This window comes from Sphingobacterium sp. BIGb0165 (assembly GCF_024810095.1).
Taxonomy (GTDB): Bacteria; Bacteroidota; Bacteroidia; order Sphingobacteriales; family Sphingobacteriaceae; genus Sphingobacterium; species Sphingobacterium detergens.
On sequence record NZ_JANUEB010000010.1, the window covers coordinates 173,015 to 230,685 of the forward strand.

At 40.1% G+C, this 57,671-nt stretch carries 50 protein-coding genes, 1 tRNA gene and 1 riboswitch (2 of these 52 running past the window's edge); of the genes, 24 read left to right on the top strand and 27 right to left on the bottom strand.

Features of this window, described 5'->3' with window-relative positions:
* From M2408_RS22265 to trmD, 12 genes are all read right to left on the bottom strand, one after another.
* A protein-coding gene (locus M2408_RS22265; protein ID WP_259186743.1) for an outer membrane beta-barrel family protein crosses the window boundary here: on the bottom strand, positions 1-1,547 show its 5' portion. 895 nt of this gene lie to the left of the window's left edge; only the first 1,547 of its 2,442 coding nucleotides appear in the window; the start codon lies at positions 1,545-1,547; its stop codon lies off the left edge, out of view.
* A 10-nt stretch (positions 1,548-1,557) separates the two neighbouring features.
* Entirely contained in the window at positions 1,558-2,691 is a 1,134-nt protein-coding gene (locus M2408_RS22270; RefSeq protein WP_259186744.1) for a PepSY domain-containing protein, read from the bottom strand.
* Between the two features lie 67 nt (positions 2,692-2,758).
* Positions 2,759-4,015 carry a DUF4374 domain-containing protein gene (locus M2408_RS22275; protein ID WP_259186745.1) on the bottom strand — a complete coding sequence of 419 codons (1,257 nt, stop codon included), beginning with the start codon at positions 4,013-4,015 and terminating at the stop codon, positions 2,759-2,761.
* Positions 4,016-4,040: 25 nt separating this feature from the next.
* Positions 4,041-6,431, bottom strand: coding sequence for a TonB-dependent receptor (locus tag M2408_RS22280; RefSeq protein WP_259186747.1), 2,391 nt, complete (start codon positions 6,429-6,431; stop codon positions 4,041-4,043).
* Positions 6,432-6,545: 114 nt separating this feature from the next.
* Positions 6,546-7,634 (bottom strand): DUF4374 domain-containing protein, encoded by a 1,089-nt coding sequence (locus tag M2408_RS22285; protein WP_259186748.1) that lies wholly within the window; start codon positions 7,632-7,634, stop codon positions 6,546-6,548.
* Between the two features lie 145 nt (positions 7,635-7,779).
* Complete coding sequence (locus tag M2408_RS22290) at positions 7,780-8,418, bottom strand: hypothetical protein (protein WP_259186750.1); 639 nt, start codon at positions 8,416-8,418, stop codon at positions 7,780-7,782.
* Between the two features lie 49 nt (positions 8,419-8,467).
* Complete coding sequence (locus M2408_RS22295) at positions 8,468-9,013, bottom strand: RNA polymerase sigma-70 factor (RefSeq protein WP_259186751.1); 546 nt, start codon at positions 9,011-9,013, stop codon at positions 8,468-8,470.
* 34 nt (positions 9,014-9,047) lie between these two features.
* On the bottom strand, positions 9,048-9,830 hold the full coding sequence (trpC, locus tag M2408_RS22300; RefSeq protein ID WP_259186752.1) for an indole-3-glycerol phosphate synthase TrpC: 783 nt from the start codon (positions 9,828-9,830) through the stop codon (positions 9,048-9,050).
* 15 nt (positions 9,831-9,845) lie between these two features.
* Positions 9,846-10,418 carry an aminodeoxychorismate/anthranilate synthase component II gene (locus tag M2408_RS22305; protein ID WP_259186755.1) on the bottom strand — a complete coding sequence of 191 codons (573 nt, stop codon included), beginning with the start codon at positions 10,416-10,418 and terminating at the stop codon, positions 9,846-9,848.
* Positions 10,405-10,698, bottom strand: coding sequence for a chorismate mutase (locus M2408_RS22310; protein WP_259186756.1), 294 nt, complete (start codon positions 10,696-10,698; stop codon positions 10,405-10,407). The genes M2408_RS22305 and M2408_RS22310 overlap by 14 nt, the downstream gene beginning before the upstream one ends.
* Positions 10,695-12,098 (bottom strand): anthranilate synthase component I family protein, encoded by a 1,404-nt coding sequence (locus M2408_RS22315; protein ID WP_259186758.1) that lies wholly within the window; start codon positions 12,096-12,098, stop codon positions 10,695-10,697. Before M2408_RS22315 ends, M2408_RS22310 begins: the two co-directional genes overlap by 4 nt.
* A gap of 256 nt (positions 12,099-12,354) precedes the next feature.
* A complete protein-coding gene (trmD, locus tag M2408_RS22320) occupies positions 12,355-13,032 on the bottom strand; it encodes a tRNA (guanosine(37)-N1)-methyltransferase TrmD (protein ID WP_120261795.1) in 678 nt (225 codons plus the stop codon).
* Between the two features lie 84 nt (positions 13,033-13,116).
* Between trmD and M2408_RS22325 the strand changes: the two genes are divergently transcribed.
* Complete coding sequence (locus M2408_RS22325; RefSeq protein ID WP_310447554.1) at positions 13,117-14,748, top strand: ABC-F family ATP-binding cassette domain-containing protein; 1,632 nt, start codon at positions 13,117-13,119, stop codon at positions 14,746-14,748.
* 123 nt (positions 14,749-14,871) lie between these two features.
* Positions 14,872-14,942 (top strand) — tRNA-OTHER (locus tag M2408_RS22330).
* 84 nt (positions 14,943-15,026) lie between these two features.
* On the opposite strand, the gene M2408_RS22335 is transcribed toward M2408_RS22330, so the two are convergent.
* Positions 15,027-15,260: a hypothetical protein gene (locus tag M2408_RS22335; RefSeq protein ID WP_259186762.1), complete on the bottom strand. Its 234-nt coding sequence runs from the start codon at positions 15,258-15,260 to the stop codon at positions 15,027-15,029.
* An 81-nt stretch (positions 15,261-15,341) separates the two neighbouring features.
* On the opposite strand from M2408_RS22335, the gene M2408_RS22340 reads away from it, so the two are divergent.
* From M2408_RS22340 to M2408_RS22380, 9 genes are all read left to right on the top strand, one after another.
* A complete protein-coding gene (locus M2408_RS22340) occupies positions 15,342-16,853 on the top strand; it encodes a gluconokinase (RefSeq protein WP_259186763.1) in 1,512 nt (503 codons plus the stop codon).
* Between the two features lie 16 nt (positions 16,854-16,869).
* Positions 16,870-18,192, top strand: coding sequence for a gluconate:H+ symporter (locus M2408_RS22345; protein ID WP_259186764.1), 1,323 nt, complete (start codon positions 16,870-16,872; stop codon positions 18,190-18,192).
* A gap of 229 nt (positions 18,193-18,421) precedes the next feature.
* Positions 18,422-19,897 carry a YgcG family protein gene (locus M2408_RS22350; RefSeq protein WP_259186765.1) on the top strand — a complete coding sequence of 492 codons (1,476 nt, stop codon included), beginning with the start codon at positions 18,422-18,424 and terminating at the stop codon, positions 19,895-19,897.
* 164 nt (positions 19,898-20,061) lie between these two features.
* On the top strand, positions 20,062-20,667 hold the full coding sequence (locus M2408_RS22355; RefSeq protein WP_259186766.1) for a CDP-alcohol phosphatidyltransferase family protein: 606 nt from the start codon (positions 20,062-20,064) through the stop codon (positions 20,665-20,667).
* Positions 20,660-21,505 carry a phosphatidate cytidylyltransferase gene (locus M2408_RS22360; RefSeq protein WP_259186767.1) on the top strand — a complete coding sequence of 282 codons (846 nt, stop codon included), beginning with the start codon at positions 20,660-20,662 and terminating at the stop codon, positions 21,503-21,505. The genes M2408_RS22355 and M2408_RS22360 overlap by 8 nt, the downstream gene beginning before the upstream one ends.
* Before the next feature lie 49 nt (positions 21,506-21,554).
* On the top strand, positions 21,555-22,577 hold the full coding sequence (locus M2408_RS22365; RefSeq protein ID WP_259186769.1) for a patatin-like phospholipase family protein: 1,023 nt from the start codon (positions 21,555-21,557) through the stop codon (positions 22,575-22,577).
* 81 nt (positions 22,578-22,658) lie between these two features.
* The gene (locus M2408_RS22370; RefSeq protein WP_259186771.1) at positions 22,659-23,414 is read left to right on the top strand and encodes an SDR family oxidoreductase; all 756 of its coding nucleotides are present in this window, start codon (positions 22,659-22,661) and stop codon (positions 23,412-23,414) included.
* The gene (locus tag M2408_RS22375) at positions 23,396-24,715 is read left to right on the top strand and encodes a phosphatase PAP2 family protein (RefSeq protein ID WP_259186774.1); all 1,320 of its coding nucleotides are present in this window, start codon (positions 23,396-23,398) and stop codon (positions 24,713-24,715) included. Before M2408_RS22370 ends, M2408_RS22375 begins: the two co-directional genes overlap by 19 nt.
* A 97-nt stretch (positions 24,716-24,812) precedes the next feature.
* Positions 24,813-26,513: a bifunctional alpha/beta hydrolase/class I SAM-dependent methyltransferase gene (locus M2408_RS22380; RefSeq protein ID WP_259186775.1), complete on the top strand. Its 1,701-nt coding sequence runs from the start codon at positions 24,813-24,815 to the stop codon at positions 26,511-26,513.
* 111 nt (positions 26,514-26,624) lie between these two features.
* On the opposite strand, the gene M2408_RS22385 is transcribed toward M2408_RS22380, so the two are convergent.
* The 7 genes from M2408_RS22385 to M2408_RS22415 form a co-directional block, all read right to left on the bottom strand.
* Positions 26,625-31,469, bottom strand: coding sequence for a DNA repair ATPase (locus tag M2408_RS22385; protein ID WP_259186777.1), 4,845 nt, complete (start codon positions 31,467-31,469; stop codon positions 26,625-26,627).
* 20 nt (positions 31,470-31,489) lie between these two features.
* Positions 31,490-32,923 carry a serine hydrolase gene (locus M2408_RS22390; RefSeq protein ID WP_259186779.1) on the bottom strand — a complete coding sequence of 478 codons (1,434 nt, stop codon included), beginning with the start codon at positions 32,921-32,923 and terminating at the stop codon, positions 31,490-31,492.
* 81 nt (positions 32,924-33,004) lie between these two features.
* A complete protein-coding gene (locus M2408_RS22395) occupies positions 33,005-35,119 on the bottom strand; it encodes a flotillin family protein (RefSeq protein WP_259186781.1) in 2,115 nt (704 codons plus the stop codon).
* A gap of 88 nt (positions 35,120-35,207) precedes the next feature.
* Complete coding sequence (locus tag M2408_RS22400) at positions 35,208-35,930, bottom strand: YqiJ family protein (RefSeq protein ID WP_259186783.1); 723 nt, start codon at positions 35,928-35,930, stop codon at positions 35,208-35,210.
* 11 nt (positions 35,931-35,941) lie between these two features.
* On the bottom strand, positions 35,942-36,136 hold the full coding sequence (locus M2408_RS22405; RefSeq protein ID WP_120261779.1) for a DUF4177 domain-containing protein: 195 nt from the start codon (positions 36,134-36,136) through the stop codon (positions 35,942-35,944).
* On the bottom strand, positions 36,123-36,830 hold the full coding sequence (locus M2408_RS22410; RefSeq protein WP_259186787.1) for a PspA/IM30 family protein: 708 nt from the start codon (positions 36,828-36,830) through the stop codon (positions 36,123-36,125). Before M2408_RS22410 ends, M2408_RS22405 begins: the two co-directional genes overlap by 14 nt.
* A 4-nt stretch (positions 36,831-36,834) precedes the next feature.
* Positions 36,835-37,224 (bottom strand): YbjN domain-containing protein, encoded by a 390-nt coding sequence (locus M2408_RS22415; protein WP_120261777.1) that lies wholly within the window; start codon positions 37,222-37,224, stop codon positions 36,835-36,837.
* A gap of 91 nt (positions 37,225-37,315) precedes the next feature.
* Here M2408_RS22415 and M2408_RS22420 point away from each other — a divergent pair, with 91 nt between their 5' ends.
* The 3 genes from M2408_RS22420 to M2408_RS22430 all read left to right on the top strand — a co-directional run bounded on the left by M2408_RS22420 (position 37,316) and on the right by M2408_RS22430 (position 39,212).
* On the top strand, positions 37,316-37,975 hold the full coding sequence (locus tag M2408_RS22420) for a helix-turn-helix domain-containing protein (protein WP_259186792.1): 660 nt from the start codon (positions 37,316-37,318) through the stop codon (positions 37,973-37,975).
* 183 nt (positions 37,976-38,158) lie between these two features.
* Positions 38,159-38,611 carry a hypothetical protein gene (locus M2408_RS22425; RefSeq protein ID WP_259186795.1) on the top strand — a complete coding sequence of 151 codons (453 nt, stop codon included), beginning with the start codon at positions 38,159-38,161 and terminating at the stop codon, positions 38,609-38,611.
* 193 nt (positions 38,612-38,804) lie between these two features.
* On the top strand, positions 38,805-39,212 hold the full coding sequence (locus M2408_RS22430; RefSeq protein WP_120261774.1) for a hypothetical protein: 408 nt from the start codon (positions 38,805-38,807) through the stop codon (positions 39,210-39,212).
* 64 nt (positions 39,213-39,276) lie between these two features.
* On the opposite strand, the gene M2408_RS22435 is transcribed toward M2408_RS22430, so the two are convergent.
* A complete protein-coding gene (locus tag M2408_RS22435) occupies positions 39,277-39,672 on the bottom strand; it encodes a single-stranded DNA-binding protein (protein ID WP_259186799.1) in 396 nt (131 codons plus the stop codon).
* A 185-nt stretch (positions 39,673-39,857) separates the two neighbouring features.
* On the opposite strand from M2408_RS22435, the gene M2408_RS22440 reads away from it, so the two are divergent.
* On the top strand, positions 39,858-40,217 hold the full coding sequence (locus tag M2408_RS22440) for a hypothetical protein (RefSeq protein WP_259186800.1): 360 nt from the start codon (positions 39,858-39,860) through the stop codon (positions 40,215-40,217).
* A gap of 214 nt (positions 40,218-40,431) precedes the next feature.
* Here M2408_RS22440 and M2408_RS22445 read toward each other — a convergent pair whose 3' ends face one another.
* The gene (locus tag M2408_RS22445) at positions 40,432-40,899 is read right to left on the bottom strand and encodes a helix-turn-helix domain-containing protein (protein ID WP_259186801.1); all 468 of its coding nucleotides are present in this window, start codon (positions 40,897-40,899) and stop codon (positions 40,432-40,434) included.
* Positions 40,900-41,321: 422 nt separating this feature from the next.
* Here M2408_RS22445 and M2408_RS22450 point away from each other — a divergent pair, with 422 nt between their 5' ends.
* Positions 41,322-41,828 carry a lipopolysaccharide assembly protein LapB gene (locus M2408_RS22450; protein WP_259186802.1) on the top strand — a complete coding sequence of 169 codons (507 nt, stop codon included), beginning with the start codon at positions 41,322-41,324 and terminating at the stop codon, positions 41,826-41,828.
* 90 nt (positions 41,829-41,918) lie between these two features.
* On the opposite strand, the gene metE is transcribed toward M2408_RS22450, so the two are convergent.
* From metE to M2408_RS22465, 3 genes are all read right to left on the bottom strand, one after another.
* On the bottom strand, positions 41,919-44,231 hold the full coding sequence (gene metE, locus M2408_RS22455; RefSeq protein ID WP_310447524.1) for a 5-methyltetrahydropteroyltriglutamate--homocysteine S-methyltransferase: 2,313 nt from the start codon (positions 44,229-44,231) through the stop codon (positions 41,919-41,921).
* A gap of 76 nt (positions 44,232-44,307) precedes the next feature.
* Positions 44,308-44,411: riboswitch (SAM riboswitch) on the bottom strand.
* Positions 44,412-44,563: 152 nt separating this feature from the next.
* The gene (locus M2408_RS22460) at positions 44,564-45,253 is read right to left on the bottom strand and encodes a response regulator transcription factor (RefSeq protein ID WP_120261768.1); all 690 of its coding nucleotides are present in this window, start codon (positions 45,251-45,253) and stop codon (positions 44,564-44,566) included.
* 54 nt (positions 45,254-45,307) lie between these two features.
* A complete protein-coding gene (locus M2408_RS22465) occupies positions 45,308-47,137 on the bottom strand; it encodes an ATP-binding protein (RefSeq protein WP_259186806.1) in 1,830 nt (609 codons plus the stop codon).
* Positions 47,138-47,355: 218 nt separating this feature from the next.
* On the opposite strand from M2408_RS22465, the gene M2408_RS22470 reads away from it, so the two are divergent.
* Entirely contained in the window at positions 47,356-47,679 is a 324-nt protein-coding gene (locus M2408_RS22470) for a hypothetical protein (RefSeq protein ID WP_259186807.1), read from the top strand.
* 54 nt (positions 47,680-47,733) lie between these two features.
* Here M2408_RS22470 and pyk read toward each other — a convergent pair whose 3' ends face one another.
* Together pyk and M2408_RS22480 are read right to left on the bottom strand one after the other, a co-directional pair.
* Positions 47,734-49,161: a pyruvate kinase gene (gene pyk, locus M2408_RS22475; protein WP_120261765.1), complete on the bottom strand. Its 1,428-nt coding sequence runs from the start codon at positions 49,159-49,161 to the stop codon at positions 47,734-47,736.
* Between the two features lie 134 nt (positions 49,162-49,295).
* On the bottom strand, positions 49,296-49,790 hold the full coding sequence (locus tag M2408_RS22480; RefSeq protein ID WP_259186810.1) for an IPExxxVDY family protein: 495 nt from the start codon (positions 49,788-49,790) through the stop codon (positions 49,296-49,298).
* A 287-nt stretch (positions 49,791-50,077) separates the two neighbouring features.
* On the opposite strand from M2408_RS22480, the gene M2408_RS22485 reads away from it, so the two are divergent.
* From M2408_RS22485 to M2408_RS22515, 7 genes are all read left to right on the top strand, one after another.
* Positions 50,078-50,314, top strand: a complete 237-nt coding sequence (locus M2408_RS22485; RefSeq protein ID WP_028070665.1) for an acyl carrier protein — start codon at positions 50,078-50,080, stop codon at positions 50,312-50,314.
* Between the two features lie 27 nt (positions 50,315-50,341).
* Complete coding sequence (gene fabF / locus M2408_RS22490; RefSeq protein WP_259186812.1) at positions 50,342-51,595, top strand: beta-ketoacyl-ACP synthase II; 1,254 nt, start codon at positions 50,342-50,344, stop codon at positions 51,593-51,595.
* 84 nt (positions 51,596-51,679) lie between these two features.
* Complete coding sequence (gene rnc / locus M2408_RS22495; RefSeq protein WP_120261762.1) at positions 51,680-52,420, top strand: ribonuclease III; 741 nt, start codon at positions 51,680-51,682, stop codon at positions 52,418-52,420.
* Positions 52,421-52,475: 55 nt separating this feature from the next.
* A complete protein-coding gene (gene hisS, locus M2408_RS22500; protein ID WP_259186814.1) occupies positions 52,476-53,858 on the top strand; it encodes a histidine--tRNA ligase in 1,383 nt (460 codons plus the stop codon).
* A 243-nt stretch (positions 53,859-54,101) separates the two neighbouring features.
* Positions 54,102-55,097 carry a pyruvate dehydrogenase (acetyl-transferring) E1 component subunit alpha gene (gene pdhA / locus M2408_RS22505; protein ID WP_259186816.1) on the top strand — a complete coding sequence of 332 codons (996 nt, stop codon included), beginning with the start codon at positions 54,102-54,104 and terminating at the stop codon, positions 55,095-55,097.
* 29 nt (positions 55,098-55,126) lie between these two features.
* Positions 55,127-56,758, top strand: a complete 1,632-nt coding sequence (locus tag M2408_RS22510; protein WP_259186817.1) for a pyruvate dehydrogenase complex dihydrolipoamide acetyltransferase — start codon at positions 55,127-55,129, stop codon at positions 56,756-56,758.
* Positions 56,759-57,047: 289 nt separating this feature from the next.
* Positions 57,048-57,671, top strand: the 5' portion of a protein-coding gene (locus M2408_RS22515) for a serine hydrolase (RefSeq protein ID WP_259186818.1). Its footprint extends 543 nt past the window's final position; only the first 624 of its 1,167 coding nucleotides appear in the window; it begins with the start codon at positions 57,048-57,050; its stop codon lies off the right edge, out of view.

A 57,671-nucleotide genomic window follows, 5' to 3' on the forward strand; every position in this document is an offset into this window, starting at 1 on the left:
ATTTGCGTTGAAAACTTATGCCAGCTTTTTGATAGATTTAGATAACCCGCATGAATAGTCTCTTTGTAGATAAAGTGATTACTTGTACCCAGATCCGGAACATATTGATCATTTTGTAATGTATCATAATGTAGATCGTTTTCAGTGCGTACGTAACTGCTCTTCCAGCCGGCTTCCAGTTTATATTCCTTTGGAAGTGGAAGTGTATAATCTAGCTTGGCGACATATACCTTATTGTCTGAAGGGATATCACCTATTCTTGAGGATTTTGCAGGCGGTGTTGAAGCTCCGACATTGTTGTATGTCGTATTCAGCTGCTGATCCATTTTTGAATAGTGGTCAACAAGGTCAAGATCTATTTTTAATTCATGACCTTTATCATTGAGCTTTAAATTATAATTGACATTGTACAGCATATCTCGCCAACGCTCTTTGCCCTCCGTGATGGTCGTGGATGACCATACTAGATTATCGGTATTAAAGTTTCGGAAATTATTCGTGGTGGGCTCGTACTTTGGATATTTTCCGAATCCTCCATTAATTAAGAAACCTATCGTCTGTTTGGGATTTATGCTGTAATCCATGCCAACTCTAAAATTATTAGATCGGAGTTTGGGCTGAATGGTGTTCTCCTGCTGTGAATACGATTCAGGGACTGATCCCTGATCAGTGTAAAAATAGCGTGTAAGTGAGTTATAATATTTCAGATTTTGGAAATACTGATTATAAATCCCAAATACATTGATTTTTTCTGTACGATAATTAAGGTTTAGACTCCCGCCAAGATGTGCTCCTCTACCGGCACCGGCATTAGCCGATACGGAACCATTAAACCCTTGTTTGAGTCCTTTCTTTAATACAATGTTAATGATACCTGCGGATCCGGCCGCATCCTGTTTTGCATTTGGATTGGACATGACCTCGATTTTATTGATGTCCATTGAGGAGGTGCTCCGTAGGAGATTGGCCAATTGATCGGCGGACAGGTATGTAATTTTTCCATTGATCATTACCGTCGCTCCAGATTTACCTTTAATACTTAGCGAACCACTTTCGTCGACAGCGACACCTGGAATTTTGCTGAGTAATTCCAGTCCGTTGTTGCCGTCTGCGAGCATTGAGTTTTCAATATTGAAGACCAGTTTGTCCTGTTGCTGTTCGATAAATTGTTTTTTTCTTTCGACGACGACCTCAGCGAGATATGCATTGTTTTGCAATAATAGAATCTTGCCAAGATCATACTCACCAAAATGTTCGTCCAACCTGAAATGGGGACTGAAAGTATCCTGATGGGTAAGGCTTTTGACTTTAATAAAATAGCTACCCGGCTTTGTATTGGTAAACCTGAAATTTCCGGTACTATCTGAGTGTGCCGTATTAACCAGTGTTCCATCATTGACGTGATAAAGCGAAATACTTACATAAGGAATGGCCTGTTTATCTTCGCCCACAGTCTGTCCCTTGATATGATTTGCTTTTTGAGCTTGGCTTGTAAATAGGGTACAGATCCAAAGGAGACTTAAGAGATAACGGAGGATATAAGGCATGATTATATAATTAAGTTGTTGCTAATTGTGGACGTCTTGTTTTTTTGGTTGACTTTTTTTTCTTTCCCCACCAGATGTAGAATCCTGTTATCGGCAAAGTCGCGCAGATAAGCGATGCGATGAAGTAGATTATTTTGGTAGTCATTCCACCGATAAAGCCGGTATGCAGAGCGTAATTGGAACGCATGAGCCATTCCGTGGTATTGGCTTCATCAATTGGTCCCTGTTTGCGCCCGGTTAGTTCCAGTGTATTGCGGTCAAAATTAAGGTCTCTCCAGCTTCCGTTGGCCATGTCCGTGCAGGCATAGACCGCTTTATCTTCCTTTTCGGGATAGTGGACAATAACAGCTTCTTTGTTAAATTTTGCGTATTCATGACGCACTTTATACCAGATTTGATCAGCGACCACCAAGGCATCATTTAGCGGCTGATCTGGAGGCTCAGGTTTGTTATTCTTTTCCGTTTTTGGTTTGTTGGGATAGCCTCCTGTCATCCAAACAACAGAACTTCGTATCCAAGGAAAACTCATGATGAGCCCTGTAAAACACATGACGAATGCGATTGTTAGCGCATAGAAACCCAATACGTTGTGGAGGTCATAATTGACACGTTTAAATTTAGCTTTCCATTTGATGGTAAAACTCTGTTCTCTCGATCTACGGTTCCATTTCTTTGGCCACCATAATACCATACCTGTGATCAGTAGTATGAAAAAGATAAAGGTGCTCCAGCCAACGACCTGCCTGCCTATTTTTGCGGGCATCCAAAGATGACGATGCCCCTCATCCATGAAATGGAAAAAATCCTCATGGTTGACAACCGCCAGCACTTCGGCTGTATAAGGGTTTACATAGACAAGACTGTCAGAGTGATCTAGACTTACTTTAACTGATTTGTCCAGACCATAATACCAGGAACTCGCAATTTCATAATCAGGAAGCGTCGCTTTAACAGATTTATAGATCGCTGATGGGGGAAGCTGTTCTTCTGATTTTTGAGCTGTGACCTGAATATAATTTGTGGTTAATTCTTTGATATCATGTTCAAAGACAAGTACGCAGCCTGTAATTCCTAAGATGATAACAGGAATACCCGCAGCGATTCCTAACCAAAGGTGTAGCCAGGCATTAATTTTACTGAGCATAATGGGAAACGGTTTTTTATAATCCGATCTGCACATGTTGGTCGGCAGATCGGATCATTGCGGATGATTAATAACTGATTTTGCTCATTGATGATACTTGGGATATCCCAGTAAATTTCAACCCTCTTTTTGCTGTAGCGTTGTTGATATCAATGATGTAGGTGTAATATTGTTTGTCGTCTTTATCCTGACAGGTATAGTAAGCCTTAGCGCCACCTTTGTCAACATATACGACATCTTTATAACCTTGTTGTTCATGTGAAGGAATCTCTATGATTTCTGTCATTTTTTTGGTCTGTATATCTACGATATATAATTTGACAAGACCACCGCCTACACCTTCGGACTGTTCACCCTTGTTGTAGATCGTCATTAAAAATTTATTGTCTTTGAGATAACTACCTCTTGCTATTTTACCCTTTCCAAGAGATTCGATATCGAAATAGTAATCTTTATCAAATTCATCCGTTCCTTTTTTGATTCTCAGGAATCCAGATTTGTTTTTTGTAGCCAATGATGCTTCATTTGCCGAGAACCATACATATGCATCGCCCTTATCGTCTACTGCTAAACCTTGTTGAGCAAACCAGTTTCCGATATGGGAACCTCTTCCATCACGGATTGTTTTTTCAAATTTAAGTTCAGGATAAGAGAAGATACCGATATAGGTAGTATCTGTCGTCGTAAAATCTCCGCCCCAGTTATTTGAACCATCTCCAGATTGAAACGGAATATAGACTTTATTACCTACTTGAAATACACCTGTCCAGATCGCCATGCGTTTCCCGCCCAATACTTTGGAAAGATCGACCGTGTTTTTGTTGGCGATGGAGAAATTTTGAGCATCATAGTTTCTTAGCGTCGCAACAGGGTTTACCATGCTTCTGTTGGTTGTCCCTAAAATCACATTTTTATCACCGAAATTACCATAGATACCTGCGGTTTCAGCGTTTACCTGATCATCTTTAAGTCTTTGCAGATCGCCTTTGGCATCAATAGCATAAGGAGTGATAGGCCCTTGTCCACCGTATGTCAGACCAAAAACATGGTTGTTTTGATTGATAAAAGAGAATTCTGTTGCTGGCATGCCGTTACCTACAATACTTAAATTACCTTGGCTAACATCATCCGTAGTAACAATATAAGTACCTGATGAACCTGACTCCGAGCTCCCTTGACCAGTTACGATAAAGACAAATTTTTCCTTCTTTTTCGAGTTTCCTGAATCTTCTCCTCCTTCAACAGGCTTGTCCTTTGAACAAGCGGTAATTGTTAATACGCCACAGGCTACTGTAAGCAATCTTAAGTAATTTGACTTTTTCATTTTGAGTTATTTAATAAATTGTGTGTTATTTTTTGCGTATAAAGTATCTGAATTTGACATTGAAAGACCGACTAGGTTTCTGCATTTCAAAATTGTCGTATCGTATTGCGTCGGTTAGGTTATTACATTCCAGCGCAACATTGTATTTTCCCGATGCCATCGCATAGACAATGTTGACATCATGGGATAGTTGTTTGGGAATAATGAAACGCTGTGCTGGTGTGCCCAAACTTGGAAAATCCAAAAAGAAGGCATGGATATATTGGAGGTTGTAACCGATCGTCAATGTATTATGTTTACCTCCGAAGTGGTGCAAATAATAGGCAGCATCTGCATTACCATATAAATATGGGATATTAGGCATGCGATCCCTGTAAACGCTGCTTTCTACGAGTTGACCGGGCTCATATTTCGTATTATTAATTATATTTTGGTAGGTTAGATTACCGCCGATTGAAAACTGATTTTTATAGAAATATTTTAGATTAAGATCTACTCCATTATTGAGTACACTCCTTAAATTGAGGTATTTACTCTCTCTTTTGTTGTTTGAGCTTAATGGGCTGATGTAGAGTCTTATAAAATCAGTTGCATTTCTATAGGTATAGTTAGCATCGATGATGATATGATTATTTACATTCCATTTTTTTGTGTAGGAAAGGCCGACATTGATGTTATGGCTATTTTCTGGTTTAAGTGTTGGATTTGCGCTCAGGTCTTGTGCGTCGCCAAATAATTCGTTGTTTTCAGGTAATCTGGAAGCTTTCTCATAGGAAGCTTTCAATTGTAAATTGGCATTGACAAAGTAGGAAGCCGCAAAACCATAGCCTAATTTATTGACTGTCGTTTCTACATTTTTGTAGATTTCATTTTTCTTGACTTCTTCAAAGTACTTACCTTTTTGGTTGTAATTTTTTACAAATACATTTAAATCCCATTGATTGGCTATGTTGGTACGATAACCTAGTGCGGTAATATTTTTTGTTGTTTTTCGTGGCAACTTGTTGATTTCGAGATCTGGGTAATATTTGTCTTTTCCTTTGCGGTCAAACGTTGTCAATAGGTGATTGACCATAAAATGGTGTTTTTCATTGATCGCATAGGAGAGGTTTGCAATGAAGTTGCCATTGTTATTGTTGAAACGATAGTCGCGTAGTTCGTTTTCGCCTCCGGGAGCATTAGGATTATTTTTGTCTTTGGGTTCACTTTCTCCGGACCAGGTAAATCTTCTATTCACTGTATCCAGGCTGCGTTCTTTACCGAGGTTGTATCGACCAAATATATTGACATCTAATCCCTTTACAAATAGATCTTTTTTGATGTATTTTACACTGGGTTGGATGATATTTCCCAAGGCTTCTCTGCCTCCATAAACATCGTCCATGTGGTTTCCGGTCTGGATTTCTTTTTTGTTTTCACCCAGTGTTATTCCAAAAAGTAGCTGATCTGCATATTTCTTGTTGGAGACTCCGATATTATAAACCATAGTTTCATTTCGGTAGGTATCGTGGAAACGTCTTCTTCTTCCATTGGTATATTTTCCGGTGTCAAAATCAGCCGTCCGGACATTCACCCAGTAATTGTTGTCCGAATAGTTTTGGAAGGCCGATAAGGTCATCGTTAATCCGTTATTCGAGATGTATCCTGCATTTACCGCAGTCTTATGTGTGTTGAAGGAACCATAAGAATAAGAAGCATCAAGGTACTTACCGGGTTCATTTTTGGTGACAATATTCACGGCACCACCTAAAGCATCGCCACCCAGCCATACCGGAACAACGCCTTTGTACACTTCCACACGCTCGGCAAAATTGATCGGGATATTATTCAATTGAAAGGATGAACCAAAATTGTCCATCGGAATACCATCCAGAAATAATTTCACCTGATTGCCGGAAAATCCGTTAATACTAAAAGACATATTTGATCCGACACCGCCAGACTCTCTCAAACGTACACCCGAGACTCTATTAAGTGCCTGGCCGATATCTAAAGTTGTATTATACAGTTTTTTTGCATCTATTGCAGAGACGTTGTAGGGTTGTCGTGTTACTTCACTTGTCGTGGATCTACCTATAACTTCAACTTCCGCCATGATTTTTTGATCTGGGGTCATTTGTATTCCGGATAGATCAATAACATTTTTACTACAGGTTACTGACCGATTTATAGTCTGATATCCGACCGCGGAAATTGTAACCTGATGATTACCGAAAGAGATTCCGCTTATTTTGAAAAAGCCATTTTTGTCTGCTTTGGCTCCTTTATTTGTACCTGATAGGACAATTGTTGCCCCATGAATAGGCTCGTTTGATGCATTGGTAACATTACCTTTGACTTCGGCTAGTTGTTGGGATTGTGAAGGAAATGATATGATTAGGAAAAAGAATAACCATACTACTTTAAATTTTGACATTACTTTATTTAGATTAATTACACATAGAGAAGTTGCGTAACTCTAAATCTACCGAAGGTCAAATAAGTAAATAAAAATTATTATTTTTTAATGTACTGAATATCAATTAGAAATTTAATGTAGTCGATCTATTCTGACAATAAAATCGGTCGCTTGATCTAGGGTAAGACCAACCTTAATATTTTTTGATTTGATATCATAGACCCAAACTTGATGCTGATCCTTTGCATCGTCTATTGTGATATAGGCTTTCCCATTTTCGACGAGAACGGATTCTTTGCGTGTCCCTTTGTCGAAAGGGAGGTTTAATTTTGTCGTAGTTTGGCTGATAAGATCGACCACATAGTACTCAAATTGATAGGTGGAATGATGATCGCTAAAGTCTGTATAGCGGTCTCTACGTTCACTACGGACGATAGCCTGATTGTTGCCCAAATACCACAAGCCATAAGCATGATTGTGCGTTTTGGCTGTTAGATTGAGAAAATAAGTAGGGTTGATGTGGGTGGAATTGCTGTCAATTCTGAAAATTGCAGTAGGTTTTGATGGGCTGTTGCCTAGTGCGATACCAGGGCAGGACATAAAATAGAAATTGCCATTTTCGTCATGAAAGCTATAAGATTGAATCGTATTGACTCCTCCGGGGTAAGAGGAACGTGTATCTTTTTGTATATTTTCTAATTGTAAAGTCGTCTTATCCAGTGTCGCAATATACATTGTATCTATTGTGGTAAAGTCAGTCTCGTTAATCACTTTATTAAAGGTATAACCGATCAATAACCGTTGTTGATGTATGGTACCAAACCCGACGGAAAGAATCTTAAAATCTGCTGAGGCTGAAGGTAGTTTTACTTCTTGCTGTTGGTTGATTTTGAAATCGTTGACAGTAATTTTATAGACCCATAGCCGACGGTTTGTTTTGTTGTCCGAAGTAAATAGGAACAATGTGTCTCGATCAAGCCAGTTTATATTCTCAATATGCTGATCTTGCATAGCCAACTGTGCAATTTCCTTTAATCCATTTGATTCAAGTGTATATTTTCTGAATTTTCCCGCTCTTAAAAAATAAAAATGCTTGTCCTTAACGATGATGCTTCGATCGAATTGTTGTGTCGGAATGTCGATGCCATTTTTTGAGATGGTTAGATTTCCACTATCAACGGTATTTGAGGTGATGATCGTGTTTCCGAGATCTTTATTCATCGTATAGAGACTGTACTTCCCGTCGATATTTCTCCCCCCATCTTCCGTTCTGCAGCTTATTACTAAATGAAGTAATAACAAGGATAAGAATAGCGTGAAGCGGTTGGATAGCATGAGTGTATGGACTAATTGAGGTTTTTCTTATTTAGATGATATTAAATTGTATTTTCAGTTCGTGTTGGATTGTGGGGGCTAAAAAAGTAAGTTCCGATTTGGATATTATTACCTGCTTGCCATTTTTTTGTGGTTTTAATACAAAATATGTTTCCCCATGTTTGAGTTCCTTCTTTTTATCTGTTCCAGAAAAGCTAAATGCAAAGTTTTTTTTGGGAATGAACATCATATTGCCCGAGGTTTTGAATTCTCCAGTATCCGTATTGATCTCAGCCCTTGCATTTTTACCCAAGATGATATTGTAACTATTCTGGTTAATATACTTCAGTCCAGCACTTGCTCTGTTATCAAAGATGGCGGCAGCTTTTTCGGCATCCTTACTGAATTGATAAAAGCCAAAACCGAGTAAAAATACAATACTGGCTGCTATTCCAATATATTTAAAGTTATATTTTTTGGGAGGAACTATTGTTGGGACTTCGGACTGATCAATATGGCTGCTCAGCTCGGCCCAGATATCCGTTTCTAATTTTGTTTTTTTAGTGATGGAAATAGGCAAGGGCTCCGACTCGAGTGTATCATCCAATAACCATTCCTCCACAAGAAGTTGTTCTGCGGGGGAGCATTGGCCTAAATGATATTTCTCTATGAGTTTATGGTCTATTTTCATATGATATACTTCCTGACAAAAGTACAGGATTTCTTTTGTATAGCTAAATTTAGGATATATATTCCGTTAGTTCTGTTTTTAATGTTTTTAATGCCCGTGAAATATGATATTCTACCGCTCGTTCAGAAATATAGAGCTTATGCGCAATTTCCTTGTTGGTGAGCCCCTGTTCTCTGCTCATGCGGAAGACATTTTTGCATTGTTTGGGCAAACTATCGATCAGATTTGATATCTTCTTGGCTAGTTCATCAGCAATCAGCGAATTATCTACGTAATGTTCTTCTCTTGTATTTGAAATATTGTCCAGGTGTTGTTGTCGTGATACTTTATTGCGGATGTATTCAAATGTTTTGAGCTTTACTGATCTGATCAGATACCGTTCCACCTCTATGAGACGAAGCTCTTCACGTCGTTCCCAGAGTGATTTGAAAACATCCTGTACAATTTCCTTGGAATGCTCCTCATCTTTGATACTGCTCAGGCAAAAGGCAAACATACCTTCCCAATGTTGAAGATATATTTGCTCAAAACCTGCTTTATCTATAATAAAAAACTCTTTTTCCAAAATAACCAGTCCCTTGCTTATACTGGGCAAAGATAATCTTATTTAGATTTGTTTTAAATAAAATCTAAATTTCTTTTACAAAATCCTTGATCGCTTTACCCGGATCTTCAGTTTTCATGAAATTTTCACCGATTAGAAAGCTTTGGAAACCAGCCTTTTTCAGTGCTTTAATAGTCGTGGGATCAGAGATTCCACTTTCAGAAACTTTAATATATTCTGATGGAATTTTATCCAAAAGCTCATACGAATGGTTTAGATCTACGGAAAAATCTTTTAAGTTTCTATTGTTGACACCAATGGCATCAATATCCTCGAAAAGATTATCCAAAAGTTCCTGTTCATTGTGTACTTCAAGCAATACATTGAGTCCGATCTGATGTGCATAGGCGGCAAACTCCTGAACTTCTTCTTTTTTGAGGCAGGCTGCTATTAAAAGGATGACATCGGCACCATAAGCCTTGGCCTCAGTAATCTGATATTTGTCAACAATGAATTCTTTACGCAAAATAGGGATGTTAATTGCTTCCCTTGCTTTGGAAAGATCTTCAAGATTGCCCTTGAAAAATTCCCCATCGGTCAGCACAGATACTGCCGAGGCGCCAGCTTCTTCATAAGCCTTTACGACATCTTCGACTTTTGCCGTACTGTTGATATCTCCTTTTGAAGGTGATGCTCGTTTATATTCAGCTATAATCCCTGTTTTTTCAGGATCTAATATAGATTCCCGTAAAGAAAGACAGGCTACATTGAAATAGGGATAGTTCAACAGCTCTTCGAATGGAACTAAGGCCTTCACCTTTTCTACTTCTATTCTTTTTCGTTCAATGATTTTATCGAGTATAGTCATTTTTTGTGTTGAGTATTAAGATAACCAGTTTTCAATTAATTTTTTCCCATTTGTTGTCAGTACTGATTCCGGATGGAACTGCATGCCTCGCACGTCATACTCCGTATGTGTCAGTGCCATGATGATGCCATTCTCGTCTACGGCTGTCACTTTCAGCGTGCTTGGCAATGTCTCTTTGTTCACAGCCCATGAATGGTAGCGTCCTATTTTGGAATCTTTCGGGAAGTCCTGGAATAACTTTTCGGATTCATCAGTGACAATAATGTTGGTAGCAACCCCATGCAGCGGTTTTTCCATATTAAATAGTGTGCCACCAAATACTTCGGCGATTGCCTGCTGACCTAGGCAGATGCCCAATATACTTTTGTGCGGAGCATAGGTGCGGATCACCTCAAGCAATAGACCTGCCTCTTCCGGAATCCCGGGACCTGGGGAAAGAAGTATTTTATCGAATGCTTCCAGATCTTCCAGTTTGAATTTATCATTTCTCAACACTACATAGTCCTGTCCCAACTCCTGTAGCAAATGAACCAAATTATAGGTGAATGAATCGTAATTGTCAATGACGACGATTTTATTGTTGCTCATAGCCTCTTGTTGTATAGTCCTGATTAAAGTAATTATCTATTTCCTGAAATATCGCTTGAACAAATTCCACTGGCAGGTCGAATTTCTTTGCCAGTGTCGCCTGATTGCTGCTGATATTTTTAATAATATGCTGCCCGGTATCGGTATGATCATCCAATACTTTTGCCTTATTGAGATAGGTCTTCCGCAAAGCCAGCAATTCAACGATGCGGTTGTCGATGGTGTCTATCGAAACATTGATATGTTGTGTATTGACACAGTATTCTAATGGTCTGATCATAACGTTTCTGCTAATTGTAATGCTTTTCGCAAAGCAGCTATTTTATTGTTGACTTCCTGAAGTTCCATTTCAGGGTCAGAGTCCAGTACAATTCCACCACCAGCTTGATAGTGCAAGGTGTTTTGTTTACTGAGGAATGAACGAATCATGATGGCATGATTGAAATCGCCATTGAAACCCATAAAGCCAATAGCTCCGGAGTAGAACGAACGTTGCAATCCCTCGTAGCGGTCGATGAGTGTCAATGCCATGTGTTTTGGAGCTCCAGAGAGCGTCCCGGCAGGGTAGGTGTCGCCTACAATGTCGAATGGATTGATATTGTCTTTTAATACCCCTGTTACTTTTGATACCAAGTGGATGATATGCGAGTAATACTGTGGTTCCATATAGGATTCTACTTTAACCTGTGTACAGTGTCTGCTCAGATCATTACGGGCAAGGTCTACCAACATCACATGCTCGGAGGTTTCTTTCGGATCCTGTTTTAGCCTAGAGGCAATCTTTTGGTCTTCCTCCATGTTTCCGGTTCTTTTGAATGTTCCAGCAATCGGGAAGATCGTAGCCTGTTTGCCATGGATGCGCAATTGTGCCTCAGGCGATGAACCGAATAGTTTAAAGTCACCATAATCAAAATAGAATAGGTAAGGCGAGGGGTTAATGGAGCGTAATGCACGGTAAACATTAAATTCATCACCAGAGAATGGTGTTCGGAAGCCTCGGGATGGAACAATTTGAAACACATCGCCACGTTGGATATGTTCCTTCATCTTTTTGACCAATTGGCGATGTTCTTCATCGGTACGGTTGGAACTTTCCTCTCCAGCCAATTTGAACGTATATTCTGGGAAGTTTTTGTTCTGGATCAGGAATTGCATGCGTTCCAGTTCTGACTCTTCATCTTCCAAAAGATGTTCGAAGATATAAAGCTGATTACGGAAATGGTCGATGGCAATCACATACTTATAGACATGGTACTGCATAAACGGTATTTTTCGTGCCGGATCGACAGGTGTCGTCAGTTTGATATCCTCAAAATGTTCGATGCAATCAAATGTAAAGTAGCCAAATAGACCGTTGGAGATTAGGTTCAGTTCGGCTATCGTAGAATCTTCAAAAGAATTCCTGAAATCGGATACCTCCTGACGTAATTCTATTTCTTGTACATTTTTTACAATCCTTTCTTTTCCGGGATAGGTTAATGTTAACTCTCGCTCATCTAGTTGAATCCCTGCTATAGGCTGGCAACAGATATAGCTGATATTGTTGTCACGACTATGGTAGTCGGAGCTTTCCAATAAGAGTGAATTTGGAAAGATATCCCTTAATCGAAGATAAATACTCACCGGTGTTGTTGTGTCGGCGAGCAACTTTCTGCTCTGTGTTTTGAATTTATACTTCATTTTATTCTTTTCTTCGTTATGATAAATTTTATACAAAAAAAACCCGATACTGGTTAGCATCGGGTTTGGAATTTCCACAAATGGTTTTGGTTGATTATGAAATATTATGACAATACCAATTGATTCCCGATGCTTATTGCTTCAGGCCACCACCAATTTGTATTTGTATATCTTCGTGTCATTATTACACAAATTTATAAAAAAAAATAAATAACCAAACTTTTTGTGATAAAAAAACAAAAAATCCCCTTATTTCTTAATCATTTAATAAATCAGGGCGTCGTTCTTGTGTTCTTTTTAGCTGTTGTTCGTCCTTCCATGCAGCAATTTTTGCTTCATGTCCACTGAGTAAAATATCGGGTACTTTGTGCCCTTTCCACTCTGCAGGGCGTGTATAGATCGGTGCATCCAACAATCCGTCCTGAAAAGAATCTGAAAGCGCAGAGGTTTCGTCCGATAAAACTCCGGGGATCAAGCGGATGATCGCGTCTGTAACAATTGCCGCTGGAAGTTCACCTCCGGACAGCACATAATCACCTATAGAGATTTCCTTTGTCACATATATATCTCTGATGCGTTGGTCTATACCTTTGTAGTGACCACAGAGAATCATCATGTTACCTTTTGTCGAGAGCCCATTTGCAATATCCTGATTGAAGGTTTCTCCATCGGGAGTCATATAGATGATTTCATCGTATGTCCGTTCGGCTTGCAATTGTTCAATACACTTGGCGAAGGGTTCGATCTGTAGCACCATGCCGGAGCCACCTCCATAGGGGTAATCGTCCACACTTTTGTGCTTATTTGTGGAGTAATCTCTTAAATTGTGTACATATATCTCCGCGAGGCCTTTATTCTTTGCACGTTGCAAAATAGAGTGTGCAAATGGACTTTCCAAAAGGTCTGGTAGGACCGTAATAATATCAAAACGCATGGCGCAAAGATACACAAAAATGATCCATTGTATATTTATAAGATTGATTCGCTTATCTTTGTGGCAAATTTAAGTGTACATACAGTGATTGACGTAAATAATATTTCTGTTTCCTTTGGGGGAACGACTCTTTTTTCGGATGTATCTTTCTCGATCAATGAGAATGATAAGATTGCATTGATGGGTAAGAATGGCGCTGGTAAATCTACCCTGTTGAAAATTATCGCTGGAGTGGGTAAGCCTACGACAGGTAATGTGGCGGGACCAAAAGATGCCGTCATTGCTTATCTACCGCAACATTTACTGACGCAGGATCATGTGACGGTCTTTGAGGAGACCTTGAAGGCTTTTGAGGAGGTTTATGGGATGCGGGATGAATTGGAGCAGCTGAACGAGCAATTGAATATCCGTACAGATTACGAGTCGGATGATTATATGCAATTGATCGAGCGGGTGTCGGAACTGAGCGAGAAGTTTTATTCGATCGAAGAGGTCAATTACGATGCAGAAGTAGAAAAGGTGTTGAAGGGGCTTGGTTTCGAGCGTTCTGACTTTACCAGACAGACGTCGGAGTTTTCCGGGGGATGGCGTATGCGTATCGAGCTTGCCAAAATACTATTGAAGAAGCCGGATCTGATTTTGTTGGATGAGCCCACCAATCACATGGATATCGAGAGTATCCAATGGCTGGAAGATTTTCTTGTCAATTCCGCCAAGGCAGTCATTGTTATTTCACACGATAGAGCCTTTGTTGATAATATCACCAACCGTACCATCGAGGTAACGATGGGCCGTATCTATGATTATAGAGCCAAGTATAGCCATTATTTGGAATTGCGTCAGGAAAGACGTCAGCATCAATTGAAAGCTTATGAGGAGCAACAACGTTTTATTGCTGACAATCAGGAATTCATTGATCGTTTTAGAGGTACTTACTCGAAGACGCTACAGGTGCAGTCGCGTGTAAAGATGTTGGAAAAGCTGGAAGTTATCGAAATAGACGAAGTTGATACTTCGGCCTTGCGCCTTAAATTTCCACCTTCACCTCGGTCGGGTCAATACCCTGTCATTGTGGAGGATCTTACCAAGGCTTATGATGAGCATGTGGTATTTCATAAAGCCAATATGGTGATTGAACGTGGCGAAAAAGTTGCCTTTGTCGGTAAAAATGGAGAGGGTAAATCGACCATGATCAAAGCGATTATGGGTGAAATAGATTTTGAAGGTACATTGAAGGTAGGGCATAATGCCAAGATCGGTTACTTTGCCCAAAATCAGGCGGCATTGCTTGACGGTGAATTGACTGTTTTTGATACGATCGATCAAATTGCAATAGGTGATGTGCGTGTTAAAATGAAAGATCTCTTGGGTGCTTTTATGTTTAGTGGTGATGACACGACGAAAAAGGTCAAGGTATTATCTGGTGGAGAACGAACTCGTCTGGCCATGATAAAACTTCTTTTGGAGCCGGTGAATGTATTGATCCTCGATGAGCCTACCAACCATTTGGACATGAAGACCAAAGATATTATCAAAGATGCCTTAAAGGATTTTGATGGGACATTGATCCTTGTTTCACACGACCGTGACTTTTTGGACGGCTTAGCAGAAAAAGTATTTGAATTTGGAAATAAGCGCGTGCGTGAGCACTTTGAGGATATCAAAGGTTTCTTGGAATATAAGAAGATGAATAGTTTGAAAGATATTGAACGATAGCATCTAGATCAATGGAGTGTAAATGTATGCTGTAAGTCTATCTCATATAATCATACGTCACAAGTTTTTGTTCAAATCCCGATATTTGCAGTACAGAAATCAGAAACTTTATCTGTAAACGAAGCCTCCTTAGCTCAGCTGGTAGAGCAACTGACTTGTAGCAGTAGGTCATTGGTTCATCCCGATAGGAGGCTCAGTTATAAAAAGCGGCTTTATATATAAAGTCGCTTTTTTGCGTTTTAAACGAAGATTAAATCGAATCTTCAAACTTTTGTCCCTTAATCCCAAAGCGTGTGAAAGATACCTTCCTGATCAATACGTTCATAGGTATGTGCGCCAAAGTAGTCTCGTTGTGCTTGTATAATATTTGTAGGTAATTTTTCCGATCGGTAGGCATCAAAATAAGAGAGTGCGTTTACGTATCCGGGTACGGGTATCCCGTTTGCGATAGCATCTTTCAATACCTGGCGAAACCGTTGTCGGCGATGTATGAGGCGCTTTTCTCGCTTCAATTACTTCGCTGGTATTGAGTCTTTTGTTGTAAACCAACAGATAATCCGTATATTGAACTCTCCTAAACATCAATTTTATTTATGATCATTGGATTAGACATTGGGACATCATCTGCGAAAGCTGTTGCATTTGACTACGAAGGTAACATCTTGTCGCAGCATAGTATACCTTATCCCATATTAAACCCGTCGGAGGGCTGGTATGAGCAAGATCCGGAGATTGTTTATGACGCATGTATTGAGTCTATTGCACATGTAATGATTGGCTTAAAGCAATCTAGTGCCGAGATACCGAAACCCGTATGTATTTCAGTGAGCAGTGCTATGCACGGACTGATCGCTGTTGACTCGGTGGGCAAGCCACTTAGCAATTGCATGATATGGGCAGATCGCAGAAGCGAGGATATTGCGGTTGCCTTGCAGGCAAGTGAGGCGGGCAGGCTGTTGTACCAGCAGACGGGTACACCAATACATCCCATGTCTTTGCTTTGCAAATTAATGTGGATAAAGTCTAACGATCAAAAATTATTTGCTCAGTCGCACAAGTTTATCGGTATCAAAGAATTTCTTTTTTACAGGCTCTTTGGAGTTTATGTGGTCGATCATTCCATTGCATCTGCAACAGGGCTTTTCGACATACATCAGCTAACATGGTCTGAGCAGGCGTTAAGATTGACGGGCATATCGGAAGAGCAACTAGCATCACCAGTTCCGGTCGATTATGTTTTAAATATGCCTAGCCAAGAAATTGCGGCCTTGATGCACATCCCTGAAGATACCCCTTTTGTTATAGGTGGTAGCGATGGTTGTTTGGCTAATCTCGGGGTAGGGGCTATAAGTCCTGGGGTGGCTTCGGTAACTGTCGGTACCAGTGGTGCTATTCGCGTAGCAAGTTCACAGGCAAATCAAGAAAAAAAACAAAGGCTATTTACATACCTACTGAGACCAAATGAATATATAATTGGTGGAGCGGTTAACAATGGCGGTGTATTACGCAACTGGTTTCGGGATAATTTTTTGCATGAATTTAATCAAAAGGAAGCGGATGGAGATCCTTCCGCGTTGTTAAATGCTTTGGTAGACTCCGTCGTTCCCGGGGCAGAGGGCTTGATATTCTTGCCCTATCTAACCGGTGAACGGGCACCACATTGGAATTCCAATGCAAAAGGCGTTTATTTTGGAATACAGTTGCATCATGGTAGGGCGCACTTTGCACGGGCCATGATGGAAGGGATGTTGTTTGCAATTTACAGTGTAGGAATCGCATTAGAGGAGAACACCGGCCCCATTCATACGATCTTTGCAAGCGGTGGCTTAGCGCGTTCATCGTTGTGGGTGCAAATGCTTGCAGACATTTTCAATAGACCTGTATTCACCAAAAATACGGTAGAAAGCTCTGCATGGGGAGCGGCATTGATAGGCTTGGAAGCATTGGGTATACATAGGGGTGATCTTACCGTAAAAAACAAGCAAGCGGAGGGAACACAAAATACCGAGCGCTATTACAAACCGAGTGCGGAGAATCACGCCGTATATATGAAGAATTTCCGGAAATTTGAACACCTGTACCACATATTGGAAGGTGAGTTTTAACTAGCTATAAATTATTATGCCTCTAATCATCGTTATTTTGGGAGTAGCTTTACTGCTTCTTTTGGTCACTGTCATCAGGTTAAACACGATCTTTTCATTACTGATAACTTCTGTTGCGGTCGGTTTTGCTATGAATATGAACGCCATGGATATCCTTAAATCTGTTGAAACCGGAGTGAGCAGTACCATGGGCCAGTTGGCACTTTTGTTGGCTTTCGGGTCTTTACTGGGGAAGTTGATGGCAGAGGGTGGTGCTGCAGAAAAGATTACGACGGTACTCACAGCTGTATTTGGCAGAAAGAACTTGCCTTGGGCCATGGTTCTCACAGGCTTTTTAGTAGGAATTCCCTTATTTTACAATGTCGGTTTTATTGTCTTAGTACCGTTTGTTTTCATGGTATGTGCTTCCAATAAAATGCCCTTGCTTTACGTAGCTATTCCATTGCTGGCAGCGCTGTCCGTGACGCACGGTTATTTGCCACCACATCCGGGAGCTACGGCCATAGCGCTTGCCTACAATGCGGACATAGGTTTAACAATGGCCTATGGCGTTGTTGTGGCAATTCCTGCTATAATTATCGGTGGACCACTCTTTGGCAGGATGCTTAAGCGTATTCCGACCAACCCACCGGCCGAGTTTTTTCCTGAACACAATCAAGCAGATAGGGGAGAGCTTCCCGGATTTGCAATTAGTATATTTACAGGGCTGTTTCCAATACTTTTAATTGCTGTTGGTTCATTTTCACATCTACTATTCCCAGAAGGCTCCGCTTGGCTGACGGCACTACGTTTCTTGGGTGATCCGGTGGTGGCTTTAATGATTGCATCGCTAATGGCAATGTACACGATGGGTATCCGCCAAGGCAAAAGTTTGCGGGAGCAGTCAGCAAGTGTGGAAGAAGCAATTCGCGGGATAATGATGATCCTTTTTATCATTGCAGCATCAGGCGCCTTCAAGCAAATTTTGGTAGATAGTGGTGTAGCGAACTACATCGCTGACCTAACCGCAGACCTTAGTTTGTCGCCTCTTGTGCTTGCATGGTTAATAGCCGGTATCATTCGCCTGGTTATCGGTTCGGCTAGTGTTGCTGGGCTCACGGCAGCGGGCATTATGCTTCCCATTGTGCAGGCAGGAGATGTTACTCCCGAATTAATGGTGTTAGCGACGGGAGCGGGTAGTCTCATGTTCTCACACGTCAACGATCCGGGGTTTTGGATGTTTAAATCTTATTTTGGAGTGAGCATGAAGGATACGTTTCGCTCATGGACGGTGATGGAAACGCTCGTTTCTGTTATTGGATTGATCGGTGTCTTGATTTTACACTGGCTTGGTCATTGATAGCGATAAACAGGCCCGCGTACGGTGGCTGTAGCTCAACAAAACGATTATATAAAGTAATTGCTAGGATACATTAATAGAACGGAGAGTCTCAAACGAATATTGAATTATACAGGCCCATAATCGGTTGATTATGGGCTTTTTTTTGATGGAAACCTTTGTTTGATTTTTTTTTCTTAATATCGTGACAATGAACCAAATTTTGTTGTTTGAGTTATTCTAAAAAAATATGCATAGATCACATCAACTCTATATCTTCCTTTTACTTTGGCTAAGCAGCTGTTTAAATGCTGTTCCGGTATTGGCACAGTATACTGTCGATAATGTACCTAGTCCGAAGCAGAAAGGGCAAGACTATTTTGTCTCCAATCCGGATGGCATCTTGTCATCGGGTACCGTCGCTGAACTGGATGGTCTATCCACACAGATCGAAGCAGCTACCAAAAGTGAGTATGCCATTGTATTGGTCAATGACTATGTCGGTGACAGCGATTTTGAATTTGCACTTAAACTATTTAATACCTGGGGTATCGGCAAGAAGGGGAGTAACAATGGGCTATTATTGTTTATTGCCAAAGATCGGCGGGAATATCGTTTTATTACGGGGTATGGGATGGAAAGTACATTGCCGGATGCCTATTTAAAGCGGATCGGTGAGAAGTATCTGGTGCCTAATTTTAGAGACGGAAATTATGACCAAGGAGTTCTTGAGGCTTCACAGTTTATCAAAACCATTCTAATGTCGCCTGATAGCAAGGCTGAATTGGAACGGCTGATGCCTGAGGCAACTCCGATCTGGAGCTTCAGCAGTCCTATCCTGCGAAATTCACTTTTGGTGCTGGCTTTATTTGCTATCTGTTATATCTGGTTGGGTGAGGTGACCCGCGCGATAAAAGGGCAACTGACCAAGAAAAGTAAGTATTTTCCACCACTGGTCAGCGGCTGTGGTTGTATGGGGATGTTGATGTTTGCCAGTGTATTTATATGTGCTTTTGCATTGAACAACTTTGAAGTCGTTTATCAATGGAAGAACCTTCCTTACTTTATTTTTATATTTGGCAGTATTACATTGGCGATGAAATATAATGCGAGTCGTACGCAGATTGTCAATTCTTATCGCGATGAGGAGAATATCCAGCAAGCCTTACGTAAATTTCGCATTTGGGGACTTGTCCCTTTATTGCTAAGTCCTTTGGCGTTGTTTGATCTTTTTGGGATAAATAAGCGGATTCGAAGGAATGAGCTGCGGCTGACCCCTCCGGATGGTTCTGGACGCTGGTTACGGATGAATAAGGATGATGTATCTATTCGAGAAAGTGCTTACCTGGATCAGGGACAACTCATGGAGGAGAAAATTGGTAGTCGATCTTATGAGATTTGGGTAGATCAGACAAGCAATGAAACCAAGTTGGTTCCCTGGGATGAAAACGCGGGGTACATTGATTGTCCTCAATGTCATTACCGTACGTTTGAAACGGGGCTTTCACATACGATTCGATCTGCAACATACAGTTCGCAGGGCTTGGAAGAACGTTTTGATAAATGTAAGAACTGTGGCCATCGCGTATCCCATGGTGAGCATACTATACCTGTTAAAGTGCGGTCTTCATCGAGCAGGTCTGGTGGCGGTGGATCCAGTAGTAGCGGCGGTGGAAGTTTTGGTGGTGGTTCTTCAGGTGGTGGAGGCGCAGGCGGGCGATGGTAGTTCGTGATTTAGGGGCAAAAAAAAAGGTTTTCAATCGGGGAGAATGAAAACCTTAAATAACCAATTATAAACCTAAATTATGATGATACAAATATAGTGTATTTTTTACACTATCAAAAGTTTTTTTTAAAAAAAATAATAAAAGTAAGCTATATAGCGCATATATGATTTCTGTTTATAAATTAAAACCAAAGTTTCAGCAGTTATTGATGCCGATTCTGACTTTCTTGCATCGGAAAAAGGTGACAGCCAATCAGATTACTATTGGCTCGATCGTTTTGTCTTTGGTTATTGCAGTATTGTTTTGGTATGCTGACCGGATGCCAATTTTGTTCTTGGCATTACCGATCGGTTTATTATTGCGGATGGCCTTCAATGCATTGGATGGCATGATGGCCCGTCTTTTCAATCAGACAAGTAAAAAAGGGGAAGTCTTGAATGAAGTAGGCGATATTGTCTCGGATGTCCTGATCTTTTTCCCCTTGCTGAAATTTCATCCCGAGAGTTTATATCTGGTAGTATGCTTTATTATGTTGAGTGTCATTAATGAATTCTGTGGTCTCATTGGAAAAGTTGTCGCCAATGATCGTCGGTATGACGGGCCGATGGGGAAAAGTGATCGTGCACTGCTGCTCGGCGTATATGGTATTTTGAGCTTGTTACAGATCTCGATAACGACTATTTCCGTCTATATTTTTGCTATGCTATGTTTGTTATTGGTCTTGAGTTCGATAACGCGATTGAGAAAGGCATTGGTGGTACATGAGTGAAGTATCCAATCCGAAGGACAAATTTGCTGACGTACCTGTCCGAGTTAGAAGCTGGGGGTACATTGTACTGGTACTGGCGATTGCTTTCGTTCCGCAAACAATAGCATTGCTGTTTGTTTCCTGGCTGACGTTTCAGGGCATGCGCGAATTTATGAAGATGTTTGTGCCCAATTTTAGTTTTGCGTTGCCTTTTGCTATTGTAGCTGGTTTATTGCAGCTGATCCTTTTAATCTACTGTTCATATAGCGCCTATCTATGTTGGGCGACACTATTGTGCATAGGGATTGGGCTGTTTTTCCGGTTCAGACAGAAAACAGCGGTAGGTGCTGCTATCGGAATGACCTTTGGAGCGGCTGCCTGTCTGCTTGCATTCAGCCAGCTGGCCTTTATCCGGGCAGTAGAAATCAATCAGGATGAGCTGATGGGATTACGGCTTGTGGCCTATATCATCGTTTTAACGGAATTGAACGATGTATTCCAATACCTAATGGGTAAATTCTTTGGTAAGCGAAAGATCGTTCCGCGTATCAGTCCAAACAAAACTGTTGCCGGATGTATCGGTGGTATCGGGCTGACGGTAATTTTGAGTAATATCTTGGGCTATCTGTTGTTGCCATTTGGGGATTTTATCTGCTTTTCGTTGCTTGGTCTGCTCTTTGGTTCTTTAGGATTTTGTGGTGATGTGCTTTTCTCCTTTTTGAAACGCAAGACGGGAGTCAAGGATACAGGTACATTAATCCCCGGACATGGTGGATTACTGGATCGGATAGATAGCTTGGTGTTTAATGCACCTGTTTTTTATGGTTTGATTTGTTTGATAGAAATGACGAATTTGTAAGTAAAACCAGAATCTTATGTCTCGAATGTCATACCTAATATATTGCTAAATGAATTATCAACGGGCAGTTTTATTTTCAGGAGGTGGTACTCGTTTTGGCTTGTACTTGGGAATGTATGCCGCGTTGGAGGAACTGGGGTTAAAACCGGATTTACTGATTGCTACCTGTGGTGGATCATTGGCCGCTGCGATTATTCAGGCTTTTGCAACGGATGCAGAGCGGAAATCTTATCTCCAATCCGAAGAGTTTTATCGCTTCTTCTGTGGACATCGGCTTACGGAACAATGTCATCTGGGTAAACTGGGGTGGTATGTGCTAAAAAAGGAGTGGGATAAACGATCTGCTCCTTATCTGGAAGATGTCTTTGATCGTTATCTGGTCAATATGGAGCATGATCTTTCCCCCTTATTACCAACTTTAAACCGCCCATTTTCGGAAGAAATACCGTCGATTATTATTGGTTCGAAAATACTTTTTGACCGTTCGGAAGTTGGGGAGAGCCGTGGCCACCGTAAGCTCTATCAGAAAATCCTGATGGGGAATACAAATGCACTATCGAACGTAAATCTGGATAGCATTCAAATTCAAGGTGAAAATTATGGACAAAGTGCTGTTTCCGCAACGATAGCGATAAATTCGGTGGTAACATTGTTGGAGGCTGTTCGTATTTCCATGTCCGATATGTTTTATATTGAGCCGATACAGCGGAATGGGGAATATTATGCCGGTGGAGCTATTGATCTGGTACCTGTAGAGTTGGCGCAGTCTTTGGCTACAGAAGTTATCTGTGAGCGGAAGCAGAGTTATAAATTGCAGGAAGAGGGATTGGTCAGGGCAGTATTGGGCTTCAGCGGAAACCAACGCTTGCGGGATATTGGTCAGCAATTTCAGGGGATCCGATGGATCGATACGGCTGATGCTGCGGAACAGTTAGCAGGAAACTATTGTAAAAAAGGCATAGATTGGCGTAGATTTGAAATAACATTGTCCCTTCCGACAAGTCTGGATGAATTTGCCACCGCTATGGAAGCACAGTGGAATTATGGATATCGGAAGACACTGGAACTTTAAAAGACACAAACCGAAGGTTTATTTGTTTGACAAGATAGCCCGATCAAGCGGGTAATATAATCGCTATTTTTTTTGTATAAAATGAAGGTATTTATAGCAGGCGGAACAAGCGGAATAGGTTTGGCACTAGCACAATGCTACCTCCAACAGGGGGCTGATGTTGCTGTATGTGGTCGAGACCTTTCGAAGTTGACCAATCAGCCAGCATACGATGCGCTCATCAAGTTTGAAGTAGATGTATGTAATCGAGATGTTTTGGCTGATGTCGTTGATTCTTTCTGTAACCACGTGGCATTGGATCTTTTTATCAATTGTACAGGAAGTTATGCCGATGATGTGGCACAACGTATCAGTTATGAAGAGGCAAGTGCGATGCTCCGAGTCAATATGCTGGGTACCCTGAACTGCTTTGAAGTCGCCAGCGAAGCCATGCGTGGACAATCAAAGGGGCAGATTGCAACAATAGCATCCGTCTCGGGAACTTTAGGCTTTCCGAATTCAAGTTTGTACAGCAAAACAAAGCGAGCCGCAATCCAAGTGGCTGATGCTTATCGAAGGGCATTGCTTCCGTATGGGATTGCAGTGACAGTCATCGCACCAGGGTATGTGGATACAACCAAGCTCCGTCAACTTAATCAGCAGGATCTCTCTAAAAAGCCCTTTTTGATCAGTGTAGACGATGCCGCACAACGCATCTTAAAAGCGATACAGCAAAAGAAAGATATCGTGATTTTTCCGACGCGTATGAAATGGCTGATGGGGTTTTTAGGCCTGCTTCCCCATGTATTATTAAGTAAAATCATGTTTAGGAAAGCCAAATGGATGAAAAACGATTAAAGAAAGTAGGCGGGCAGCTCCTTGTTGCCATCTATTGCTTGTTACTTTTTCAACTTACCTATCCCTATACAGCAACCTACGCCTCCAGTTTAGCTGCGGTACCTTCCTTTGTATTCGATTTTGAACGGTATATTCCATTTGTTCCATGGATGATCCTGCCCTATATGAGCAGTGGACTGTTTTTTTGCCTCGTGCCGTTTTACTGTCGACAAAAAGGGGAGCTCCTGTGCTATGCAAAGCGATTTACGTTTGTTACCCTGATTGCGGCATTGTGCTTTCTCCTTTTTCCGCTGCGGTTTTCTTTTGACAGACCGTCGGTTGAAAATCCTCTGTTTACCATTTTCTTTTCCTTCTTAAAGGAATATGATTCGCCTTTTAATCAGGCGCCCTCCCTACATATCGCTTATGCCTGTCTTTTTTGGTCTGTGCTACGTTGGAAGTTCAACGGATGGAAGAAAATAATCTTGGGCATCTGGCTTCTGTTGATGGGCTTAGGAACATTGACCGTATATCAACACCATGTGATCGATCTACTGACAGCTTGCATACTGGTTCAGGTCAGTTTTATACTCTTTCCAAATAAGGAGTGGGGCAGAAATCAACAACCAGCGAATAGTTATTACCTCATCGGGTGGATCTTCACGCTACTGGCACTCCTCTGTGAAGGATATGTATTGCCGCTGATTGTTTTTGCTTGGGTAGCCTTAGTCTGCTTTGCGGTTGGTTACAATTACCTGTGCGGTAATACAAGGTTTTTAAAGGATCATCGGGGTCGAATACCACTGATCAAGAAGGTGTTTTACGCTCCTTACCAATTTGTGTACCGGTTGATGTGGCGTTTTTTTAGAAAGAAAAATAATCCCCCGCTGATGGAGTTACTACCTCGCTGTTATGTGGGCCCAAGGTTGAACGCTTCGGAACTTGTAGCCTTGGGATTGGATCGCAATCTGGTTGTTTTTGACCTCGCAGCTGAGCTGGAGGAAGTGAGACTCTTGGGTGCCATGGAAAAGTATTATTCTTTCCCTTTGTTGGATATTGCGGAGATCGATGTGCATGATGCCCATGTGATCATAGACGCAATGGTATCCGCTTATTGCACATTGGATGAACATGAAAATATGATCATTCATTGTATAATGGGTTATAGTAGGAGCATGATTTTTGCTATTCTGATGGCTCAGAAATTATTATCTTTAGATTTAAATAAAGCTATTGATCAGGTGAAGTCGATCAATAGGCATATGGTATTGCGGGATCATGCGATCCAGTTGATGAAAATTATCGTCGCGGGCAGATCCTAATCAAAAAGGGTGGCTTGGTCTTTGTTTTTAAGAGCCATATCTGAATAGATACTAAAATTACATACGCCATTGTATTGATGGAATAAATTATAAAAAGATGAAATCAGGTTATTTTAAGAGTTTCGATCAAGGGGAGCTGCTATATCGTGTTTGGAATTATCAAAAGGGACAAAAGGCTTTAGTTGTATTGCACCGTGGGCATGAACATTCAGAACGCCTGCAGGAGATGGCTACTGACCCACAGTTTGCCGATTATTCCATCTTTGCATTTGATCTGCGTGGACATGGCCATACCAAAGTGCCTGTATCACCGGTTTTCATGGATAATGTGCGCGATCTGGACAGTTTTGTGGCCTATATCCGCGCCGAATATGCGGTTGATACGAAGGATGTCTTTGTCATCGCCAATAGTATTGCTGGGGTCATTGTGAGTGCTTGGGTACATGATTTTGCCCCTCCGATAGCAGGTATGGCTTTATTGGCCCCTGCCTTTGAGATTAAACTGTATGTGCCATTGGCCAACCAGATGATTGCGCTTGGAACCAAGCTGAAAAAGGATCTTGTTATCCAAAGTTATGTCAAGGCGAAGGTACTGACCCATGATATTGAGCAACAACAGGCTTATGATGCTGATCCCCTAATCTCAAAATCCATTAACGGCGCTTTATTGGTCGATCTATTGAAAGCTGGTGTGCGTATCGTAGACGATGCAGCCGCAATCGATATTCCCGTGATTGTGCTATCTGCTGAAAAGGACTATGTGGTTAAAAACTCGGTGCAAAAGCAATTCTTCGTGACCATCGCTTCCAAGCTAAAGACATTTATTACCCTACGTAATTTTTATCATGGTATCCTGTTTGAATCCAACAGACAGAAAGTCTATACCTATTTAAAAGATTTTATTACGAAAGCCTATGCAAGGCAAAAGCCTGAACAGGGGCTGGAGCCTGATGAGTTTTCGGTGAAAGAATATGAGAAATTGTACCATAAGGTGATGCCTGCGGCTGAGAAGCTTAACTATGCTTTTCAGAAATGGACTTTAGGCAAGATCGGATCATTGAGTCATGGCATGAACTTAGGGCTTCAGTTTGGTTTTGATTCAGGAATTTCATTGGATTACGTCTATCGCAATGAGCCGAAAGGCAGGTTGGGGCTGGGTAAAGTCATCGATAAAGGGTACTTGGAAGCGATCGGCTGGAAAGGAATCCGTATACGCAAACAGCATCTATTACGTCTATTAGAAGAGAATATTGAGCAGGTCAAGTCTACAGGTCGGCCTGTGAAAATCTTGGATATCGCTGGCGGTACCGGAAATTATTTGTTTGACATCAAAGAAAAATATCCTGAGGTGGAGATCGTGATCAACGAGTTTATGTTGTCAAATATTGCAGTGGGGGAGAAAATCATCAAGAAGAAAGGGCTCCAAGGAATACGTTTCAGCAATTACGACTGTTTTGATCCGGAGACTTACAGCAAACTGGATTTTGAACCTAATATTGTGGTGATCTCTGGTATTTTCGAATTGTTTGGCAACAATGAAATGGCGAGCAGGGCGGTACATGGTGCGACTTCCATTTGTGAGGAAAACAGCCATCTGGTCTATACCGGACAGCCATGGCATCCACAATTGAAAATGATTTCTTATGTGCTGAACAGTCATCAGAAGAAAGATTGGGTCATGCGCCGGCGTTCGCAGAAAGAACTCGATCGGATTATGGCTTACAATGGCGTGATCAAGGAGCGGATGCTTATTGACGATTACGGGATATTTACCGTTTCTTCGGGAGCTGTAAAATAGGGCAATTGCGCTTCGAAAGGACTGTAGATACCATCGTTGCTAAATCATTTGATAAATTATTTTTCTCCATTGGTTCGGATAGACCAATGGAGAAAAATTAAGTTTATGGTTTTAATTCTTATACTCCCGGATTGCTTGAATAATACCTTCCAGATTTTCATTGAAGTCCAGTAGCTGACCGAATACTTTATCGTCTTTGGCTAGTCCACCGTGTTTATTGTTCTTGCGGAAGATTTCCTTGATGGTTTCCCAACGTTCCTGTTCAACAGGATTTAACAGCTCGGCAAGCTCTTTTAGTTTTAGGAGGTTACTTTCAGTATCCGCTGTCAGTGTCTGCGATTCGCTCTCATAGTGCGCGAGAAGAACCTGATCAATTTCCTGCTCATTCATCATCGGTACCACCTGCGCAACCAGTTTGCTCATATTCCGATAGGATCCCTGCATTTTGAATGGTGGTTCGGTGCGGTAATTATCCTGCATCGCGGCACTTTGAATATAATTCTGATTCACTTTGATTACGACATTTCTGATTTTCAGTACATGTCGCAGCACCGCGATAAAGTCATCAACATCCTGTTTCAGATAGTTGCCCTCTAAATCGGGCAATTGATCCATAACAGACTGCGCATAATTGACCAGGGAATAGAAGTCGGTAAACGATTTGCTTGCAATCTTTTCGAGGTAGCTGTTTTCAATCGCCGCATTTTCAATCAAACTGAGGTTGAATAATGCTTCGGTGTCACCGATCACATCACCGAGATTATACACGTCGGCACGGTTGGCAAGCATGTCGGGTATCTGAAACTTAGAGCCGCTCTCTGTGTATGGATTTCCGGCCATCACGATGCAGAAGCGCTTGCCACGGAGGTCATAGGTCTTGCTCTCGCCCTCAAAAATACCATCAATCTTACGTTGACCATCGGCAAGGGAAATGAACTTCTGTAAAAACTCCGGATTTAAGTGCTGGATATCGTCCAGATACAGCATGACATTGTCAGCCATCTCAAATGCAAGATTGATCTTTTTGAGCTCTTCCCGTTCTCCGGATGTTTTCGCTTCAATCGGGTCAATGGATGTAATCGAATGACCAATGGTCGGACCATTGATTTTAACGAAATGTAAGCCCATTGTTTTGGCAAGATATTCCATTAAGGTGGTCTTACCGTAACCCGGAGGCGATATCAATAGAAGCATTCCCATACGGGCCGTACGCTTGTTGTCGCCTGCGGCTCCCAGCTGTTTGGCGAGGTTATTTCCGATCAATGGGAAGTAAACTTCGTTGATCAGTTTATTACGTACAAAGGAAGTCAGTACTTTGGGCTCAAACTCACCGATCTTTAGTTCTTTGGCATAGGACTTCGCAAGCTGTTCCTTCAATGTGGAGAAAGCCACAAAACGAGGTACATTATAATCAGCGAATTGCGCCAGACGTGCTAAAAACTCATGATATTGGATATGTTCCTCTCCGTTGTTCAGGATCGTATGATTGCCTTTTAATCCGCTGATATGTGCTTGGTCTTTTGCGATGATCAGGTGATACTCATGGGTCGGGTAAAGCAACATGATCGCTGCTTCCTCAATATATTTGCGTAGCGTAAGATATTCCGCATGTTCGTCCACAAAGGAGTTGAGCCAGTTTAAGGTCAGGTAAAAGCGATCTACCAAGCTAAATTGTTCGTTCTGAATATCCGCTTCAAATAGCTTGTAACTTTTCTTGGATTCCAGCAATCGAATAAACGCCTTTTTCAGTTCGTCGGACTGTTCGCTGACGACAAAGGTATTGTAGCTTGTAAACGTCTGAAAAAGATAAGTCGCCAGGTCTCGGCCATGAATGGTGGAGCGATCCAAATGTGTCTCCCATGTATTGAATAACTTGGTCAGTTCATCAATGACAGACTGGTAACGATTTGAATTTGGAAACGTTTTTAATATCGTGTAGGTAGAATGTATCAGTGCCAGCTGCTTTGTTCGTTGATCATCTGAGAGGGATTGCCAAAATAGCTGAGCCATCGTACGCAATAGGGGATCATAGCGAAGCAGATCCAATTTAGTATCCAACTGTTTGACCGTATCATAGATCAACAGTGCATCCACATTGTGAACTCCTTTGACATAACCTTCCGAATAACTTTGCTCTACGGTCTGTGTGATAAATAATGCGGCATCAAAATCTTGTTGTCCTTTCGAAGCAACGAAAGCTTTGTATGCAAGATATTCTGCACGATAGACTTCCTTATTTTCAGAGACAAGTTCCTGATCCCAGATGTCCTGAAAACTGTTGATTTCCTCGGCCTGCACCTTTTGATAGAAACTTGTCCCAGTCAGGTGGAAATACAGTTCATCATTTCTGCGCAGCAAGGTCAGGCTGAGGGATTGACTATTGACTGCAAACTTATGCTTGCCTAGCGCAATGATATTTTCGCCATCAACAAAGAGATCATTTTTGTCGCGTAAAACGCGTAAGGCATCTTCCTGTGATTTCTTTAACAGATTTTCAAGGTTTTCTGCTTTTGAGACATCCTGTAGTGTTTTTAGCTCCTGTACCAACTGTCTGATCTTGTCGATCATCAGATCCGAGGCAAAGAAGCTGAGGATCTCTTCCCGCGTTGCAAATGTCTTGGACTTGTTTTCAATGTTCTTTAATACACGAAGACCGATCTGTTCGAGCGAGGATGTACGCTTGTTGATCTGTTCAACAATTTGTTCCCTGCGAGAATTAAAAGCCTTGATAACCTCATCACGTTTGTCCGCGATCTTTAAAGCAAAATCTTCAAATTCAGAAAACTTACTTTCGAGCTCCTCCAGCTGAACGATGACTTTTGTGTAATACTCGTCTACCTTTTCGGTTGTCGTTGACAGCTCGAGGTAGTTGGTTACGGATTGCTCCAACAGGGTCAGCTGCGCAGAGAATTCGGCTATTGCTTCCGTACTCTTCAATGAATTGAGTTTTCGCGTAAGCTGTGCACGCACTTCATTTAACGAAGAGAAGATAACCGAAATCTTCTCAATGATTTTGGTTGTCTGTGTGGAGTCGTCAATTTTTAGACTATTGAGTATATCAATCAATAGTTCCAGTTCACTTGAAATGGCTGAATTGGCTTCCTCGATTGCTTTGGCATCGTAGACCTTAACAATAGCCTCCACATTTTTCTTCTGCTGTTCCACCTTTTGTTCGTAAGGAAGCAGAGCTTCATCACGTAGGAGAAAAGCAATGGTTTTTTCGGCCAGTTCGGAGGTGATGCCCTGCAATTTTTCCAATAGGCTATCTATCCTGACCGGATCAATATATTTTACATTTTTAAGGTCGATGATTTCACCCTGAAGACGACGGGAGTCGGCCAATTGATGGACGAGCTGATCAAGTTTGTCCACAACAGTACTATTGATGGAGAAGGTGAGTTCTTCCATCTTCTTTTCTGCTGCTATATTTAATTCTGCGGCATGTTTGCGTTGCGCCTGTACTTTGACGAACTCATCTATAGCGGTATTGGCGACTTCCTTGATCTGTGTTAATGGCTGGCCAAGATTTGATAAGGCGTCATCTTTGATCCAGAAATAGGAATCCAATAAAACCGTGGACTTTTTGAGAATATCTTCGTATAAACCTTCGTAGCTGTCCTCTTTATTGATCAGCTGTATGACCTCCTGTGCCTCGGCCATCGCCTGCACGATCTGTTTATTACCTACTTTGTAAAGGGGATCATCTTTCTTCTGCTCATTTTCTTTGAGCATGGCCATATAGGGTGTTTCCCAGATCTGCACCTGATGATGTCTGGTGGCTTCCGCTTCGGTGCGGAAATAAATTAAGCTACCATCTTTGAACAGGGTAAATCCGTTGCAGATAATCGGGGTCTCGACATGCTGCTGGATGATGTTATAGGACAATAGGATATAGGTATTGGTTTCCTCCTGACAGAATATATACAGAAAATCTTCACCATTGGGGGAGGCTATCCTACGCAGGAATGATACATGGTCAAACTGGGCGTCAAAAACCTTGTGAGTACCATTTTGTAAGTAGTATCCATTGGAAAAAATAATCCCTTGATTGTCCGGTAACAATATTGCTGATTCATTCAGTGATTTGAGGTTGATTACTTCCTTCGTCCGTTGGTTATAGACAAAGGCCCTGAAATCTTCCTGGTAAGGCTTGATGCGTACCGCAATAAGATTGCCGAGATCTGCATAGTAATAATCGGCATCGTCCAATTGTTGGTCTGCATTGACCACTTTTTCGGAATAAATCCCTTTGCCACTGTCTGTATTGTTTTCGATCTTGAAGGTGATGTCGCCATTGATCGCCTCAATAAAGATCTTATCCATAATGGATATATGGGGATATTTTCCCAATCTACGATCATCGAGCGTTGTTTTTGTCCAGTCAAATTCAAATTGGTTGGGCAATTTGGCTTCATGAATGCTGCGGTCATCTTGATACTGGAGCTTACCATCTTTGATTAACCATTTGAATGCTTTGAGATCAGCAGGATTTTTGCTGGTCTGAAAAATCATGTACAAATAGTTCTCCGTCCTACGGAATTTGGAGAATATGGAGTCCCTATAGTATTTATATAGATTTTGATAATCTGAGATGAAATTTTGATCGTTGATCAGGTCGAGGGACTGCGGAATAAATTGATTATTCTCAAATGCATAAACACTGAAAACATCTTCCAGTTTGATCTCGGTACGCAGTCCAAAATGCACGTTATACCCGAAAATACATTGATTATCCAAGGCCAGAATGCCGCGGGCGACACAGTTGTTTTCTGTGGTGATCCGTTGATTGGCTTTGAGGACAAAACTCGTTGAATTGAAGACTTCTTTACGGGCTTCATTCAACTGTTGGAGCTTGGTCGCTAGTTCTTCTTTTTGTGTAAGAAGTCGCTTTCGGATAATCTCATATGCACCCTGATCAAGGCTATCGTTCTGATTTATTACGTTTTCTTCTGGCATAAGTTCCGCTAGTTCTTGACTTATTTAACTTTATTGAATTTTAATTCCTGACCATTTTGATACAGCGTCAGCGCTGTGATCTGATCATTTTCTTTGCTGAATTTCAGCTCTGCTTGCACAGCCGTATAAAATAACTCTAATTCGTTTTTCGGATAGACTTCGATGGCTGACTGTCCCGATAACTGGGCAAATAGACTGCCATTATCATCAGCTGTAATTTTGAACTTCAATTCAGGTTGTTTTGTGTATTCATATGTCCCTAAAAGCTGTTTGATCTGAAACTCCACAAGTATGATCGCTCCCGTTAATTTTTCACGTTCAATAACTGGAGCTTTTCTTTTTTGAAGAATTGCATTAACAGCGGATGTCAACGGATATACATCAACCGTATTCCATTTGTTCATTAAAGCGATGAAATATTTTTGTTCTTTAAAATCTCGAATGTTGATCGTTTTATAGCCTGGATATCCCCCTGTGTGAAAATGCATCTTGCTTTCACTGTTGGTACTGTCGGTAAAGAGCCAGCCAAAACCATAGTACAAACCTGCCATTTTAATGGATTTGCCATTATTGAGCGTATCGACAGAGATAGCCTTCATGAAATTTTGACGCGTTAATAGCGTATTGTTTTGGATAGCCTGATTCCATTTGAAGAGATCTTGAGCCGTACTACTTATTCCATAGGGGCCACTTCCACCATCAAAATAGGTTAGATAGCTAAATGCGGGAAAGTCATCAACACTTTTGAAGCTCTTGGTCTTCGCATCATAGGCCATTCCTTTTGCGTAGTTTTTAAGGTCAGCATTGGGTGAACGCGCCGAAAATACAGACGTGTTTTTCATTCCGGCGGGTTTGAATATATGCTGCTGCATATAGGAAGCAAAAGATTGCTCAGATACTTTTTCTACAATAAGAGCCAGGAGCAGGTAGTTTGTATTCGAATAAGTGTATTGATCACCTGGCTTAAAGGAGGTGCTGTCAATCTTTGTCTCAATTATTTTGAGGAAGTCCTGATTTGTATTTATTTTTTTCTTATCGATCCATTGCTGATCCCAAGCCAAAAATTCCGGTATTCCCGAGGTATGACGCAATAGATTTTTGATACGCACATTTTTGAATTTTATACGCGGGAAATATTTGGTAATATCATCCTCATAGGAAAGCTTACCCTGTTCTTCCAACTGCATAATGGCCATCGCTGTAAACTGCTTGCTGACTGAAGCGAGTTCAAAACGACTATTGCTATTTATTTTTTCCGTTTTAACGGGGTTTTCAAAACCTATATATTTCTCAAAAACAACTTTTCCGCCATCGGCGACCAAGAATGCTCCGCTGAATTCACCGTCCTGATTCAAGGATTGGAATAGTGAATCCAATCGTTGCTGAACTGTCTGGGCAGTTACCAATAGGGTGTTTAAGCACAGAAAAATAGAAAATAGGATAAAACGTATCATGTGATTGCTTTGGTTTTTAGGATATTTATCTTGAGCCTGTTAAGATTTGACGCTTTACAAGGCTCAAGATGATAAATATGGTTACAGCTTTTTATTGGAAATGCCTAAGTTTTTTGCCAACCCAAATAGGGAATTGATAAAACCGGCATCTTCACCGTTCTCGGCGTCTGTGGCCGCTTGCTGCAACTTGATCAACGCCGCAGAAACTGTTAGATTCTTGATATCATTGGATGAGATCCCATATTTATCTGCTAATCCACGCACTTTTTCAGCAAGATCACCTTTCCCGTCCGGGCCCAATAGTGAATTTTTGATATCAGTCGCATGTTTCGAATTGTCGATCAGATGGTCAAAACCTTTGGCATTGGATACCTGACGTACAATGTTTTCGAAGAACATGGTTTCACCACCAACGATGTCAATCTTCGCTGTTTTAAGCGCTTCTGACAATACACCAGCCTGTGCTTGTGCAATATCTTTTTGGATATTGATCTGTGCGAGTTCGATGTCTCGTTCTTTCTGTAACTGTAATTTGAACTCTTCGTGGTCTTTACCCACACCATCCAGTTTTTTCATGGCCTCAGCTTTCTCTTCGATACCTTTTGCCTCCGCAAGCGCTTTTTCACGAACAACTTCCGCCTGTGCTAAACCTTCTTTGCGCATAGCTTCAGCTTTCTTCTCAATAACATTTGCCTGTACAGTACCTTGCTTCTCTTCGGCTTCGGCTTTTGCAACCATTACTTCGGCTTCCGATAAACCTATTGCGGCTTCTTCTTTCGCTTGTGCTTCAGCTATGATCTTACGGCTTTCGGCCTCTTTGAGTGACGCTTCTTTTTTTGCTTCGGCGTCTATTAATAGTTCCTGTGCACGTTTTTCAGCGATCTTACGTGCTGCTTCAGCGTCAATTACTTTTTTCTCAGCTTCTTGTTCTGCAGCAATTTTCGCTGCTTCAGCAGCTTTTACCGTAGAAATTAATTTTTCTTCAGCTTCTTGTGATGCTGCGATAACGCCTGCTTGTTTCTTCCGTTCTACTTCGCGGAATACTTCAATATCTTTGACTCCTTGTTGTTCCTCGATAACACCTTTTTCCAATTGGACGCGTTCTTTGATCACACCCTGAATACTTTTCTTTTCGGTCTCAATCGAACGTTCTTTGTCAATCTGAGCCAAAGTGACTATACGCTCACGTTCTGTCTGTTCAAGTGCACGGTCTTTTTCCACACGTTCTGCTTCGACAGCATCTGTACGTTGCTTGTTCTTCTCGGCGATGATTATCTGACGCAGCTTATTTTCTTCCTGTACAGCCAGTTGCTCTTCGGTCGAAATGCGGACACTTTCATATTTCAAGCGCTCTTCCTCACGTACTTTTGCTATTTCGGCTTCTTCACGCGCCTTGATATTATCGATCTCACGTTTTTGTTTTTCTTCTTTTTCGGCAAGTTGACGATCCAGTTCTAAGATTGCCTCACGTGCTTCTACGTTTTGTTTTTTGATCAATTTCTCTTCGTCACGACGGATGAAGTTGGCATTGATATTTTGTTTTGCTGTCAGCTCGGTGATTTTCTTGATACCTTCACTATCCAGGATGTTGCTGGGATTTAAGTGTTCAATATCTGTTTGTTCCAGATAGTCGATAGCACAGTCATCAAGGATATAACCGTTCAGGTCGGTACCAATGATATTGAGGATTTCATCACGAAATTCACGACGCGCTTCATACAATTCTATAAAATCAAATTTCTTACCTACGGTCTTTAGCGCTTCAGAAAATTTAGATTCAAAGATGCTTTTTAAAGTCTCAGGCTCACTTGCACGGTCACATCCCAAATTCTGGGCAACGTTGATCACATCATCCACATTTTTGTTGACACGGACAAAGAAGGCCACCTTGATATCTGCACGGATATTGTCTTTACAGATCAACCCTTCGCTCTGCATACGGGCAATCTCAATTTTTTTGATAGAGATGTCCATGATCTCCATCTTGTGGAAAACAGGAACGACATACATCCCCTTATTGAAGGCAACTTTTGTCCCGCCGACCCCCGTCCGGACAATCGCTTTTCCCTGTGGGATTTTTTTATAGAATGCACTCAGTACAACAAAGAATGCAAAAATTAGAAAGACAGCTAAACCGACAATTAGCAATATAATTCCGTTTAAGCCGCTTAAAAATAAAAGAGGTTGATATAGCATATGATTAGTATTTATTTAGATTTTAGTATTTAGATTTTGGTTGTGCAAGCTTATGGCTGACATGGCGCTTCTGTTTTGCTCATCAATTTTAAATATTGTCTATGGTGATTTCCTTGGTGACATAATAATATTTTTTGTCCTTGGATTCGTCCACGATAATGACATCATCTCCATAGCCGATCTTTTCACCATTATGGCTCACGACATTAAGACGGATAGGGTCTTGTTGGATGATAAATTCAGCAGAACCTACTTTTTTGCCTTCAATACTTGCGCGCATTTTTCCCATGCGACCTAGGAAGTCATGGCTCTCTTCGCCATTATAGCCAATATTTTTAAACATTCTTGCGAGCGGTTTGGTCAGAAAATGCATTAAGAAAAACGTAACGATAAAAACAGGAATTAAGATCAATACCGATTTTATTCCCCAGGATGCGACGTCAATATACAATGAAGATACAATGGTGATCACCCAGCCAATGAATTTAAACATGGTCACAATAAGCATGATCGGCACTTTTCCGACATTGATATAATCCATTGCCTTGGCAAAAAAGCCCGGTTCAGTATGCGTATCGGAGTCCGTATGATGGTGTGGGTGATCTGATCCATCGGTGTTCATATCATGCGAGCCATCTACGTCACTGACATCAGGAGTAGGATGTAAGTCTACATCGGCGTCCGCATCAAATAGATGTACACCATCGCCCATGAGAAACATAAAAAACCAATACACTACAGAAAGTCCTGTCAGGACAGTCATGATGCCATTTGATAATGGGTTGAATAAGATATTGATTAATTCTGTCATCGTATTTTCTTTTAAATTTTTTCTCTTTTGAACGTGTAATGAAATGACCAAGAGTGACCATTGACCTCTAGGTCTTGCATCGCAACCAATTCCCAGCCCTGATTACCTAGATCATTCAGGATCTCGTCGATTTTGTCCGGATCCAATTTGGTTCCCCAGAAACCTTTGGGTTCGATTTTGACTGTTTTATACTCAAATCTCCGCATCGTTATTTAATTTTCGTTTTAACTCTTCCAGTTCATTGTTGACAGAGTCCGAACCACCGATGTTCTCATTGATCTCATCTATCCTACTTTTGTTGCCTGTTGCGATTTCGCCATAAGCTTTCGCCAGAGCCTCATCCTCTTCGACCTTTTCCTTCATGCGTTCCAGCATGGAAATGGTACTGTTGGAATCAATATTAGCAAGTTGTCGATTGACCATTTTGGCTGCATTGGATACTTTAACTCTTGCTTTTAATGTCGATAACTCACTTTCCCATTTGGATATATTGAATTTAAGTATATCCACATTCTTGTGCAACTCTTCTGCTGAGCTTTGGTGGATTGTCGCTTGTTTTTCCAATTCGGTGGCTTCGATCAACAATTGCTTTTTCAGTAATAGGGCTTCTTTGGCTAAGTTCTCTGCTTTTTCAGTGGAAAGTTCGCCTTTTTGAGCCTTTTGCAATAATAAAATGGCTTTGTTTTCAAATTCATTGGCCTCTTCTTTTTTCTTCTCACAATTATTTTGCGTTCGTATGGCTAGCGCTTTTACTTTTGCGTAAGCTTCCAACGATTGCTCTAGGTCTTCTTTCATCTCACGGATACCTTGTTCCGTCATTTTGATGGGGTCCTCCATTTTGTCCACTACAGCGTGGATTTCTGCTTGACCGATTCTGAAAATTCTCTTAAAAATATTCATTATTCTATAATTTTGAAAAACTTATTAACTGATTATAGTATTCGCTGATCAAAAGACTGAGCGAATTAATAGCCGCATCAAATTCATTTTGATCGAGATTATGTATTTGCATGGTATATCGGAATATGACCTTTTTGCCATCCTCTGTCAAGGCAAACCCGCCATGGATGATATCTCTATTTTTGATGAGCAACGATTTGAACATGTCCATGTTTTCGTTGTTTATGGTAAATAGGTACTGCTCGAAAATTATGATAGGCTGCGCAATACCCACAATGAGATTGCGAATACCATCATCTTCATTTTCGATAACAAAAACACCTTCTTTTTCATCTTTATGAGTGATGTTATAACCGATATTGGCGATATAATTTTCAATTTTTGAGAAGTACATAATCAAGTTTTTTATATATTGCACATATTCTTTGCATAAAGATAGTGAATTGCAAAAATATTTTGCAAGAAAAAATTAATTTTTTTTTAAAATGAGTAACGTCGGGAATAATATTAAGAAGCTGAGAAAGGTGAAAGGACTGAGCCAACAGGCTTTTGGAGATGTTTTTAATCTCACTAGAGGTAATATTTCATCTTACGAAGAGATGCGTGCTGAACCAAAAATTGAGATTGTCCTGAAAATTGCAAATTATTTTGGCATTCCTGTGCAGCATCTGATTGAAAAAAATCTATCCGTTAACGAGATCCTCAATTTTAACGATTATTTTCAGCCCGATATCCCTACATTAGGTGGCAAACGACTGTCGCAGGTTCCGTTGTTGGAGCGGGAGACGTTGTTAGATGCTTGTACCTATGTGTCAAAATTAAATGAACTTCCGGTCATTGAGTTCCCGCTACAAAGCCGTAATCGTTTTATTGCAATGGAGTATATGGATGCTATACCGGTACCAGGTGATTTTGCAGGAACAGCACAATCGATTCTATTTTTTGAAGAAATTGATATTGAAAGCTTGCATACACTAAATAATGCCTTTGGTCTGTGTTTTTCGGCAGAGGAGTTCTTTATTGGAAAATATAGCATGGCAGAAAGAGAAATAAGCTTGGTATTAAACGCTTGGAAAAAGGTTGACTTTGTGTTGGCCGAGAAGGGAAACTTTTGGAAATTGTATGGTAAATTTGAAAGAATATAGACTTGCATTGGTGGTCGGGGCCAAACACCAGCTCATTTGTACTGATGAGATCAACACTTATACCGCCAAAGGCAGAGTGAAACGAGTGAACCGAACGATTGAGCTCATGAATGCCATTGAAAATAAATACTTATGAATAATACGTTAATCTGAAAATAATTGATGAACAAATAATTTATACAGATGAAAAAGCAAATCTTATTTGTCCTTTTGGTATCATTCCTTGCTTTTATCAGCTGTCAAAGCAATGAGTCTAATAAACCGAAAAGTGACCAAATCCCTGAAAAACCAACTTTAGAGAAAATTGATAGTTCAGCTAAAATGGGGGAGAAAACTGGTTGTTCAACAGAAGAGGCGATGAAATTAATCCTGGCGCTGAAAGAGGTTGAGGAAGGTAAAAGAAATTTGGATAGCTTGACTGATCACAAGGCCAATATCTCGTTTATGATCGATAGTTTGAAACAAGATGGAAGAGAGCTGTATTCTCTTACCGCTGGATATAATAGTGAAGAAAGATTTGAACCTTACTATCATTTCTATTTGAACAAGAGTGATTGCAAGAATATCCAGATTCTGGACATCGTTTCCGGAGAGTATCTCCCTTTGGAGACCTGGAGGAGCCAGAATCGTAATTAAAGCCACGGTTTTGTTACAATAGGGAGACTATTGCAATCATCAGAGATTTAAACTTAAACGCATGGGAAAGAGAAAAACTGAGATTTTTTAATATTTATTTGTTTTGTGAAAAAAATATATTTGGATTATAAAATAAAATAATCCAAATTTAAGTTGGTAAATAATTTTAATTTATTATAAACTTATTCGTTTCATGAAAAAAATGATATTATCTGCGGCAATTGCTGCAATTTTCTTTGCTTCTTGTAATAATGCAGATAGCAAAAAAGTAGAAACAAAGGATACAGTCACTACAACTGATACTGAAGGTGGTGTTGCGCAGACAACAACAACAGAAACAACTACGACTACTGCAGTGCCTAAGTTTAGCTCTCCAGAAGCACAGCAGTTGGCAGACGATTACACAAAATATGTGAATGAATATGTTGCTGCTGCTAAAAGTGGAGATGCGACTAAAATCCAAGAGTTAGCTGGAAAGCAACAGGAGTGGGCTACAAAAACAGCTACTGCTCTTACTAAATTAACTCCGGAAGACGCAAAGCTATGGACAGAGTATGCTCAAAAGCTAGCAGCAGAGTTAACTGCGAGTGCAACAAAATAGTTTTTTTGATATAAAGCGGAAAGTAGGACAACGTTAGATGTCCTACTTTCTTTTTATCCCTAAATTAAAACGGGAGCTCATCCTCATCCTCCTCTTGTAGTACTGGAATATCCTCGTTTGAGCAAGTTTGATCTGATAGAATCAAAAAGCTATCAACTTTGATTTCAGTAATATATCTTTTTGTTCCATCAGCAGTTTCATAGTTACGATAGGTAAGTTTCCCTTCAACCATCAGTTTGGTCCCGCGACTACATCTCTTTTCAATGGTATTATTCTGCTTACCCCAAACAACAAGTGTATGCCATTGTACTTCTTCAACCCATTCACCCGCTTTGTTTTTGAAAAGATCATTCGTGGCAAGTCGTAAAACAGAGTAATTTGTCCCTGTTGAAGTGGTTTTGATGATAGGATCATTTCCTAAATGACCGATTAATTGTACTTTGTTACGTAATGTGCTCATTTTGTCTGATTTTTAAATGTTTCTAATAATTCTTATTTTAGTTATAGGCCATAACCTTCAATGGATGTGGAATGACCTTGAGCAAAGATGAAAAGGAGAGGGAATAATAATCGTCTGTTTACCATTTGTATTCGACTATAGTCGGTTGTAACCGTTTGTTGTCGTTTAAATTCATATTAAACACTATGGAAAAAGTCTGTTTGGAATGTGGGCAAAATATAAAGGGAAGATCGGATAAGCGCTTTTGTGATGACTCTTGCCGAAATGCATATAACAATAAACTGAATAGCGATCAAACTAATCTAGTGCGCAATCTGAATAATATCTTGCGCAAAAACCGCCGTATTCTAATGGATATACTAAACGGTGAGGGGAAAGGGATGATAAAGGTACAAGGGGAAAAATTAAAGAGACTGGGTTTTGATTTCAAATTCCACACACATACATTTGCTAATAATAAAGGGCAAACCTATAAATTTATCTATGAGATGGGTTACCTGATGCTAGAAAATGATTGGGTATTGATTGTCCAAAAGAAGCCATGATAATACTTTATTGACGGTTTCTATCTCCTATTATTTCTTTTGGAAGAAGAGTTCTTCTGATTTTATAAAATCTATTTGTACAAGCTGAATACCAGTTAATCTTAACTTACATCGGCTCCTTTAATTCTAAAATAGTTTACTGCTGTGAAGATGATAATCACGACGTAATAGCATATGGGGATTAACAGAAAAAGCCAGCCTGTAAAGATATAATTTAAAGACGTGGGCAGTTGAATATGGAAAAATCTGCCGCAAAAATATAACCTATAAAGGCGCCGAGAAATAAAAGACCGGTGGCATGTATGATGATTATCTTTTTTAGATACTTGCTGTATTGAGCATCTTTATTTTGCTTGGTGTAGCCCATAATCGCTGGGACCAACAGACCTAATAGCGGGTTGACCAGAAAAGTTAAGGAAGCTAGATAAAGTGCCTTTATACTTCCACTTTGATTTTTGTCGATACTTATTTGATTTACATTTGGCATAATTAATTGTTCTAAAGGAATTTCTAAAATCTGACTGATTTGTCTTAAACTGAAACCACTGATCTCTTCTGTCCCCTTTTCGATTCGTTGTACTGTTCTTAAAGATAGACCGGCTTGATTGGCGAGATCCTGTTGTGTCAGTCCTCTGAGCTTTCTAGATTGTTTGATGAGTTGATTTACTTTTTGACTTTCCATGAAACGAAAATGACTAAAAGGTTTATGATTTTAAAAAAAACGATATGACAATAATATGCCAATGATATAGCGTATTTGTAAGTTGTTAATAATCAAATATTTTGTAATTTGATAAATATTTTGAATCTTTGCAGCACAATAAGGTATTAATATAAAATAAAAAAACGGAAGAATATGTTTGCTATACTAAAAACCCCAGCTTCGTCCTTAAAGAAGAGTCTTGGGCATATTCTCCGGAATACCGCACTCTCTTAATCTTCTTTTCCGGACCACTTTTGGCATTTGTATATGACATCGGATTGTGATGTCTGTATTGCCACGAGATCATTTGAGATGATCTAACCGATAAAAGGAAATGGCATCTGTGTGGCTAGAGGTAGCCGCGAGAAGCTCAATACTCATGTAATGTTTTAAAAAAAACGATGAATTCAGTGAATAAATATGTTCTCCAGGCCTTGGATAATTATCCATATTATCTGGAGGATACGCTAGAATCCTTATCCTATGCCTTGTCATGCGATGAATCCAATACCATGGCATTGTGCCTAATGGGGCGGGTCTATGCGGAGCAGCTGTTTGATTATGAACAGGCAAAGAAATATTTTCAGGAGGCTCTAAGCCACAATGTGTATGCTTTGGAGGTGTATCCTTATTTTATACAGACCCTGATAGACATTGGGGATTACGAAGCGGCAAAGAAAACCATCAAATATGCGTTGACATTGCCGGGGATGTCCCTGGCTGTAATCTGGATCAAGAAGGTGTTGCTACTTGAGAAATTAAAGAAATACAAAAAGGCTTTAAAAATCCTCAAAATGGCCAAGTTGGATAATCTGAACAGCGATCTGTCCACGATCATAAAGTCTATTGAAGATCGGATTAAAGGAAAATTGGAAATGAATAAGACGGACAAAAAGCGAAGTAAATAACAGACGAAGACGCTTGATTCCGGATAAAGTATTCAAAAAAAAGCCCAAGATGAGATTTCATCTTGGGCTTTTATCAATATAGTTTAAGAATTATTCTGCTCTTAAGATTTTCGCCGCTTCAACCATAGATTCTAAAGCAGCTTTAGTTTCAGGCCAAGCACGAGTTTTCAAACCACAGTCAGGGTTAACCCAAAGTTGTTCCGAAGGAACTACTGCTTTTGCTTTGCGCAATAGGTCTACCATCTCATCTTTGCTTGGTACGCGTGGTGAGTGGATATCGTATACACCAGGACCGATATCGTTCGGGTATTTGAAATCACCTGCAAAAGCATTCAATAATTTCATTTGAGAACGTGAAGTCTCAATTGTAATTACGTCTGCATCCATTGCTGCGATATCTTCGATCACGTTGTTGAACTCAGAGTAACACATGTGTGTGTGGATCTGCGTATCATCTTCAACATTGGATGAAGATACACGGAATGCACGTACAGCCCAGTTTAAGTAATCTTTTTGATCTGCTTTGCGCAATGGTAATCCCTCGCGGATCGCCGGCTCATCGATCTGAATGATTTTGATACCTGCTTTTTCCAAAGCTTGAACTTCGTCTAAGATCGCTAATGCGATTTGGTAAGTTGTGGTTGAACGTGGTTGGTCGTTACGTACGAAAGACCATTGTAAGATTGTTACAGGACCAGTCAACATCCCTTTAACCGGACGGTTTGTCAATGATTGAGCGTATGAAGACCAACGTACAGTCATATCTTCTGGACGGTATACATCTCCATAAATAATTGGAGGTTTCACACAACGTGAACCATAGGATTGTACCCAACCATTTTGTGTGAATGCATATCCAGCTAATTGCTCACCGAAGTATTCAACCATGTCATTACGTTCGAACTCACCGTGAACCAATACGTCGATATCCAGTTGCTCTTGAAGACGGATTGTATTTTCTGTTTCTTCAGCAATCGCTTTATCGTACTCTTCTTGTGTGATCGATCCCTTTTTCAAATCAGCTCTCCATTTACGCACATCTTTTGTTTGTGGGAAAGAACCGATTGTTGTTGTAGGGAATGCTGGCAGGTTGAATTTCACTTGTTGTGCCGCTTTACGGTCAGCAAAAACTGATGTACGTTTTGCATCATCATCAGTAATGTTGCTTGTACGTGTTTTAACTTCTGGTTTGTGGATCAACGGAGAAGTACGACGGCTTTCTGCAGCAGCTTTGTTGGCTTCGAAACGTTTTGTTGTTTCTGCATCAACTTCACCTTCTGCTAAGATCGCTAGATCTTTTACCTCTGCTAATTTTTGTTTTGCGAATGCTAACCAGTTTTTAACTTCAGCAGGTAATGATTGCTCATTATGCTCATTATCTAAGTCAAAAGGAACGTGCAATAAAGAGGAAGAAGGAGCAATCCAAACGCGGTCTTTGCCTAATGCATCAACGGCTTGTTTGATTTTAACCAATGATTTTTCGTAATCGTTTTTCCAGATGTTACGGCCTTCAACAATACCTAAAGATAATGTCAATGAAGCTGGAACTTTAGCTAAAACGGTATCCAATTGGTTTTCTCCACGTACTAAATCCAAGTGTAATGCATGGATAGGTAAGTTAACCGCGATATCTTCGTTGTCTTTTAAAGCTTCGAAGTAAGTTGTCGCAATCAATTTGATGTTTTTGGCAGCTGCAGCCAATTTCTCAAACGTAGGTTGGTATAATGCTTTTACTTTTGCATCTAAATCCAAAGCCAAGAAAGGTTCGTCGATCTGAACATATTGTGCTCCAGCTTCTGCCAATTTAGACAAGATTTGCTCATATACAGGAACTAATTTGTCCAATAGGTCGATACGGTCGAAACCAGCTTCTTTTTCTTTACCGATCAAAAGGTAAGTGATTGGGCCAAGTAAAACTGGTTTTGTCTCAATATCCAATGATTTTGCTTCGTTGTATTCATTTAAGAATTTCTCAGAAGTCAATTTGAACTCTTGATCTTTTGTGAATTCAGGAACCATATAGTGGTAGTTGGTATCCAACCACTTGGTCATTTCCATTGCAGTCACATCGATTCCCTCTTGTTGGAAACCGCGCGCCATTGCAAAATATAAGTCTAAGCTGTAGTTGTTGTCTACTTTATTCAACAAAGAATGGTAACGAGCAGGAATTGCACCAACAGTAAGGGTTAAATCCAATACTTGATCGTAAAAAGAGAAGTCGTTGGAAGGGATCAAATCTATTCCAGCATCTTTTTGTGTTTTCCAATTGCCTTCACGAATTTTTTTTGCTGTGTCCAATAATTCCTCAACAGAAGATTTTTTAGCCCAATAGGCCTCATTGGCTTTTTTCAATTCGCGGAACGCGCCCACACGAGGGTAACCTAAATTGTTAGTCAATAACATAATAATGTTTTTAATATTTCTTTTCAACTATATTTCTTGCTAGAGAGAGAAGGACACACTAGAATTCGGTGACTTCGGCTTATCATTCCCATATCAAGTAGGGTAGAATTTAGCACCTTGTCAAGGGACAGGTTGCTAAGGCTTCATCGGGTCTATTCCCTCTGCCTTTCTCTATAAGCGATGCTAAGTTAGAACATTTCTTTTTGATATGCAAATTTTTTATAAAAGTGCATCTATTTTTTATATTCTACTAAGGATAGAAATGTTTTATTTCTTTCTTTTCATTGGAAAAGAGGGTGAAATCACGCATTGGTATCTCACCCTCTATGCCTTTAACTCACCAGGAGTTTGTAACCTTTACCATGGACATTGACGATTTCAACCTTGCTGTCTTCTCTTAGGTATTTACGAAGTTTGCTCAGGAATACGTCCATACTTCTACCTGTGAAGTAATTGTCGTCATGCCATATTTTTAATAAAGCTTCTTCCCGGGTCAATACATCATTCTTTTTTAAACAAAGTAGGCGAAGCAATTCAGCCTCTTTGGTCGATAGTTTTTGCATTTGACCCTTGTAGGAAATCTGCTGACTCGTATAATCGAAAAAGTAATCTCCAATTTCAAACTTATCTGCAACTACTTCGTCCTCTTTATCTCTGACACTTCGTTTCAATAAAGCATTTATCCGAAGAAGTAATTCCTCAACACGGAAAGGTTTTGTGATATAATCATCTCCACCCAATTCAAACGCTTCTGTCTTGTCCTCCATCATGCCTTTTGCAGTGGCGAAGATAATCGGTACGGTGCTATTTGTTTTTCTGATCTCACGGCCCACGGTAAAACCGTCTTTTTTTGGCATCATGACATCGAAAATGCATAAATCATAATCATTTTTTTTGAACTGGGAAACGGCTTCGTCTCCATCAATACAGAGCGTAACGTCAAATTTTCCCTTTAATTCGAGATAGTCCTTTAAAAGATCCCCCAAATTGGGATCATCCTCTGCTAATAATATCTTTTGCATAATGAATCTATTAATTTTCACTAATGTTCCCTGAATATACAAAAAAGGAACGTGTTATTTTTTTACGGGCAAAATTACTTCAAAGGTTGTGCCCTTATCTTTCTCACTTTTTACGGTGATTCTTCCATTGAGTCTTCTCAAAATATCCTGAACATAGCTTAAGCCCAGACCAAAACCTTTAACGTTGTGGACATTCCCTGTGGGGATACGATAAAATTGATCGAATATCTTTTGAAGGTGATCCCTACTCATGCCGATTCCGTTGTCTGCGATGGTGATAACAATGTTGTCGCCAATATTTTTAGAACTGATATTTACATGTAGATCTCCTTTACTGTACTTAATTGCATTGTCCATTAGATTGTAAAATACATTGGAGAAATGCAGTTCATCCCCGACAACAATATCTTTTGTTGCCGCGAGGTCGACACTGAATTTTCCGCCGATATTCTGCATCCGGAGCTGCATACTGTCTGTGACAGCGGCTACGAGGTCATTGATATGTACATCTTCGCGGTCGAGTTTCAGTGTTTCTTTCTCCAGTTTTGCTAAGTCTAATACACGTTCAATATGATTCCCGAGACGAACGTTCTCATCGTAGATGATATTGGCCAATTTCTGCACTCGTTTGTGGTCTGCATTGATGTCAGGATCCTTGAGTGATTCACTGGCGATCATGATCGTGGCCACAGGAGTTTTAAACTCATGGGTCATATTATTAATGAAGTCAGTTTTCATCTCAGATACCTTCTTTTGTCTAAAGATAATGATGAGTGTATAAGCAAAACATCCGACCAATAGAAACAAAAGTGTGAGCATAGGAAGTAGCAAGTAGCTCATATTATCTGCTATGATCGCCTTTTTGTTTGGGAAGTATATGGTCAGCTTCCCTGGGGCAGCACCAACATCGCCTTTAAATAGCGCTGTAGAATACTTTGTGGTATTTATGGGATTATTTAGTTCGGCCTCATTGAGAATATTATTTAGCAAAATATTGCTGGTGCTCCATATCTCGATATTAAACGGTGCTTTGATGTCGCGATGGATCAATTCTTCTTTTAGGAGTTCCTGAACAATAATAATATTCAACCGATCCTTAAGCGGTCTTTTTGCCAACTCCATTCCGATAGCGACGTCTTCGATGTAATCAGCCTTTTTACCACCAAGCATGGCGACAGAGTCGTAAACATTGAAGCCATAGCCTGCATTTTTTTTCGACAGTTTATTTAATTTGGTTTCTAGCTCAAAAATTCTTTTCGATAGTTTTGGGTTAGATCTCGGGGGAAGAGCGATAATACTTTTTGCCAGCAACCTTTTGAAATCATCGATATGAACAACCAGAAACCGAGTACTGTCGTCTTTCCCTTCTACACGTGGAATCGTTTTTGTTGCAGAAACAAGAATATCTTCTTGGTAATATAGTCCACTTGTCGGGGTTTTAACGATGTTAATTTCAACGAGATCTTGGTATTGAGTTCGTTTGACATAGGTTTCGTAAAACCAGTTTTCGATATTAATAATATTTGGATAGGTTGCTTTTAATCTATCTTCTTCTAATTTATATTTTTGATATATATGGTCCAATTTGCCTCTCAGATCCTCAATCTGAGTTTGCAGTTGGAGCTGTTCGGTCAACTGTTGTTGTTTCGCCTGTTCCTGTTTGGATTTTTCGATATTGCGCTCCTGTTGTACTTTCGCGAAATCGACAACTTCGCGTCGTTCGAGTTTGCCGGCTACAGCCGTAAGTGCGGCATTGACGGACTCGTCAAAGAGCTGTGATTTTTGACGGTAGGAATCTCGTAGAAAATAGAATTGCATAGCCAATACCCCGATTAGTGCCAAAGACATTAGTCCAATGATTAATACAATACTATTTTTCTTCATGAAATTATGTTTTGCAAATATTATATATTCAATAGCATCATGGGCGCATTGCAGCCTGTGATGCTGAGCCATTCCCACATTCCATCTGTTGCTTTACTTGAATTGTTACAAATATAAAGATGCTAACTTGTTTTGGAGTTGTTTTAACAATGTTTAACAGCAATTGCTTTAAATCTTGGTTATGTTGTTGTAAATTAGAAGTTAAAATAGATTATGTTATGAAAACTTATGTATTATCATTGGCATTGTCTTTTACAGTGGGGATTGCTTTTGGCCAGATCAAACTAAAAGAGCATCGCCCGTTACTGCAGGATAAACAATCCAAGATGCCAGTCCTTGGATTAGATACCACATCAGCTAAGTATAAAATGCCTATTAAGAAGTCTAAAAATTTGGATAGTTTGGCGCCGATGCCGGGAACAGAAAAATCGCCCAAGCGAAGGAAATCACAACAGGATTCATTGCGGTTTAGGCTATTGGAAGATAGTTTGAAAGTGAAAGATTTCAAATTAAAGATAGACACCCTATATCCCAAGAAATAAAAAAGAAAGGCATTCTCATCATGAGAATGCCTTTCTTTTTTATGATCCTATTTCTTACAACTGAGAAACACGGATTGTATTTGTTTTACCTTTTTCAATTAACGGAGTTGATGCCGTATTGATGATAATTGATCCCGGTTTAACATAGTTGTTTTTTACAATAAATCTATTGACATCATGGATAGAACCATCTGTGCTCTCAAATTTGTCGTAGATAAATGTTTTCACACCCCAAAGCAAACTCAATTGTTTCAATAGTTTTTCTGTTCCGGTAAATACTAAGATGTCTACGTTTGGTCTGTAGCTTGTAATTTCAAATGCTGTTGCTCCGGAAGAAGTCAAGACAGCGATTGCTGAAGCATTTGTTTTTTGAGCAAGATAAACTGAAGAAGCGCAAATCGCGTCTGGAATAAGTGTTCCGTCGTGGATTTCACTAACTTTCTCATTATAATAAGGATAAGAAGTTTGTTCCACGTGGATAATAATCTTACTCATTGTTTCGATTACAATCTCAGGGAATTCACCCACAGAAGTCTCGCCGCTTAACATCACTGCATCTGCACCATCCAATACTGAATTGGCAACATCGTTTACTTCAGCACGAGTAGGGCGAGGTGTCGTAATCATGCTCTCTAGCATTTGCGTAGCAATAATTACGGGTTTTGAAAGGTCTCTACATTTTTGGACAATGATCTTCTGAAGTCCTGGCACCTCTTCCATTGGAAGTTCAACACCCAAATCACCACGAGCAACCATGACAGCATCGGTAGCTTCGATGATTGCATCGATGTTTTCGATTGCTTCAGGTTTTTCTACTTTCGCGATTACGCGTGCGTGGCTTCCTTTTGCAGCAATGATTTCTTTACATTGTGCAATATCTTCTGCCGAACGAACGAATGACATCGCGATCCAATCAGCTCCGTGATCCAATGCAAAGTTTAAGTTATCTAAATCTTCTTCAGTCAATGAAGGGATAGATACTTTGGTGTTTGGTAAGTTTACGCCTTTACGTGAAGTAAGGACACCACCATGCACCACTTCACAAGTAACCGTGTCTTTATGGTTGGTCTCTAAAACACGAAGTTGAAGTTTTCCGTCATCAAGTAATATGATTTCGTTGGCTTCAACATCGTTTGGAAAGTTTTCGTATGTAATGTAGATTCTGTTTTCATCTCCAATGAGTTCGTGTGTGGTAATTTCAACTTTTGAACCATTTACGAGAACAGCACCACCCTCTTTCATTTTTCCGATCCGAATCTTTGGACCTTGTAAGTCAGCTAAGATGGCAACATTGAATCCGGTTTCATTATTTATTGCATTTATAGTTTCGATTACCTTAAGGTGATCTGCCTGGCTGCCATGAGAGAAATTCAACCGACACACATCAACCCCTTTGGCAATCATGTTGGTCAAAACTTGTTTGTCTGCCGAAGCAGGGCCTAATGTTGCGACAATTTTAGTCCTTTTTTGAACTTTTTCCATCTGTTATTTTGTATTTTTAATGTTCTTCATTTATGACAACAAACGGCAAGCCGTATTGTTGTCTTTTGTCAAAACTAAATCGAATTAATTTAGATTTACAGTTAGGTGTATTTGCTACACTAACCTACAGTCTGCTAAAATATGAGATTTTCTTTAGATTTCAATATTTTTGGTGATATTTCTTTTGCAATGACCACTTCCGGTAATTTGCTGATCCTTTTGATTATATGTTCAACATCGTCTTCGCAGATGTAATTTTTGATGATGACAAAGAAATCAAAATGTGGGTTTTCGGGAATTAAAAAGGTTCCCTCAATACTTTTATTGTTAATAAGAAAATAATCTGTGTCGGAATCCGGACTGAGATAATGAAAAGCAGTGAAGTGATAGCTTATTTTTTTCTTTAAGTCAAGGATGATATGATATTCAAGCTCTTCTTCTGATTTGTTTTTCGGGCGGCCGTCATGGTCGTATTTGCTCTCCTTGCCTCTGGAAAAATCCAGGTTTGTCACTTTGTTGATAAAATGGCAGAGGCGGTAATCTTTAAGCGGGCAGGTGATGGCGAGTAGGGTGAAATCTAACTCTTCATCCATATCCATGTCTAACCTTGCTACTAACTTATTGACCACTTTTTTTCTAAAATATATGTCCTTATGCTAACGAAGGTACTAATAATTTTAAGGTGGGAATATACTTTTTGTGTAAAATTTGAGTTAATTAGCTGAGCGTTTGGAATACAAAATAATTTTTGTTATACTTGAACTAAGTTAATATAGAGTGGGTTAGCTAGTATAAGACGCGAATAAGTTCGGTCGCCTAACATGGTGACTTTCATCTAAATATCAATTTAGGTTTGAATTTTGATGAAATTTATTTTTCTTTGCACAGATTTATTAAACAATTAAACTATAAAATCATGTCAGATATCGCTTCAAGAGTAAAAGCAATTATCGTTGAAAAATTAGGTGTAGACGAAAACGAAGTAACACCAGAAGCTTCATTCACTAATGATTTAGGTGCTGATTCACTTGACACTGTTGAGTTGATCATGGAGTTTGAAAAAGAATTCAACGTTGCTATTCCTGATGATCAAGCAGAGACTATTGGTACTGTTGGTCAAGCAATCGCTTATTTAGAAAAAAACGTTAACTAACTAATTTAATTAGGCTAATCGTAATAAATGGAGCTTAAAAGAGTAGTAGTAACAGGATTAGGCGCCCTTACACCAATTGGTAATACCGTCTCAGAATACTGGGAGGCGTTAATAAATGGTGTAAGCGGAGCTGCTCCTATTACGCATTTTGATGCGTCAAAATTCAAAACTCAGTTTGCGTGTGAGGTAAAGGGGTTTGATCCACATGATTTCATGGATCGTAAGGAAGCTCGTAAAGTCGATCCTTTTGTACAGTATGCAATTGCGTCTACTGATGAGGCAATTAAAGATGCTGGCTTAGATTTTGAAAAATTAGATACAAATCGTATCGGAGTAATATGGGGCTCAGGAATTGGAGGTCTGACAACTTTTACAGAAGAAGTTGCCAACTTTGCAAAGGGAGATGGAACACCGCGTTTCAATCCTTTCTTTATTCCGAAGATGCTCGTTGATATTGCTCCAGGACATATTTCAATGCGTCATGGCCTTCGCGGTCCCAACTTTTCAGCAGTGTCGGCCTGTGCCTCTGCTACCAATGCAATGATTGATGCTTTCAACTATATTCGTATGGGAAAAGCAGATGTGATTGTTACCGGTGGATCAGAAGCTACAGTCAATGAAGCTGGAATCGGTGGATTCAACGCTATGCATGCTTTGTCAACAAGAAATGATGATCCCAAAACAGCTTCCCGTCCTTTTGATAAAGACAGAGATGGTTTTGTTTCGGGTGAAGGTTCAGGTGCCTTGATCTTAGAAAGCTTAGAGCATGCCTTAGCACGTGGTGCAAAAATCTATGCAGAGATTGCAGGTGGTGGAATGAGTGCAGATGCACACCATATCACAGCTTCGCATCCCGAAGGATTGGGCGCTAAACTGGCAATGACAATGGCTGTCAATGATGCGGAGATGGATTTTTCAGATATTGATTATATCAATGTCCATGGAACATCTACACCGGTCGGCGATATCAGTGAAACAAAGGCTATTGTTGACCTGTTTGGTGAACACGCATATAAATTGAATATCAGTTCAACTAAATCGATGACTGGACACCTTTTGGGTGCTGCGGGGGCTATAGAAACTATCGCTTCGATCTTAGCTGTGCAAAATGATATTGTCCCACCGACAATCAATCACTTCACAGATGATCCGGAAATTGATAATAAATTGAATTTTACTTTCAACAAGGCGCAAAAACGTATGGTGAATGCGGCGTTGAGTAATACATTTGGATTCGGTGGCCACAATGCTACCGTGATTGTAAAAAAATATAAAGCTTAATGTTTGATCCTTCAAACATGGTTTGGTAATATGAGCTAGCGACAGGTTCTTTAATTAGAACTTGTCGCCTTATTTTTAGATGAGATGCCTTTTTCAAGGATATACAAGTTATATATTTCGCCGGATCGGGAATATGTTAAGAAACTAAAAAACCTACTAGGTTTTGTTCCCGGGAATGTGCATTTGTACAAGATGGCATTTAGACATAAGTCTGTTGCAGTAACAATCAAAGAAGGGGCTAAGAATAGTAATGAACGCCTGGAGTTCTTGGGTGATGCTGTTTTAGGTTCTGTCGTTGCCGAATTGTTGTTCAAGAAATATCCGTATAAAGACGAAGGTTTCCTAACCGAGATGCGTTCCAAAATCGTGAGTCGTGCAAACCTGAACCAACTTTCCAGAAAACTAGGATTCAACGAAATGATACAGTTCGATGCCCGAATGATCAGTTTCCCGAACAAACAGGGGTCGTTGTTAGGTGATGCATTTGAAGCGCTGATTGGTGCGGTGTATCTGGACAAAGGCTATGTGTTTACAAAAAGCTTTCTCCTAAATCGTATTATTAAACCACATGTTGATATCCAACTGCTGGAGCAGACCGAAACTAATTTCAAAAGTCGATTGATCGAATGGTGTCAGCATACCGGAAAAGAAATCCTATTTCAACAAACGGATAATCCAGAGGGTGAATCTTCGAAGATGTTTAGTGTCGAAGCCGTTGTAGATGGAGTTGTATGTGGTCTGGGACGCGATTTTAATAAAAAGTCGGCTGAAAAATTAGCAGCGGAAAAAGCCTGCGAATTTCTCAAGATTTTGGAAGTAGAATAAAGGATTTTTATTCTTTAATTTATTTAGTCCCCGCTAAATATTAACTTTGCCGGATATGGCAACAGTAAAACCTTCTTTGGCGAAAGGTACCCGTGATTTTTCGCCTTCCGAAATGATCAAACGTAATTATATTTTTGACACATTGAAAGCTGTGTTTAAAAAATATGGTTACAATGAAATACAGACGCCTTCATTTGAGAATTTAACGACCTTAACAGGTAAATACGGTGATGAAGGTGATAAATTGATCTTTAAGATCCTTAATTCTGGAGACTATTTGACAAAAGCTCCAGATAGCCTGCTACAAGATAAAAATTCGAATAAGCTAATTCCTCATATTTCTGAAAAAGCGCTAAGATATGATCTGACGGTGCCTTTTGCGCGTTACGTTGTGATGCACCAAAATGATATCTCCTTACCATTTAAGCGTTTTCAAGTACAACCGGTCTGGCGTGCGGATCGTCCGCAAAGAGGCCGTTACCGTGAATTTTACCAATGTGATGTTGATGTGGTGGGATCAGAAAGCTTGCTGAATGAAGCTGAATTTATTCTGATTTATCAAGAGGCTTTCGAACGTTTTGGGTTGAAAGATTTTAATATTAAAATCAACAACCGGAAGATTCTTTCTGGTATCGCCGAAATTATCGGAAAGCCAGAACTTATTGTCGATATGACTGTCGCCATTGATAAGTTGGATAAAATCGGATTGGATGGGGTCAATAAAGAGTTGTTAGAAAGAGGTTTTACCGAAGCTGATCTGAATCTGTTGAAACCGATCATCTTATTGGAAGGTTCAAATGGGGAGAAACTTGTGTTATTAAAATCAATCCTGGCCGATTCTTCCATTGGTTTGACAGGTATTGCTGAAATTGAAGAGGTCTTTGATTATATTACCAAGTTGAGCGGGGATACGGAGTTATTGACCCGGATTATCGATCTGGATATTACATTGGCGCGAGGTCTCAATTATTATACAGGCTGTATTTTTGAGGTGAAGACAAATGAAGTTGCCATGGGCAGTATTGGTGGTGGTGGACGCTATGATGACCTTACAGGAATGTTCGGATTGAAGGATCTGACAGGAGTGGGTGTCTCATTCGGCGCTGACCGTATATACGATGTATTGGAAGAATTGAATTTGTTCCCAGCAAATAAAGCGGATTCTACCAAGCTATTGATTATCAATTTTGATAAACAACTTGAAACCTATACGCTAGGTTTGCTCAATAAACTTCGCAAAGAAAATATTGCTGTTGAATTGTATGCCGCCCCAGTGAAACTGAAAAAGCAGATGGGGTATGCCGATGGAAAAGGAATCCCTTACGTTTTGTTGGTTGGAGATGAAGAGGTTTCATCCGGTCAATTATCACTCAAGGACATGGAAAGCGGGGAGCAGGTGAAGGTTACTGAAAGTGAGCTTATCCAAAAACTGCGCTAGCAAACAATTTGTATAAAATAGATAAAGCCAAATGATTATTAAGTCGTTTGGCTTTTTTATTTTCATAAGTTTTTGATTTATTTGATTGTGCCGTTCATTTATTTGCTGGAAAATGCTATTTACTTTAAATCAAATGTCTTAGAAGTGTCTTAAAGTATAAATAAAATTGATTTTTGACCAAGGAAATTCATCCAAAATTATTAGATTTGTAGTCTAGAATTGTAAGAAAATCAAAACTTTGAAATGAGTTCAACACCTATAACAAAAGAGACATATTTGGAGTGGTATAAGTCTATGTTACTTATGCGTAAGTTTGAAGAAAAAGCAGGTCAACTTTACGGACAGCAAAAGATTCGTGGTTTCTGTCACTTGTACATAGGACAAGAGGCAGTAGTCGCTGGAACGATGTCGGTTATCAAACCTGAGGATTCTTTAATCACTGCTTATCGTGATCACGCCCACGCTTTGGCTAAAGGCGTTTCTGCAAATGCTTGTATGGCTGAATTATATGGAAAGATCACTGGTTGTTCAAAAGGTAAAGGAGGCTCAATGCACTTCTTTTCTAAGGAACATAAATTCATGGGTGGCCATGGTATTGTCGGTGGTCAGATTCCTTTAGGTGCTGGTATCGCATTTGCTGAGAAATATCTTGGTACAGATAATGTAAATATCTGTTATATGGGCGATGGAGCTGTACGTCAAGGTGCATTCAACGAAACACTAAACATGGCGATGTTGTGGAAACTCCCAGTTATCTTCGTGTGTGAAAACAACGGTTATGCGATGGGTACTTCAGTACAACGTACAACTAACATGCAGGACATTTACAAAATGGGATTAGGTTTTGATATGCCTTCTGCTCCTGTTGACGGAATGGATGTTGTTGCTGTACACAACGCAATGGACGAAGCTGTTCAACGTGCTCGTGCTGGCGAAGGTCCTACATTCTTAGAAATCCGTACTTACCGTTATAAAGGACACTCAATGTCTGACCCAGCGAAATATCGTACGAAAGAGGAATTAGAAGCGTATAAAGATCGCGATCCATTATTGGCTACCAAACATGCTATTTTGGAAAACAAATATGCGGATGATGCTTGGTTTGCTGAGGTTGAGGCTGATGTGAAAAAAGTAGTTGATGAGTCGGTGAAATTTGCGGAAGATTCTCCTTATCCAACTGCAGACGAATTGTACAAAGATGTTTATGTACAACAAGACTATCCATTTATTTTAGATTAATACTCTTTAACTTGATAATATAATACAGAATGGCTGAAGTAGTAAGAATGCCCAAAATGAGCGACACAATGACCGAAGGGGTCATCGCAAAATGGCACAAAAATGTTGGTGATAAAGTAAATTCTGGTGATTTAGTAGCTGAAATTGAAACAGATAAAGCTACAATGGACTTTGAGTCTTACCAAGAAGGTACTCTTTTATATATTGGCCCTAAAGAAGGTGAAGCAGTAGCGATCGATGCTGTTATTGCTGTTTTGGGTGAACCTGGTGAAGATTTTCAAGCTTTGTTGAGCGGTGATGCTCCTGCAGCTGAGAAAGCACCAGAAAAAACTGAAGAAAAAAAAGCCGAAGAAGTTTCTGGTCCAGAATCTTCGGCTAGTACAGTTACAGCCGAGGAATTGGGATGTACTGTGATCACAATGCCATTGTTAAGTGATACCATGAAAGAAGGTGTTATTGCGCAATGGAATTTCAAAGTTGGTGACACGATCAAATCTGATGACGCTATCGCTGATGTAGAAACAGATAAAGCGACAATGGAAGTTACAGCTTATGCTGATGGTACATTGTTGTATGTTGGTCTTGAAGCCGGAGAAGCAGCAAAAGTAAATGATATTATTGCTATTGTTGGTCCTGCGGGAACTGATATTACACCTTTATTGAATCAGAAATCTGCTCCTGCAAAAGCGGAAACTGCGGAAGCACCTAAGGCTGATTCAGCTCCTACTGCAACTGCGGCTCCAGTAGCATCTGCTACAAATGACGATGCTCGTGTAAAGGCTTCTCCATTAGCACGTAAGATTGCAAAAGACAAAGGCATCAACTTGAGCGATATCAAAGGATCAGCAGATGGTGGTCGTATCGTGAAAAAAGATGTTGAATCTTTTGTTCCTGCTGCGGCGAAACCTGCTGCAACAGCAGCTGCAGCGGCTCCTGCTACAGAAACAAAAGCAATTACTTTACCTACGTATGTTGGTGAAGAACGTTATACAGAGAAACCTGTCAACCAAATGCGTAAGACAATCGCGCGTCGTTTGGCAGAGTCACTGTTTACTGCACCGCATTTCTACTTGACAGTTTCTATCGATATGGATAATGCAATGGTTGCTCGTGCACAAATCAATGAGATCGCTCCAGTAAAAGTATCATTCAATGATATCGTGGTGAAAGCCGTTGCTGTCGCATTGAAAAAACACCCAGCAGTAAATTCGTCTTGGCAAGGAGATAAAATCCGTTTCAACGAACATACCAACATTGGTGTGGCTATGGCAGTTGAAGATGGCTTGTTAGTTCCTGTAGTACGTTTTGCTGATGGTAAATCATTATCTCACATCTCTGCAGAGGTGAAAGATTTTGCTCAAAAAGCGAAAGCTAAAAAATTACAGCCAGCGGATTGGGAAGGATCTACTTTCACAGTTTCCAACCTAGGGATGTTTGGAATAGATGAGTTTACATCTATCATTAATTCTCCTGATGGTGCTATTCTTTCAGTAGGAGCTATCCAAGCTGTTCCTGTTGTGAAAAATGGTGCTGTAGTTCCTGGTAACGTAATGAAAGTAACTTTGGGCTGTGACCACCGTGTGGTAGATGGCGCAACAGGTGCTGCATTTTTACAGACCTTAAAAGCATTGGTAGAAAATCCAGTTAGATTACTAGCATAGATTCCGCAAGCCAATAAAATATTAGCCACTTTAGTAATAAAGTGGCTTTTTTTGTTCTAAAAATTCGTTTTTTTATACTAAAATCTTCATTTTAGCATTATTATCTTTATACGCGATTCTTTATTGAAAATCAAAAAGAATACACCTTAATCAGAGTAGAATAGAATGATTGTGATATAGGTATCGTGTAAAAAATTAGGTGCAGAATTGGCTTTGTGAAATAGGCAAAAATAACACAATATAGAAAATCCAGGAGAAGCAATACGTGAAATTATTTTTTTTAAAGGGAATGGCAGCTCTTTTGTTCGTATCTACAATCGCTTGTAGTTCAAAAGAGAAAAAACAAAAAGAGGCGGCGATAGCACAAGCAAAAATAGATAGTACAAGACTCATTTACAATCCCCAGGATGCAGATCCAAAGATTGATGCCTTTATGAAAAACTTGCATTCAAAGGCTGCATTCAATGGAAACGTGCTGGTGGCAAAGGATGGAAAAATTCTATATCAAAATACTTTTGGCTGGGCCAATTATCTGAAACGCGATAGCTTGGCAATTGATGATAAGTTTGAATTGGCTTCAGTCACCAAACCAATAACGGCTGTAGGTATATTGAAGTTGGTTGAAGCTGGAAAATTGCGTCTGGATCACACGATCAATGATTTTTATCCAGATTTTCCGTATCCCGGTATTACCATAAAAATGCTGTTGACCCACCGCTCGGGTTTACCTAACTATGTCTATTTTTCCGAAGACCACTGGCCCGATCGAAAAAAAGGAATGACGAATCAGGATGTTATGAAAATGCTGACGGAATTTAAGCCGAATAGATATGGTGCTCCGGGTGGTCGTTTTTTCTATAATAATTCCAACTTTATGGTTTTAGGGGCTATTATCGAAAAGGTGTCGAAGCAG

Excerpts from the sequence above, each read along its gene's own strand:
- M2408_RS22370 (WP_259186771.1), top strand. The coding sequence starts at position 22,659 with ATGAAGGTATTTATAGCAGGCGGAACAAGCGGAATAGGTTTGGCACTA.
- hisS (WP_259186814.1), top strand. The coding sequence starts at position 52,476 with ATGGCAACAGTAAAACCTTCTTTGGCGAAAGGTACCCGTGATTTTTCG.
- M2408_RS22435 (WP_259186799.1), bottom strand. The coding sequence starts at position 39,672 with ATGAGCACATTACGTAACAAAGTACAATTAATCGGTCATTTAGGAAAT.
- M2408_RS22415 (WP_120261777.1), bottom strand. The coding sequence starts at position 37,224 with ATGTACTTCTCAAAAATTGAAAATTATATCGCCAATATCGGTTATAAC.
- M2408_RS22280 (WP_259186747.1), bottom strand. The coding sequence starts at position 6,431 with ATGTCAAAATTTAAAGTAGTATGGTTATTCTTTTTCCTAATCATATCA.
- M2408_RS22290 (WP_259186750.1), bottom strand. The coding sequence starts at position 8,418 with ATGAAAATAGACCATAAACTCATAGAGAAATATCATTTAGGCCAATGC.
- M2408_RS22270 (WP_259186744.1), bottom strand. The coding sequence starts at position 2,691 with ATGCTCAGTAAAATTAATGCCTGGCTACACCTTTGGTTAGGAATCGCT.
- M2408_RS22510 (WP_259186817.1), top strand. The coding sequence starts at position 55,127 with ATGGCTGAAGTAGTAAGAATGCCCAAAATGAGCGACACAATGACCGAA.
- M2408_RS22305 (WP_259186755.1), bottom strand. The coding sequence starts at position 10,418 with ATGAGCAACAATAAAATCGTCGTCATTGACAATTACGATTCATTCACC.
- rnc (WP_120261762.1), top strand. The coding sequence starts at position 51,680 with ATGCCTTTTTCAAGGATATACAAGTTATATATTTCGCCGGATCGGGAA.
- M2408_RS22360 (WP_259186767.1), top strand. The coding sequence starts at position 20,660 with ATGAGTGAAGTATCCAATCCGAAGGACAAATTTGCTGACGTACCTGTC.
- M2408_RS22315 (WP_259186758.1), bottom strand. The coding sequence starts at position 12,098 with ATGAAGTATAAATTCAAAACACAGAGCAGAAAGTTGCTCGCCGACACA.
- M2408_RS22410 (WP_259186787.1), bottom strand. The coding sequence starts at position 36,830 with ATGAATATTTTTAAGAGAATTTTCAGAATCGGTCAAGCAGAAATCCAC.
- M2408_RS22425 (WP_259186795.1), top strand. The coding sequence starts at position 38,159 with ATGAAAAAGCAAATCTTATTTGTCCTTTTGGTATCATTCCTTGCTTTT.
- M2408_RS22385 (WP_259186777.1), bottom strand. The coding sequence starts at position 31,469 with ATGCCAGAAGAAAACGTAATAAATCAGAACGATAGCCTTGATCAGGGT.
- pyk (WP_120261765.1), bottom strand. The coding sequence starts at position 49,161 with ATGGAAAAAGTTCAAAAAAGGACTAAAATTGTCGCAACATTAGGCCCT.
- M2408_RS22275 (WP_259186745.1), bottom strand. The coding sequence starts at position 4,015 with ATGAAAAAGTCAAATTACTTAAGATTGCTTACAGTAGCCTGTGGCGTA.
- M2408_RS22420 (WP_259186792.1), top strand. The coding sequence starts at position 37,316 with ATGAGTAACGTCGGGAATAATATTAAGAAGCTGAGAAAGGTGAAAGGA.
- fabF (WP_259186812.1), top strand. The coding sequence starts at position 50,342 with ATGGAGCTTAAAAGAGTAGTAGTAACAGGATTAGGCGCCCTTACACCA.
- M2408_RS22400 (WP_259186783.1), bottom strand. The coding sequence starts at position 35,930 with ATGACAGAATTAATCAATATCTTATTCAACCCATTATCAAATGGCATC.
- M2408_RS22350 (WP_259186765.1), top strand. The coding sequence starts at position 18,422 with ATGCATAGATCACATCAACTCTATATCTTCCTTTTACTTTGGCTAAGC.
- M2408_RS22285 (WP_259186748.1), bottom strand. The coding sequence starts at position 7,634 with ATGAATAAAGATCTCGGAAACACGATCATCACCTCAAATACCGTTGAT.
- M2408_RS22310 (WP_259186756.1), bottom strand. The coding sequence starts at position 10,698 with ATGATCAGACCATTAGAATACTGTGTCAATACACAACATATCAATGTT.
- M2408_RS22355 (WP_259186766.1), top strand. The coding sequence starts at position 20,062 with ATGATTTCTGTTTATAAATTAAAACCAAAGTTTCAGCAGTTATTGATG.
- trpC (WP_259186752.1), bottom strand. The coding sequence starts at position 9,830 with ATGACTATACTCGATAAAATCATTGAACGAAAAAGAATAGAAGTAGAA.
- M2408_RS22445 (WP_259186801.1), bottom strand. The coding sequence starts at position 40,899 with ATGGAAAGTCAAAAAGTAAATCAACTCATCAAACAATCTAGAAAGCTC.
- M2408_RS22450 (WP_259186802.1), top strand. The coding sequence starts at position 41,322 with ATGAATTCAGTGAATAAATATGTTCTCCAGGCCTTGGATAATTATCCA.
- M2408_RS22375 (WP_259186774.1), top strand. The coding sequence starts at position 23,396 with ATGGATGAAAAACGATTAAAGAAAGTAGGCGGGCAGCTCCTTGTTGCC.
- metE (WP_310447524.1), bottom strand. The coding sequence starts at position 44,231 with ATGTTATTGACTAACAATTTAGGTTACCCTCGTGTGGGCGCGTTCCGC.
- M2408_RS22340 (WP_259186763.1), top strand. The coding sequence starts at position 15,342 with ATGATCATTGGATTAGACATTGGGACATCATCTGCGAAAGCTGTTGCA.
- trmD (WP_120261795.1), bottom strand. The coding sequence starts at position 13,032 with ATGCGTTTTGATATTATTACGGTCCTACCAGACCTTTTGGAAAGTCCA.
- M2408_RS22365 (WP_259186769.1), top strand. The coding sequence starts at position 21,555 with ATGAATTATCAACGGGCAGTTTTATTTTCAGGAGGTGGTACTCGTTTT.
- M2408_RS22405 (WP_120261779.1), bottom strand. The coding sequence starts at position 36,136 with ATGCGGAGATTTGAGTATAAAACAGTCAAAATCGAACCCAAAGGTTTC.
- M2408_RS22440 (WP_259186800.1), top strand. The coding sequence starts at position 39,858 with ATGGAAAAAGTCTGTTTGGAATGTGGGCAAAATATAAAGGGAAGATCG.
- M2408_RS22470 (WP_259186807.1), top strand. The coding sequence starts at position 47,356 with ATGAAAACTTATGTATTATCATTGGCATTGTCTTTTACAGTGGGGATT.
- M2408_RS22485 (WP_028070665.1), top strand. The coding sequence starts at position 50,078 with ATGTCAGATATCGCTTCAAGAGTAAAAGCAATTATCGTTGAAAAATTA.
- pdhA (WP_259186816.1), top strand. The coding sequence starts at position 54,102 with ATGAGTTCAACACCTATAACAAAAGAGACATATTTGGAGTGGTATAAG.
- M2408_RS22430 (WP_120261774.1), top strand. The coding sequence starts at position 38,805 with ATGAAAAAAATGATATTATCTGCGGCAATTGCTGCAATTTTCTTTGCT.
- M2408_RS22345 (WP_259186764.1), top strand. The coding sequence starts at position 16,870 with ATGCCTCTAATCATCGTTATTTTGGGAGTAGCTTTACTGCTTCTTTTG.
- M2408_RS22380 (WP_259186775.1), top strand. The coding sequence starts at position 24,813 with ATGAAATCAGGTTATTTTAAGAGTTTCGATCAAGGGGAGCTGCTATAT.
- M2408_RS22465 (WP_259186806.1), bottom strand. The coding sequence starts at position 47,137 with ATGAAGAAAAATAGTATTGTATTAATCATTGGACTAATGTCTTTGGCA.
- M2408_RS22390 (WP_259186779.1), bottom strand. The coding sequence starts at position 32,923 with ATGATACGTTTTATCCTATTTTCTATTTTTCTGTGCTTAAACACCCTA.
- M2408_RS22460 (WP_120261768.1), bottom strand. The coding sequence starts at position 45,253 with ATGCAAAAGATATTATTAGCAGAGGATGATCCCAATTTGGGGGATCTT.
- M2408_RS22395 (WP_259186781.1), bottom strand. The coding sequence starts at position 35,119 with ATGCTATATCAACCTCTTTTATTTTTAAGCGGCTTAAACGGAATTATA.